The sequence below is a fragment of the Helicobacter mehlei genome, assembly GCF_007280785.1.
GTDB lineage: Bacteria > Campylobacterota > Campylobacteria > Campylobacterales > Helicobacteraceae > Helicobacter > Helicobacter mehlei.
Genome location: NZ_VKGC01000007.1, coordinates 1 through 56233 on the forward strand (window position 1 = coordinate 1; position 56233 = coordinate 56233).

60 protein-coding genes, 1 tRNA gene and 1 pseudogene (1 of these 62 cut by a window edge) are annotated in these 56233 nt (G+C 45.8%); 41 read left to right on the forward strand and 21 right to left on the reverse strand.

From position 1 onward, the window contains the following. The first annotated feature begins 20 nt into the window (after positions 1-20). Together FNE76_RS03855 and FNE76_RS03860 are read left to right on the forward strand one after the other, a co-directional pair. Positions 21-677 carry a hypothetical protein gene (locus FNE76_RS03855; RefSeq protein WP_120947307.1) on the forward strand — a complete coding sequence of 219 codons (657 nt, stop codon included), beginning with the start codon at positions 21-23 and terminating at the stop codon, positions 675-677. Positions 678-709: 32 nt separating this feature from the next. Next, positions 710-922 (forward strand): hypothetical protein, encoded by a 213-nt coding sequence (locus FNE76_RS03860; protein WP_185962988.1) that lies wholly within the window; start codon positions 710-712, stop codon positions 920-922. 143 nt (positions 923-1065) lie between these two features. Here the strand turns inward: FNE76_RS03860 and FNE76_RS08420 are convergent, their stop codons facing one another. From FNE76_RS08420 to FNE76_RS03875, 3 genes are all read right to left on the reverse strand, one after another. Continuing rightward, positions 1066-1305, reverse strand: a complete 240-nt coding sequence (locus FNE76_RS08420) for a hypothetical protein (RefSeq protein ID WP_143928380.1) — start codon at positions 1303-1305, stop codon at positions 1066-1068. Positions 1306-1370: 65 nt separating this feature from the next. After that, the gene (locus FNE76_RS03870; RefSeq protein ID WP_120947309.1) at positions 1371-1961 is read right to left on the reverse strand and encodes a hypothetical protein; all 591 of its coding nucleotides are present in this window, start codon (positions 1959-1961) and stop codon (positions 1371-1373) included. Between the two features lie 2 nt (positions 1962-1963). After that, the gene (locus FNE76_RS03875; protein WP_120947310.1) at positions 1964-2521 is read right to left on the reverse strand and encodes a hypothetical protein; all 558 of its coding nucleotides are present in this window, start codon (positions 2519-2521) and stop codon (positions 1964-1966) included. Positions 2522-2659: 138 nt separating this feature from the next. On the opposite strand from FNE76_RS03875, the gene FNE76_RS03880 reads away from it, so the two are divergent. The 3 genes from FNE76_RS03880 to FNE76_RS03890 all read left to right on the forward strand — a co-directional run bounded on the left by FNE76_RS03880 (position 2660) and on the right by FNE76_RS03890 (position 4555). After that, positions 2660-3820 carry an MFS transporter gene (locus tag FNE76_RS03880; RefSeq protein WP_120947311.1) on the forward strand — a complete coding sequence of 387 codons (1161 nt, stop codon included), beginning with the start codon at positions 2660-2662 and terminating at the stop codon, positions 3818-3820. A gap of 152 nt (positions 3821-3972) precedes the next feature. After that, positions 3973-4266: a hypothetical protein gene (locus tag FNE76_RS03885; RefSeq protein WP_143928381.1), complete on the forward strand. Its 294-nt coding sequence runs from the start codon at positions 3973-3975 to the stop codon at positions 4264-4266. A gap of 79 nt (positions 4267-4345) precedes the next feature. Continuing rightward, positions 4346-4555 (forward strand): hypothetical protein, encoded by a 210-nt coding sequence (locus FNE76_RS03890; protein ID WP_185962989.1) that lies wholly within the window; start codon positions 4346-4348, stop codon positions 4553-4555. Between the two features lie 260 nt (positions 4556-4815). Here the strand turns inward: FNE76_RS03890 and FNE76_RS03895 are convergent. The 4 genes from FNE76_RS03895 to FNE76_RS03910 all read right to left on the reverse strand — a co-directional run bounded on the left by FNE76_RS03895 (position 4816) and on the right by FNE76_RS03910 (position 8080). Next, positions 4816-4892 (reverse strand) — tRNA-Ala (locus FNE76_RS03895). Between the two features lie 34 nt (positions 4893-4926). Next, a complete protein-coding gene (locus tag FNE76_RS03900) occupies positions 4927-5622 on the reverse strand; it encodes a 1-acylglycerol-3-phosphate O-acyltransferase (RefSeq protein WP_120947312.1) in 696 nt (231 codons plus the stop codon). Beyond that, complete coding sequence (locus FNE76_RS03905; protein WP_120955752.1) at positions 5612-6697, reverse strand: hypothetical protein; 1086 nt, start codon at positions 6695-6697, stop codon at positions 5612-5614. Before FNE76_RS03905 ends, FNE76_RS03900 begins: the two co-directional genes overlap by 11 nt. Positions 6698-6703: 6 nt before the next feature. After that, on the reverse strand, positions 6704-8080 hold the full coding sequence (locus FNE76_RS03910) for a S41 family peptidase (protein ID WP_120947314.1): 1377 nt from the start codon (positions 8078-8080) through the stop codon (positions 6704-6706). Between the two features lie 95 nt (positions 8081-8175). Here FNE76_RS03910 and FNE76_RS03915 point away from each other — a divergent pair, with 95 nt between their 5' ends. After that, positions 8176-9477, forward strand: coding sequence for an anaerobic C4-dicarboxylate transporter (locus tag FNE76_RS03915; protein WP_120947524.1), 1302 nt, complete (start codon positions 8176-8178; stop codon positions 9475-9477). On the opposite strand, the gene nusA is transcribed toward FNE76_RS03915, so the two are convergent. Beyond that, positions 9454-10596 (reverse strand): transcription termination factor NusA, encoded by a 1143-nt coding sequence (gene nusA, locus FNE76_RS03920; RefSeq protein WP_120947315.1) that lies wholly within the window; start codon positions 10594-10596, stop codon positions 9454-9456. The two genes, FNE76_RS03915 and nusA, sit on opposite strands and share 24 nt — an antisense overlap. Before the next feature lie 143 nt (positions 10597-10739). On the opposite strand from nusA, the gene FNE76_RS03925 reads away from it, so the two are divergent. Next, positions 10740-11369 carry a tetratricopeptide repeat protein gene (locus tag FNE76_RS03925; protein WP_120947316.1) on the forward strand — a complete coding sequence of 210 codons (630 nt, stop codon included), beginning with the start codon at positions 10740-10742 and terminating at the stop codon, positions 11367-11369. Between the two features lie 13 nt (positions 11370-11382). Here the strand turns inward: FNE76_RS03925 and carA are convergent, their stop codons facing one another. Beyond that, on the reverse strand, positions 11383-12507 hold the full coding sequence (gene carA, locus FNE76_RS03930; protein ID WP_120947317.1) for a glutamine-hydrolyzing carbamoyl-phosphate synthase small subunit: 1125 nt from the start codon (positions 12505-12507) through the stop codon (positions 11383-11385). Beyond that, positions 12507-13058, reverse strand: coding sequence for a DUF507 family protein (locus tag FNE76_RS03935; RefSeq protein WP_162983020.1), 552 nt, complete (start codon positions 13056-13058; stop codon positions 12507-12509). The genes carA and FNE76_RS03935 overlap by 1 nt, the downstream gene beginning before the upstream one ends. Positions 13059-13249: 191 nt before the next feature. On the opposite strand from FNE76_RS03935, the gene traF reads away from it, so the two are divergent. The 5 genes from traF to hypD all read left to right on the forward strand — a co-directional run bounded on the left by traF (position 13250) and on the right by hypD (position 17713). After that, complete coding sequence (traF, locus tag FNE76_RS03940) at positions 13250-14707, forward strand: conjugal transfer protein TraF (protein WP_235852156.1); 1458 nt, start codon at positions 13250-13252, stop codon at positions 14705-14707. Positions 14708-14714: 7 nt separating this feature from the next. Next, the gene (locus tag FNE76_RS03945) at positions 14715-15566 is read left to right on the forward strand and encodes an ATP-binding cassette domain-containing protein (protein ID WP_120947525.1); all 852 of its coding nucleotides are present in this window, start codon (positions 14715-14717) and stop codon (positions 15564-15566) included. Positions 15567-15633: 67 nt separating this feature from the next. Further along, on the forward strand, positions 15634-16362 hold the full coding sequence (gene hypB / locus FNE76_RS03950; protein WP_120947320.1) for a hydrogenase nickel incorporation protein HypB: 729 nt from the start codon (positions 15634-15636) through the stop codon (positions 16360-16362). A 9-nt stretch (positions 16363-16371) separates the two neighbouring features. Further along, a complete protein-coding gene (locus FNE76_RS03955) occupies positions 16372-16605 on the forward strand; it encodes a HypC/HybG/HupF family hydrogenase formation chaperone (RefSeq protein ID WP_120947321.1) in 234 nt (77 codons plus the stop codon). Then, complete coding sequence (hypD, locus tag FNE76_RS03960) at positions 16592-17713, forward strand: hydrogenase formation protein HypD (protein ID WP_143928382.1); 1122 nt, start codon at positions 16592-16594, stop codon at positions 17711-17713. Before FNE76_RS03955 ends, hypD begins: the two co-directional genes overlap by 14 nt. On the opposite strand, the gene FNE76_RS03965 is transcribed toward hypD, so the two are convergent. The 8 genes from FNE76_RS03965 to FNE76_RS04000 form a co-directional block, all read right to left on the reverse strand. After that, the gene (locus tag FNE76_RS03965) at positions 17697-18545 is read right to left on the reverse strand and encodes a sulfite exporter TauE/SafE family protein (protein WP_120947526.1); all 849 of its coding nucleotides are present in this window, start codon (positions 18543-18545) and stop codon (positions 17697-17699) included. The two genes, hypD and FNE76_RS03965, sit on opposite strands and share 17 nt — an antisense overlap. Before the next feature lie 2 nt (positions 18546-18547). Continuing rightward, a complete protein-coding gene (locus FNE76_RS03970) occupies positions 18548-19804 on the reverse strand; it encodes a hypothetical protein (RefSeq protein ID WP_143928383.1) in 1257 nt (418 codons plus the stop codon). Further along, positions 19755-20438, reverse strand: coding sequence for a hypothetical protein (locus FNE76_RS03975; protein WP_120947324.1), 684 nt, complete (start codon positions 20436-20438; stop codon positions 19755-19757). The genes FNE76_RS03970 and FNE76_RS03975 overlap by 50 nt, the downstream gene beginning before the upstream one ends. Further along, entirely contained in the window at positions 20425-21171 is a 747-nt protein-coding gene (locus FNE76_RS03980; RefSeq protein ID WP_162983023.1) for a hypothetical protein, read from the reverse strand. The genes FNE76_RS03975 and FNE76_RS03980 overlap by 14 nt, the downstream gene beginning before the upstream one ends. After that, a complete protein-coding gene (locus FNE76_RS03985) occupies positions 21122-21856 on the reverse strand; it encodes a hypothetical protein (RefSeq protein WP_120947326.1) in 735 nt (244 codons plus the stop codon). The genes FNE76_RS03980 and FNE76_RS03985 overlap by 50 nt, the downstream gene beginning before the upstream one ends. A 64-nt stretch (positions 21857-21920) precedes the next feature. After that, the gene (locus FNE76_RS03990; protein ID WP_120947327.1) at positions 21921-22472 is read right to left on the reverse strand and encodes a hypothetical protein; all 552 of its coding nucleotides are present in this window, start codon (positions 22470-22472) and stop codon (positions 21921-21923) included. A 185-nt stretch (positions 22473-22657) separates the two neighbouring features. Next, entirely contained in the window at positions 22658-23497 is an 840-nt protein-coding gene (locus FNE76_RS03995) for a hypothetical protein (protein WP_120947328.1), read from the reverse strand. A 61-nt stretch (positions 23498-23558) separates the two neighbouring features. Continuing rightward, on the reverse strand, positions 23559-24341 hold the full coding sequence (locus FNE76_RS04000; protein WP_235852157.1) for a hypothetical protein: 783 nt from the start codon (positions 24339-24341) through the stop codon (positions 23559-23561). 277 nt (positions 24342-24618) lie between these two features. Here FNE76_RS04000 and FNE76_RS04005 point away from each other — a divergent pair, with 277 nt between their 5' ends. From FNE76_RS04005 to FNE76_RS04110, 23 genes and pseudogenes are all read left to right on the forward strand, one after another. After that, the gene (locus tag FNE76_RS04005) at positions 24619-25011 is read left to right on the forward strand and encodes an NAD(P)H-quinone oxidoreductase subunit 3 (RefSeq protein WP_120947329.1); all 393 of its coding nucleotides are present in this window, start codon (positions 24619-24621) and stop codon (positions 25009-25011) included. Continuing rightward, positions 24993-25502 carry a NuoB/complex I 20 kDa subunit family protein gene (locus FNE76_RS04010; RefSeq protein ID WP_006015822.1) on the forward strand — a complete coding sequence of 170 codons (510 nt, stop codon included), beginning with the start codon at positions 24993-24995 and terminating at the stop codon, positions 25500-25502. Before FNE76_RS04005 ends, FNE76_RS04010 begins: the two co-directional genes overlap by 19 nt. Positions 25503-25510: 8 nt before the next feature. Further along, positions 25511-26308 carry an NADH-quinone oxidoreductase subunit C gene (locus FNE76_RS04015; RefSeq protein ID WP_120947330.1) on the forward strand — a complete coding sequence of 266 codons (798 nt, stop codon included), beginning with the start codon at positions 25511-25513 and terminating at the stop codon, positions 26306-26308. After that, positions 26308-27537 carry an NADH dehydrogenase (quinone) subunit D gene (gene nuoD / locus FNE76_RS04020; RefSeq protein ID WP_120947331.1) on the forward strand — a complete coding sequence of 410 codons (1230 nt, stop codon included), beginning with the start codon at positions 26308-26310 and terminating at the stop codon, positions 27535-27537. Before FNE76_RS04015 ends, nuoD begins: the two co-directional genes overlap by 1 nt. Continuing rightward, positions 27534-27788, forward strand: a complete 255-nt coding sequence (locus FNE76_RS04025; protein WP_120947332.1) for an NADH-ubiquinone oxidoreductase subunit E family protein — start codon at positions 27534-27536, stop codon at positions 27786-27788. Before nuoD ends, FNE76_RS04025 begins: the two co-directional genes overlap by 4 nt. After that, the gene (locus FNE76_RS04030) at positions 27776-30103 is read left to right on the forward strand and encodes an NADH-quinone oxidoreductase subunit G (protein WP_143928384.1); all 2328 of its coding nucleotides are present in this window, start codon (positions 27776-27778) and stop codon (positions 30101-30103) included. The genes FNE76_RS04025 and FNE76_RS04030 overlap by 13 nt, the downstream gene beginning before the upstream one ends. Next, entirely contained in the window at positions 30100-31089 is a 990-nt protein-coding gene (gene nuoH / locus FNE76_RS04035) for an NADH-quinone oxidoreductase subunit NuoH (RefSeq protein ID WP_143928385.1), read from the forward strand. Before FNE76_RS04030 ends, nuoH begins: the two co-directional genes overlap by 4 nt. A gap of 9 nt (positions 31090-31098) precedes the next feature. Beyond that, positions 31099-31728 carry an NADH-quinone oxidoreductase subunit NuoI gene (gene nuoI, locus FNE76_RS04040; protein WP_120947335.1) on the forward strand — a complete coding sequence of 210 codons (630 nt, stop codon included), beginning with the start codon at positions 31099-31101 and terminating at the stop codon, positions 31726-31728. Further along, positions 31721-32281 (forward strand): NADH-quinone oxidoreductase subunit J, encoded by a 561-nt coding sequence (locus FNE76_RS04045; protein WP_143928386.1) that lies wholly within the window; start codon positions 31721-31723, stop codon positions 32279-32281. Before nuoI ends, FNE76_RS04045 begins: the two co-directional genes overlap by 8 nt. Continuing rightward, on the forward strand, positions 32278-32580 hold the full coding sequence (gene nuoK / locus FNE76_RS04050) for an NADH-quinone oxidoreductase subunit NuoK (RefSeq protein WP_120947336.1): 303 nt from the start codon (positions 32278-32280) through the stop codon (positions 32578-32580). The genes FNE76_RS04045 and nuoK overlap by 4 nt, the downstream gene beginning before the upstream one ends. A 2-nt stretch (positions 32581-32582) precedes the next feature. Beyond that, on the forward strand, positions 32583-34433 hold the full coding sequence (gene nuoL / locus FNE76_RS04055) for an NADH-quinone oxidoreductase subunit L (protein ID WP_162983256.1): 1851 nt from the start codon (positions 32583-32585) through the stop codon (positions 34431-34433). Between the two features lies 1 nt (position 34434). After that, the gene (locus FNE76_RS04060) at positions 34435-35973 is read left to right on the forward strand and encodes a complex I subunit 4 family protein (protein ID WP_120955742.1); all 1539 of its coding nucleotides are present in this window, start codon (positions 34435-34437) and stop codon (positions 35971-35973) included. After that, the gene (locus FNE76_RS04065; protein WP_120947338.1) at positions 35970-37493 is read left to right on the forward strand and encodes an NADH-quinone oxidoreductase subunit N; all 1524 of its coding nucleotides are present in this window, start codon (positions 35970-35972) and stop codon (positions 37491-37493) included. Before FNE76_RS04060 ends, FNE76_RS04065 begins: the two co-directional genes overlap by 4 nt. Before the next feature lie 46 nt (positions 37494-37539). Beyond that, positions 37540-39855 (forward strand): DUF7494 domain-containing protein, encoded by a 2316-nt coding sequence (locus FNE76_RS04070; protein ID WP_235852363.1) that lies wholly within the window; start codon positions 37540-37542, stop codon positions 39853-39855. A 156-nt stretch (positions 39856-40011) separates the two neighbouring features. Continuing rightward, entirely contained in the window at positions 40012-40353 is a 342-nt protein-coding gene (locus FNE76_RS04075) for a 4Fe-4S binding protein (protein ID WP_013891231.1), read from the forward strand. Continuing rightward, positions 40350-41480, forward strand: coding sequence for a 2-oxoglutarate synthase subunit alpha (locus tag FNE76_RS04080; protein WP_120955741.1), 1131 nt, complete (start codon positions 40350-40352; stop codon positions 41478-41480). The genes FNE76_RS04075 and FNE76_RS04080 overlap by 4 nt, the downstream gene beginning before the upstream one ends. Then, entirely contained in the window at positions 41480-42304 is an 825-nt protein-coding gene (locus FNE76_RS04085; RefSeq protein WP_120947341.1) for a 2-oxoglutarate ferredoxin oxidoreductase subunit beta, read from the forward strand. Before FNE76_RS04080 ends, FNE76_RS04085 begins: the two co-directional genes overlap by 1 nt. A gap of 1 nt (position 42305) precedes the next feature. After that, positions 42306-42872 carry a 2-oxoacid:acceptor oxidoreductase family protein gene (locus FNE76_RS04090; RefSeq protein ID WP_120947342.1) on the forward strand — a complete coding sequence of 189 codons (567 nt, stop codon included), beginning with the start codon at positions 42306-42308 and terminating at the stop codon, positions 42870-42872. 6 nt (positions 42873-42878) lie between these two features. Next, positions 42879-44816, forward strand: a complete 1938-nt coding sequence (gene lysA, locus FNE76_RS04095) for a diaminopimelate decarboxylase (RefSeq protein ID WP_120947343.1) — start codon at positions 42879-42881, stop codon at positions 44814-44816. A gap of 2 nt (positions 44817-44818) precedes the next feature. After that, entirely contained in the window at positions 44819-45703 is an 885-nt protein-coding gene (locus FNE76_RS04100; protein WP_185962990.1) for a DUF2156 domain-containing protein, read from the forward strand. A 29-nt stretch (positions 45704-45732) separates the two neighbouring features. Further along, positions 45733-47331 (forward strand): class I SAM-dependent methyltransferase, encoded by a 1599-nt coding sequence (locus FNE76_RS08525; protein ID WP_407925313.1) that lies wholly within the window; start codon positions 45733-45735, stop codon positions 47329-47331. Next, positions 47313-47495, forward strand: a pseudogene (locus tag FNE76_RS08780) (hypothetical protein); the annotation flags it as partial. The gene FNE76_RS08525 and the pseudogene FNE76_RS08780, both read left to right, overlap by 19 nt. Positions 47496-47771: 276 nt before the next feature. After that, a complete protein-coding gene (locus tag FNE76_RS04110) occupies positions 47772-48617 on the forward strand; it encodes a nucleoside 5-triphosphatase RdgB (dHAPTP, dITP,XTP-specific) (protein ID WP_120955738.1) in 846 nt (281 codons plus the stop codon). On the opposite strand, the gene FNE76_RS04115 is transcribed toward FNE76_RS04110, so the two are convergent. The 3 genes from FNE76_RS04115 to FNE76_RS04125 are packed head-to-tail and all read right to left on the reverse strand — an operon-like array spanning position 48614 to position 52530. Then, positions 48614-50290: a methyl-accepting chemotaxis protein gene (locus FNE76_RS04115; RefSeq protein WP_120947346.1), complete on the reverse strand. Its 1677-nt coding sequence runs from the start codon at positions 50288-50290 to the stop codon at positions 48614-48616. The two genes, FNE76_RS04110 and FNE76_RS04115, sit on opposite strands and share 4 nt — an antisense overlap. A gap of 58 nt (positions 50291-50348) precedes the next feature. Further along, on the reverse strand, positions 50349-51917 hold the full coding sequence (gene rny / locus FNE76_RS04120; protein ID WP_120947347.1) for a ribonuclease Y: 1569 nt from the start codon (positions 51915-51917) through the stop codon (positions 50349-50351). Then, the gene (locus FNE76_RS04125; protein ID WP_120947348.1) at positions 51865-52530 is read right to left on the reverse strand and encodes a 5-formyltetrahydrofolate cyclo-ligase; all 666 of its coding nucleotides are present in this window, start codon (positions 52528-52530) and stop codon (positions 51865-51867) included. The genes rny and FNE76_RS04125 overlap by 53 nt, the downstream gene beginning before the upstream one ends. A gap of 91 nt (positions 52531-52621) precedes the next feature. Here FNE76_RS04125 and greA point away from each other — a divergent pair, with 91 nt between their 5' ends. The 6 genes in view from greA to FNE76_RS04155 are tightly spaced (at most 8 nt apart) and all read left to right on the forward strand, a layout consistent with a single transcriptional unit that may run on beyond the window. Next, positions 52622-53116, forward strand: coding sequence for a transcription elongation factor GreA (greA, locus tag FNE76_RS04130; protein ID WP_120947349.1), 495 nt, complete (start codon positions 52622-52624; stop codon positions 53114-53116). Then, positions 53103-53537: a dUTP diphosphatase gene (gene dut / locus FNE76_RS04135; RefSeq protein WP_120947350.1), complete on the forward strand. Its 435-nt coding sequence runs from the start codon at positions 53103-53105 to the stop codon at positions 53535-53537. The genes greA and dut overlap by 14 nt, the downstream gene beginning before the upstream one ends. A gap of 8 nt (positions 53538-53545) precedes the next feature. Next, positions 53546-54166: a hypothetical protein gene (locus FNE76_RS04140; protein WP_120947351.1), complete on the forward strand. Its 621-nt coding sequence runs from the start codon at positions 53546-53548 to the stop codon at positions 54164-54166. Next, on the forward strand, positions 54163-55353 hold the full coding sequence (locus tag FNE76_RS04145; protein WP_120947352.1) for a hypothetical protein: 1191 nt from the start codon (positions 54163-54165) through the stop codon (positions 55351-55353). The genes FNE76_RS04140 and FNE76_RS04145 overlap by 4 nt, the downstream gene beginning before the upstream one ends. Beyond that, complete coding sequence (locus FNE76_RS04150; protein ID WP_120947353.1) at positions 55350-55991, forward strand: type III pantothenate kinase; 642 nt, start codon at positions 55350-55352, stop codon at positions 55989-55991. Before FNE76_RS04145 ends, FNE76_RS04150 begins: the two co-directional genes overlap by 4 nt. Next, positions 55991-56233 carry the 5' portion of a sulfite exporter TauE/SafE family protein gene (locus FNE76_RS04155; protein ID WP_120947354.1) on the forward strand. It continues 462 nt past the right edge of the window, so 243 of the gene's 705 nt are visible here — the first part of the coding sequence; its start codon is at positions 55991-55993; its stop codon lies off the right edge, out of view. Before FNE76_RS04150 ends, FNE76_RS04155 begins: the two co-directional genes overlap by 1 nt.

Here is a 56233-nt window from a genome sequence, read left to right on the forward strand (position 1 = left end):
TATTTTTTTAAGGAGAAGTGATGAGTGAGAAAAAAGATTTGGGTAATTACTTAAACAATACAGAGCGTGGGGCTGTGTTCTATTGTAGAATGGACATGCCGGATTTGGCTGGAGTAGCCACAAAAGTAGGAAATGCCATTACAAAATTTTTCACTGATGACAAATATGAAATGAAAACATATTTTGAGCATTCAGGAATTTATATCGGCGAGGTCAATGGACAACATTTGATCGCAGAATTGGTTAATGATATTAATGATGATGGCAAGGCTAAGATTAGATACACCGACTCCCATCATTTCATGGCAAGATTAGACGAAAGACCTAAAAAAGAGGGGGTCATTTATGTCGCTTGTGGCAAAGCAGATGGAAATCGCGCTTTGCGCAATGATAAAGTCTATAAGCGTGCAACAAAAGGCGTGCTTGGAGAGTATGACTTAAAGCCTAATAAACTCTATGATCTTAGGAAAATCGCATCTAAACGCACTCAATATGACCCTCTATGCGATCTTTGTGTTATAGCTAAACCAAATGAACGCACCAACTGCCATAAGTTCGTGCAATGGTGCTTGGTGGGCAAATTCAAAGATAAATACGGTGGTTTTAAAATGTTGATGGATAATATAAGCAGCGAGTTGGGTGCTTTTGATTGGGTCCCCATGACTATCAAATCTTAGCAGTGTGGAATTAACACAAACAAGGAGTTTCAATGGCCTACTACGAAAACCCAGAGGACATGTTTAGACAACGGGCAGAAAACAACAAAAAGCAAGGGGATCGCTACTACGCCCAAAGCAAGGAAGCAGAGGTGAGGGGGGATAAAGAAGCCGCCAAAAACTACATGGCACAAGCACAATACCAGTATAAATCCCAAAAGCAAAACGAAGCCAAAGCACAGGAGCATAAGGGTAAGGAGTGGTAGTCTAGAAGTAGGAGGGGTATATTCTTTTAGAGTGCGAAAAAGGTGGGGGATATGAGAGACTGCTATGGCAATGTAATAAGGACCAAAACCAGCATCTTTTGAAACACACTCGGCATTACTTCCACTGAAAACTCTAAATCAAGCTAGTCTTTGGTGCTATTTTTTTCAAAAACAGTGGCAACCCGCTGTTCTCCTCCTATTTCTGTGGTGTAGTAGGCTTCACACACAATATGGTAGAGAGAGTCTAAATCAGCAACTTTACAGATAAGCAATTTGTTATCTTTAAGTATTTGAGGCCGATATTTTTGAGCGTATTTTAAGTAGGCATTCCGTTTTGTTGGATCGCCATTCTTTTTAAAAATCTCCAAATTCTCATTTTGCAATAAAAAATCGATTCTAGCCAGCTTTGTTTTTGGTAGAGTAGGTTGGATTTTGTCTAAGTCTAAATCTAGGTGCAAATATTGGTAATCAGAGTTCTTAATAGCTCTAAGTCCTTGTCTAAGATCTTGAACTTTTTTTCAAAAAAGTGTGGCAATATGCGCTCCAAATCCTTAATATCTTTAAAATAAAGCTTCTCGTCTTTCCGACTCCAATAAGCATCTATTTGTTCGCGAATCAAAATGACTGCTCCATTTTCAATGCATGGTTGGTTGCCTAAAAGAACAAAACCTTTCTTGATGACAGCACCCCGTCTAATTGCCTGGAAGTACAATTTAACATCATCCCCTTCTTCTGTGCGCACAAACAGCACTTTAGACTGGTTTTTTCGATTGCTATCATTCTCTTCCAATACATTTAGGTCAATCGTATTGAGACTAGAAGTGTCGCCACCTATCACAAGCTCAAGATGATAGTCTTCAAGCATTTTCAAGGGAGCTTGGATATAAAATGTCTCCTTTTTTTCTAAACTTCTCCCATGCTCTTTGCGATAGTCTTTCTTTTGGCAATTCTCATATGTTTTAAGATCCCATGTGTCTTCTAAAGATATATTGCCAACACGATAGTTTGTCCCTCCTATGTGGCAATAGAGTATGGACATTGTTATTTCACTCCCTTATCAAGAAAAACAAATTCATCAAGACCAATGAGCTTTGGATACTGCTTTTCTATTTTGAGCTTTCTTTTTGAGATCAAAAACACTTTGTATTTTGCATACTTTGAGGAGTTGCCGGTGATTTGACTAGGGTCAATAGAAATCTCGTAAAAATGATATTTAAAAAACAAAAGATAGGGGTTAAAATAGGAAAATTTCCCCTTGAGGATTAAAAGATAAATAAGCACAAACACCACAATAAATAGGGTGCAATTTTCAAGGCTAACCGCAATGACAAAATAGGCAATGTAGATAGGGATGTATTTAGGTTCAGCCACCTCCACCATCTCCACAGCGCGCATTGCATCCTCGGGAGGCATGTACCTTGCAACAAGGTATATGTAAAGCCAAGATAATAGGGCAAAAACTCCACATACAACCACAACACCCAAAAGATTAAGAAAGGTGTAATGAGCGTGGTGCTTGTGCAAATAAAAAATCGCCCCTGCAGGCGTGAGCGCAAGCCCCACATAGACAAAATAGAAAAAATCCAAAAAGGTCTTCACACCCAAACTCCCTTAAGGCGCACCAAACTGAATTTTTTAAATTCTAAGACATAAAAGCAAATACTAAGATTGTTTTTTGTGCGCATCTTAAGAAAAACAAGGACATACAATCCTCCAAGCGATAGAGGGCAAGGGTGCATGGTCCCCATAAATCCAAAACAATGCGCTAAAATCCCTCTCATGTTCAACAAAAACATTTTTCTCTTGCTCTTAGGGCAGGCTCTGAGCGGGTCGGTGGTTTCTCTGCTCACCTTTAGCAGCGCGCTAGCGGGTCAATGGCTTTTAGGGCACACCACTCTAGCCACTCTGCCCGTTACCACGACCCTTATAGGGGCGTTTGTGGCGGTGTGCTTTTCAGCTTCTATCTTTCAAAAATATGGCAGAAAAAGGGCATTTTTAGGCGCGTCTTTGTTAGGGGTGGTGGGGGCTAGCTTAGGCATTGTAGCCTTGTTGGATCAAAGCTTTATGCTCTTCTGTCTAGCAACCTTTTTGCTAGGCTTTTTTATCGCGCTTAACCAGTTTTATCGCTTTTTAGCCATAGAAGCCATTGATACAACTTGGCAAAACAATGGAGCCACCGCCCTTGTGGTGAGTGGGGGGATTTTGGGAGGCATTTTAGGACCACATTTAGGCAATGTAGGCGTTTCTCTCTTTAGTGTGCCCTTTGTGGGTTCTTTTGGGTTTGTGGGTTTGCTTTGTATGCTCCATATGGCATTGAGCTTTTTGCTAAGGTTAAGACCCTTTAGCGTCAAAGAAAGCCCCAAAGTACCCCTAAAAACTCTCTTAAAAGAACCCCATTTTCTCTTAGCCACCTGTGCGTGTGGCTTAGGCTTTGGGTTGATGACCTTAGTGATGCACGCCACGCCTCTAGCAATGCACGCGCATGGTTTGAGCTATGTACAGAGTAAAAGCGTGTTGGCTGCTTTGAGCAAGAGTTTAAGCCCTATACGCTTAGTTGTGTTAGGGCTGTGTTGCTACGTATGGGCAAGTGTTATCGCGCTTTGCAGTGTTAGTCTTTTAGCCTTTTGGCTTTGTTTGGTGCTTGTGGGGGTGGGTTGGGCGCTCAGCTTTAATGGGGGCACTTTTATGCTCAATGCCATGCAATCCGAGCACAAATTGCGCCTGCAGGGATTCAATAGCTTGTGTGTCTTTGGGGGCAATGTCTTAGCTAGCGCGTCTGTGGGTTTGATTCTTGCCTATGGGAGTTGGGCGGTGTTGCATGGAATTTGTTTAGGGGTGGTTGTGTTGTTTTGGGGGTTATCCATGCACTTAAAACACGCTAAAAATTCAGCACTCTAACACCGATGAATCTGCCTTTGCAAGGGTGGGAAAGTAGGGTGATGCGGGGGAAGTTTTCCTTAACTTGTTTTTTATGTTTAATTTCTCTTTTTTAATTGTATTTTAATTCTTTGTGCGCCACCATTCTCTATTCAATTTACGGGAGGAAAAAGATGAAAGTTAGCAATGAAGCGGAGTTGGCAGAAGCGATTCAAAGTGGGGTATCTACCATTGAGATAGAGGGTGGTTTGAAAAATAAGGTCATTAAAATCAAAGCTACTGGTGCCGCAGCGTGGGCCGTTGCCATTACTGCTATTGTGGTAGCTGTTACAGCTACTATTGCAAGTGGCGGACTTGTAGCACCTGCTAGTCTTTTTACAGTGGCTGGAGCTGTAGGGATTTTAGGGACTGCTCCCACCATTTCTGCAGTTACCATCGCCGTTGTAGCTGGGGTGTCGGTGTGTTAAACAAATTGCGAGGTTATGATCTAAAAAAGACTTCTGACAACCGTGTCATTCTCAGCTGAGGTATAAAGAGGAGAAATCCATGGCTCATTACAAAAACCAAGAGGGCATGTTTAAGCAACGCGCAGAAAACAACAAAAAACAAGGGGATCGCTACCACGCCCAAAGCAAGGAAGCAGAGGTGAGGGGCGATAAGGAAGCCGCTAAAAGCCACATGGCACAAGCACAATACCAGTATAAATCCCAAAAGCAAAACGAGGCCAAAGCACAGGAGCATAAGGGTAAGGGGTAGGGTAGATACACCTCTCTTGTGCAAGAGTGGGGAAGTAAGCTAGCACGCCATTGAAAATCTGCCGTGCAGACACACCAAATGCAGGTTGTGGGGGCATTTTCACTAACTTTGCCATTAAGAATAGACCCGATATGGCATGGTGATAATAGCATTTTGCTTGTGGATAATGACATATCCCGTTAAATACAACAATACAAGTACTATCTGTGCTTATTTAGAATTTTAAGCAAAGAGTTTGGGTTTTTGTCTCAAAAGAAAGATGGTGGAGTGTAGGGGGCTCGAACCCCTGACCTCAACGCTGCCAGCGTTGCGCTCTCCCAAACTGAGCTAACACCCCAAAAGCGCAATTATAGCATGTTCGCCCATAAAACTCAAGAACCCAACTCTTGGTAATGTTGCAGATACGCCTTCTGCATACGCTCTTCTAGTTCCACATACCAATCTGTATTAAAATCAGGCTCATAAGCGTCTAATAGTACCATTCTTAAGCGTGTGTGCGTGGATTCTAAAGGTTTGCTATTAAAAATCTTGCGCGTATTGAGGAGCAAAATGGGTTGGATTTTGAGCTTGAAACGCTCGGCTAATAATTTTGCCCCGGGCTTAAAGGGCAAAAACTTCTCCCCACCCTGCCCCCTCGTGCCCTCTGGAAAGATCACTAAGGGGCGATTTTGTTCCAATTTTTCCTTAGCCATTTTGAGCAAAGAGGCTAGCCCCCTTTTATCCTGCCGATCAATTAAAATCATCTGCGGGGTTTTGAGCGCATAGCCATAATAGGGGAGATCGCCTAATTCCTTCTTAGCCACCCAACAGATATTGCGCGGATGGTAGGCCTCTAGGCAAATAATATCAATAATGCTTTGGTGGTTGAGCACAATTAAATTGGCACTCAAATCAAATTCGCCGACCTTCTCTAAGGGCGCACCCATCAAAAAGAAAAAGGAGCGGCACCACTTGCGCGTGCTGCGGCAATTATTGTGCTTGCGGGTTAAAAAATTCATCAAAATAATAAAACCCAGCCCTAACCCAACAACCAAGAGGGCATAAACCCCACGAATCCTACTCCACATTTGTTTTTTTCACCCAGCCAATTCTCTCATCTTGAGTCAAGATTTTATCATATTGCGCATGCGATTCGATAATTTTAACCGGTATGGAATGTGTGGTGATGGTCAGAATTGTCGAGTTGTCCGTGGGTAAGATCTTGATCTCGGTATTGGGCAAGAGCACCGCACTTTTATAACCCGAAAAGATATTCCACAACAACACCCCCACCAAGAGTAATGCCACTACCAAACTTGTATTTTTGTAGCGCGTAACAAAATACAGCACCGCCACAAATAGCAACAAAAACCCCAATACAAAATTGGAAAACAAGAAAAGATTATTTTTAGGCTTGAGGTTGCTCTGTGTGCTAATGGTTTCTACAATAGGGATCAAGGAAAATTGCACAGGTTTAAATTGCTCTTGAGTGAGCGAAAAATAACTAAAGGAGAGTTGGCGCATACTCTTGGGTAAAATACAATAATAAATCCCATGCGATTCGCCCGTGCCAAAATGCGAACTCTCAAAGCCTTGTTTAGTCTCTACCGGGATTTTCAAATCCTCTAAATTGGCCTCTTGTGCCTTGATCTCAAAAACTAAAATGTTATTTTGGCTATCATATTCTTTTACCTTGTGGCTCACAACTTGGAAATCACGCGCGACTACGCCGATATAATTGGGATTTTGGGAGAGATCGACCACTTGTAGGGGGATGCTAGAGACGCTGGAAGTATCCACATAGCCCTGTTCTTGTGAAAAAGCACTCACCTTTAAAGCAGGCACTACAGCTTTTAAACCCATGACCTTGTATTGGTAGATCGCACTAAAATTATCATTCCCCAGAGACTTCCACTGAGGGGTGAAGTTCAGGCGTTTGAGTTGTTTGGGATTAGGGATTTTAAGCAACTCCGCACCTAGGAATTTGGCTTGTGAGAACAACAATAAATTATAGGTAACAGAGATGGTCTGCCCCACATACACTGGCTTACTGCTCAGGTCTTGGGCATTTAAGGCTTTTAGGTAGATGACCTTAGCCTTCTCAGTGCCCGGATCAGCCCAACAAGGGAGGAGCACTAAAAGTACAAAGAAAAAAAACTTCAACACGGCCTACTTTTTAGCAACTTCTTTAGAGGCCATGAAAATATCCCAAACTTTCAGCATGTCAATCCCAATTTTAAGCTGGATGTCCCCACTGATGTCTTTTGCGCTCATCACGCTCTCTTTGCCTTCTGACTTGCCCTGTTTATTGTTTTTTTGATCCTTGGCATTGAGTTCTTGGAGCTCTTGTTGCAAGTGGTGTTTGAGATCGGCCTCTTTAAGACTAAAGGTGTTTTTATCTTGGGGTACAGGACCAGCAGGGATCACAATGTCAGGTTTGATGCCAACGGCTTGGATTGTGCGCCCACTAGGCAAATAATAGCGCGCAATGGTGATTTTAATTGCCTCCTCTTTGCCCACCGGGAAAGTGGTTTGCACGCTCCCCTTACCAAAGGTGTCTTCCCCAATGATGATCGCGCGCTTGTGATCTTGCAGTGCTCCCGAGACAATCTCGCTGGCACTGGCTGTCCCGCTATTAACTAAAACCGTGATGGGTAAGTTCGCATAAGGGGCGTGGCCATTGGCGCGGTATTCGATGTCCTCAGACTGCACCCGCCCTTTTTGGGAGACAATAACGCCATGCTTGATAAAGAGATTGGATAGATCGATGGCTTGGTTGAGTAGCCCGCCCGGATTGGAGCGCAAATCCAACACTACACCCTCTAAGCGGTGGGCTTGCTTGGCTTTTTTAAGCTCGGCCATGGCACTTTTAACCACATTGCGATCAAAGGAATTGACACGCAAGTATAAAAACTTCGTGCCCTCAATCCACTTGGCATGCACGGATTTAATTTTGATAATATCGCGCAATACTTTAACTACGATGGGCTTAGGCTCAGACTTACGCACAAGGGTTAGCTCAATGGGTGTTTTGGGTTTACCCCGCATCAAATTCACCGCATCGTCAATACTCATATTGAGCGTGCTTTCAGCATTGATTTTTAAAATCACATCGCCCGCCTTGATCCCGGCTCTAAAAGCGGGGGTATCATCTAAGGGCGCAATGACGGTTAGCGCGCCATCGCGAATCCCCACGGTGATTCCCAGCCCGCCAAACTCGCCATCAGTTTGGGCCCTAAAATCACGGAACTTCTTAGCGGTCAAATAGGAAGAATGCGCATCCAAGTTGCTGAGTAAACCATCGATGGCCTTATCCACGATATCATTAATGCTCACCTCATCGACATAATAATGCTCGATCTGCTCCACCACATTGGAAAACTTTTTGAGTGCATTGAGCCGCTCTTGAGTGGTGGGCTTGCTATTTTTTTTGAGGTGCTTGCTGTGCTGTTGGGTTTGGGCCTCATCTTTGGCTTGCAAAGCATTGGTAACCAAAAATACGCTCAAACACGACACGAAAAAACCCGTCATAAAAAACTTATTCATCATTTCCCCTAACACATTGGTATTAATATTTTATCTAAAACTCCTTTAGGTTATAATTTAAGTTTGCCATATTCTAGGTGGGAGCATGTGCGGTGTTGTTTGGATTGGAATTGTTAGTGGTCTTGGGGGCAATCTTTCTAGGTGTGCGCTTGGGTGGGATGGGGGTTGGCTATGCGGGGGGCTTGGGCGTGGTGGTTTTGAGTTTGGGCTTTGGGCTCAAACCTGGAGTGATTCCTTGGGATGTGATTTTGATTATCATGTCGGTCATCGGGGCGATTGCGACGATGCAACTAGCTGGAGGGTTGGATTACTTGGTGAGTCTAGCTGAAAAAGTCTTGCGCAAAAATCCTAAATATATCAATTACCTAGCCCCCTTAGTAACTTATACGCTCACAATACTAGCGGGTACGGGGCACACTTCTTTTTCGGTGTTGCCCGTGATTGTGGAAGTGGCTAAGGGGCAAAATATCAAGCCCTGCCACCCGCTCTCCTTGGCCGTGGTTTCTAGCCAAATTGCGATCACCGCTAGCCCGGTTTCAGCAGCCGTGATCGCCATGAGTGGCTTTTTAGAGCCCTTGGGGGTTTCCTACCCGATCTTGCTAGCCATTTGCATCCCCACCACCCTAGTTAGTTGCTTGCTCACCTCTTTAATTATCAGCACCCTTCTACCCAACCGCTTAAGCGAATCGTTTGACAAACACACCCAAAACATGCCTAGCCACAAAGATAGCCCTAAGAGTGCGCAACTCTCGGTGCTTATTTTTGTCTTGGGCATTGTAGCGGTGGTGCTCTACGCGACTGCGATTTCTAAAAATGTGGGTTGGATCAAACCCGTAGTTTTGCATAGAGATGCCGCTATTATCAGTTTTATGTTAAGCATTGCAACCTTGATCGCACTGTTTTGCAAGATCAAATGTGGTGACTTGGTGCAAACAAGCACTTTTAAGGCGGGTTTGAGCGCGTGTGTGTGTGTCTTGGGCGTGGCGTGGCTGGGGGATACCTTTGTGAAAGCCTACATCGATCCCATTAAAGCCCTTGCCTCCACCATGCTGAGCCACTACCCCTTTTTGCTAGCCGTGGGGTTGTTTTTGACCAGCATGCTCCTCTACTCCCAAGCAGCCACCACAAAGGCGTTGATCCCCAGCGTGATTGTAGCGATGGGGCTAACCCCCGAGCACCCACACGGGGTTTATATTTTGGTGGCTTCCTTTGTGGCAACTTCGGCTCTTTTTGTGCTCCCCACCTACCCCACGCTTTTAGGTGCGGTGCAAATGGATGACACGGGGAGCACACGCATTGGCAAATACATTTTCAATCACCCTTTCTTTTTGCCCGGGGTCTTGATGATCGCCTTGTCTGTGGGTTTGGGTTTTTTACTCGCCCCCTTGTTGATCTGAGGGTGTGGCCGGGGTTTTGCTAAAGAGCGACTCGAGCATGCTCAAGCCCACTTTTTCGGGCACTTTGGGCGCGCTCTCTTTGGGTTCTAACACATCAAAATCAATATCATAGCCGGTCAGCATGCACGCTAGGCGCACATTCACACCATTACGCCCGATCGCCTTGCTCTTTTGATCGCCATAAAGGGTTACCAGCGCGCTTTTTTTGCCCTCCTGTGCAAGCTTAATCTTGATCACATGGGCAGGTGAAAGGGCGTTAGCGATGTAAATTTCGGGCACTTCATTATAATGCACGCAATCGATGTTTTCGCTACAAAGTTCCTTGCTAATGGCATTGATTCGCACGCCCCGCACGCCCACGGTCGCCCCGATGGGGTCAATTTGGTTATTCAGCGAACGCAGGGCTAACTTGGCGCGATCTCCGGGGATACGCGCAATGCCCATCACCTCAATTTCTTTATCAGCAATTTCAGGGACCTCTAGGTGCAAAAGGGCTTCTAAGAATTTAGGCGTGGTACGGGAAAGTTCCAAGATTAAGCCTTGCTTGCTGAAACGCACATTCTTTAAAATCGCGCGCACGCTATCGCCCACCTTGAAAGTCTCCCCCTTGATGCGGTTTTTAAGGGCTAAGACCGCTTGCATGTTTTCAATCTCGACATAGGTATTTTGTGCTTCATCCACGCTCAACACCACACCCTTAACAATCGTATTCAGCATGGCCTTATACTTTTGGAAGTATTGGTCTTCCAGGCTTTTTTGGATATTAAATTCCAAATCCTTAAAAAGGGCATTGACTGCACTGCGCTTCATGTCCTTCAAACTAATTTCATAGTGCAAAATATCACTGGGTTTTAAGGACGGATCGTCTCTGTGGGCTTGGCTGAGTGCGATGGTGTTAGTGGGGTCTTGATTTAACCTAGGATCGTCATCGGCGCACACTTCCACCGCATGCAAGAGGGCTAAATCCTTGTTCGAATCATCAACCACAAAATTAGCGCGGGTGTCAATGCACTCCCTAGCCACTTTTAAAATGCTATTTTTCACCACGTCTTTGATCACCTCTGGGCTCAAGCCTTTTTCATAGGCGATCAACTCTACAATGTCTAGTATTTTTTCCACTCTGTTCCTTAATAATGTTGTCAGATTGTTTAGAATTGAAAGAAAGTAGCGGGCTATTATAGCAAAAACTCCTCTAAAATTGAAGGCTTGTGTTAGAATAGGGTGGTTGGTTGTGGCTGACGATTAATTTTTAAGGAGCAGGCATGGTATTGGGTTTAAAACATTTGGCATGTGCGGTACTCTGCGGGGCGTTGTTAGCCAGCACGCCCGTGTGCGCTCAAGATAATTTGGTCAATCAGGGCAAACAAGCAGAGAAACAACACGAATATCATAAGGCCTTTGAGCTTTACAAAAAGGCCAGCGATCAGGGCGACCCGCTAGGCACGGCCTATTTGGGGCACTTGTATAAAAAGGGTAAAGGCGTGGCTAAGGACTACAATAAAGCTAAGCAGTATTTTGAAAAGGCGATTGAGATGAGTAAGGCTAAAGGCGAAGAGGGGAGTGCACCAGCCATTATCTTCGCCAAGCTCCATTTGGCCAAGATGTATCAAGAGGGCAAGGGGGTACCCCAAGATTACAAACATGCCTTCCAAATTTACCAGAATTTAGCTCTAGATTTAGCACGCCAACAGGGCACGCTAGATTTGCAAGCCCTCAAAACCAAGCACTACAACGCTTATGGACGCAAAATGTTAGGGATTGTGCTTTACCACTTGGGCGAGGCTTATAAAAAGGGGTATGGTGTCCATGAGGATTCTCAAAAAGCCCTAGCTTTACTCAACAAAGCCGTAACTTTTGGGAGTCACCATGCAGAAAAAGAGCTCCACCAATAGACTTACCCCTTGATTATTGGGTGCTTGCATGGCTTACTAACCTTGCAAATTCTTTGAAGATATACAGCCCATCTCTAGGACCCGGACTGGCCTCGGGGTGGTGTTGCACCGAAAAAATGGGGGAATCCAAGTAACGCACGCCTTCAATGGTGCCATCAAAGAGATTTTGATGCGTGATGGTGGCTACTTGGCTAATGCGATCGCCCACGCAATAATTGTGATTTTGCGCGCTGATCTCGATGCGCCGTGTGGCTAAATTGAGCACCGGGTGGTTGCTCCCATGGTGCCCAAAGCGTAGTTTGTAGGTGGGGAATCCATGCGCAATGCTCAAGAGCTGGTGTCCTAGACAAATACCAAACATGGGGATTTTGGCCTCAATAAGGGTGGCGATCTCGTGAGTAGCGCGTGTGAGTTTGAGTGGATCGCCCGGACCATTGGAGATCAAAATCCCGCTAATCTCTTTTTTTTGGTAGGCTTCTAAAAGCGCGCTAGCCTTGCTATCGGGGGCAAAACAAAGAGGCTTCAAACCCACTTGCACCAAATTGTTTAAAATATTTTGTTTGACTCCAAAATCCAACACGCCCACACAAAAGGGCGGGTTTAGGGTGGGATAACCCAGTGCCCCAAAATCAAACACCCCCTGCGTGTCGGGTTTGGGGTGGGTTAGTGAGGGGATGAGGTGCAAATTAGCTATTTTGGTGGCGTGATCCAGCAAAGTCTGCAACTCCTGCCTTTCTAAATCTTGGGTGGAGATGATCGCCTGCATCGCCCCTTCATCTCTAAGCATCCCCACTAAGGCGCGCGTATCCACTCCACTCACCCCCAAAATCCCATGTTGGTTTAAAAACGCCCCCAAACTCTGCTTGGCTCTAAAATTAGAATAACGCGTAGGGTAATGGCGCACAACCACCCCAGCACAAAAGTTGTGTTGTGATTCGCAATCTTGCCCATTGATTCCCACCACCCCAATCTCAGGCGCGCTAAAGACCACAAACTGCCCTCTGTAACTCGGATCGCTTATAACTTCTTCATAGCCACTCATCGCCGTGTTAAACACCGCTTCGCCCACCACCACCCCGGGCGCGCCGAAGCTCTGTGCCTCTAACAAAATGCCATTTTCAAATAAGACACGCGCCATTATAAAAAGCCTTTGCGCCTCAACTCTTCCTCATACATGCGCTCAAAAACCAATTCGTATTCATCACTACCCACGGGGAGCTTACGTTTATAATGCTTGATCTTTTCGCTCACCTCTAATTCCACGCTCTCATAGAGTTTGGCATAGGTGTCGATGGATTTAAAAATGAGATTGCGGATCATATTTTCAGAGACCGAGAACATAAACAGGTCCTCATCTAGGATTTTTTCTAAAATCTGATGGGAAAGGACATTACAGCGATCTTCCCAGCCGAGCACAAAATCCCTTTGGGCGGCTACACGCCTTTTAGCCTCCCAAAACAACTGCCGCTCATCCATGCGCATGAACTCGATTTCATCAAGTTTTTCTTCTAGCAGGTCGCGGACTTTGTGATCGATGGCACTCTCTTGATCCACATTGTCTTGCACCACTTGGTAAGTTAGCGTGGTGAGATTCTCTAGCGTGCCTTTGAGTTCTAGTAAGGGCGATTGGATTAAATCTTGAGCGATCTTATTCGCGATATAACGGACATGGTTGGCTTTCAATCTCATTTTTTGCCCCATTTTTAGAAAAATAGGTTTCATTTTAACCTATCTTAGGTTAAAGCCAATTAAAGAGAAGGCGGGCTATTTTGGCGATCTTTAAATTAGAATATGCTACAATCTAGGCATAACTAGTTTAACACTGAGTAAATACTGAGTCCAAAGCTGGTTTAATATCAAAGTAAAGGAGTGTGGTTGTTGTGTCTGCAAAAAGAGTGTTATTTTATTGTGCTCTAGCTTGTGGAGGACTGGAAGGACTTGAATTTGGTGAGATGGGGGATACCAGTTTTGGAATGGGGGGAGCTGGGGTCGCTTTAGAAAACTCCAGTTGGGGACTCTATTATAACCCTGCACTCTTGGATATAGACTCCCGAACGAAGTTTGGGTACAGCTTTGGGGCCTCTATAGGGCAGGAAAATTTTTTAGAGTTGGGTGCCCAAGCACTCAGTGGGTCTGCCTTAGGTAAAGATGCTGAATCTTTAAATCAGTTGCTCCAATCCCATGCTGAGGGCATGGGAAGATTTATTATGGGTCAGAGTTCTAGTGTTACGATCAATGCCAATGAAGGGAAGGCGGCCAAGGCTCTAGTGAATGGGGCCAATGCTTTCCAAAATTTATTAAAAAGCAATGGGATACATCTATCTTCTCAAAATGGTATCGTGGTGCAAATCCACCCCAAAGTGAAGCGCAAGGGAGGGATTGGAACTTTTGGAATCGGGATTTTTGCCAGTGCCTTTGCAGGGGGTAGTGTGCTAGCAAACCCCAAATATAACCAAATCATTGTCCCCACCTCCACCCTTGGTTTGCCCCCCTTGCCCCCGGGTGCGCATGTGCCTCCCTTTATCCAGATTGGGGCTAATAAAAATAGCCTCACTCTGAGCCAAAGCAACCAAAACGCATTTCTCAATAGCTCCATCCTCTCACCCAATGCCAAAAATACTGCAGCCATTAGGGGCTTGGCTATTGGGAGTGTACCCTTTGGTTATGCTTATGGGTTTGATTTCCACAAAGGGGGCAAACTCTCTGTGGGCGTAGCCTTGAGGTATCTTTACACCCTAAGCTACGGGGTGGGCTTAACAGGGAATATACAAAGTTTAATCGGCCAATTTAACTCTTTGGTTTCTAATTTTAACTTTAATTTTAGCGATGTGGTGCAACAAAGCCACTTTGGGCTAGATTTAGGCACAGCTTACCGCATTAAGGGCTTTACAATCGGGCTTGTGGGCAAATACTTAAACGCCCCCAAAATCCGCTATAACTCCGGCATCTCAGATATGCGAATCGATCCACAGGTGCGCTTGGGGCTGGGTTATCGCTGGAAGTGGCTGAATTTAGCCGTGGATTTTGATTTAACCAACAATAAAACGCTGATGATTGGTAGGCGTAGCCAAATGATTGGCGGGGGCATTATGGCAAATTGGAAATGGTTTGGCATCAAATTTGGGGCGATGGGGAATGTCTCTAAAGAGGGGCTCAATCAGGGCGTGATTTTGACCGGGGGCTTGCGCCTCTTTAGGGTGTTGGATATTTCCGTGCAATCTAGCCTCAAGATGATCGGATTTAACAATTCACAAGATTCGGGTCCTGTAGGCTTTTTGGGTAACTTGAAAATCCCCACCTACTTAGCCTTCCGTATTGGTGGGGGTTGGGAGTGGTAGCCCTCCTATGCTCCACATTGAGTTTAGCAAACAGCTAGAGGGGGCTAGGGGTCCCTTTGAGCTGGAGGCTAACCTAGATTTAAAAACCCAACAAATTAGCGTGCTGTGTGGCCCTTCAGGGGCAGGCAAAAGCTCCTTTTTGCGTGTCTTAGCTGGGTTGGAGTTAGTCAAAAAAGGGCGCATTTGCTTTAAAGAGTCTGTGTGGCTGGATACCACTCAAAAAATTTGCCTCCCGCCCCAAAAACGCCCCTTGGGCTTTGTCTTCCAAGATGGCGCACTCTTCCCACATTTAAATGTCTATGACAATATCATTTTTGGCAACCCACGCCACCAAGCGCACATTGAGGAAGTGATTAGCTTAATGGGTTTAGAGGGGCTTTTAAAACACCCCACCCCCATGCTCTCTGGCGGGCAAGTCCAACGAGTTGCCCTAGCGCGCGCATTGGTGCGTATCTTAGGTCAGCCCAATGCCCTTTTATGCCTAGATGAACCCTTGAGTGCTTTGGATGCAGATGCGCGGGCGCATTTGCAAGAACAACTCAAATATATCAGCGCGCATTTCAAACTCACAACTTTAATCATCACCCACGATCTGCTAGAAGCCTACAAACTCGCCCACAATTTGATCTGGATTGAAGAAAAGCCCCAAAAACACACATGCCTTATGCGTGATTTTAAAACCCAAGAGGGTTTATGCGCACGGGTGCTAGAGATTAAGGGGCAGAGTGTGGAATTGGTTTTAGAAAGACAAATTGTCTCTTTACCCCTCAATTCTTTACAAACACCCCAAACCTTAAAAGAGGGGGATTTATGGGTGTTGATCCCCCAGCGTGCAGAGCGGGTGGATTGGCATCTGTAAATCAGAGCGTGGGTATTAGATTTAATCTTTTGTGCTAGTATGCACCAAAAATTTTTAGGAGTAACACATGCTAGACACTAGAACCCAATCGCTCAATAACAACCCCAATTTGAGCAAAAAAGATGTCAAGGTGGTCGAAAAAATCTTAAGTAAAAATGACTTAAAAGCGTTGGAGATGAAAAAACGCTACGCTCAAGATAGCTTGTATGTGCTTAATTTTATGAGCTCCCCGGGTAGTGGTAAAACCACACTTTTAGAAAATCTCGCTAGCTTTGAGGATTTTAAATTTTGCGTGATTGAGGGGGATTTACAAACTAATCGCGATGCCGATCGACTGGTTAAGAAAGGTGTAGTTGCCCAACAAATCACCACGGGTGAGGCGTGCCACCTAGAGGCTGCCATGATTGAGGGGGCTTATGATATTCTCAAGCAAAAGGGGGCGATCGCACAAAGTGATTATTTGGTGATTGAAAATGTGGGGAATTTAGTTTGCCCATCTAGCTATAACTTGGGTGCAGCGATGAATATTGTTTTGCTCTCCACACCCGAGGGCGATGACAAGGTGCTCAAATACCCCACGATGTTTTTATGCGCCGATGCGGTGGTGGTGAGCAAGGCTGACTTGATGGATGTTTTTGGCTTTAGGGTGGCGCAGGTGCAAGAAGACATGGACAAGCTCAAACCCCAAACACCCATTTTTACCTTGAGTGCCAAAGACCCCCACTCTTTGCAAGCCTTTAAGGACTTTTTGGTCCAAAGACGCGATCAGAATTACCAATCCGAGCATTCTTTTTAGGGAATCTTCGTGTGTCTAGCCATCCCCTCTAAGGTGATCGCCATTGAGGGTAGCACCGCCCTTGTAGAGACACTGGGCGTGCAACGCGAGGCAAGCTTGGATTTGATGGGCGAGCCGGTAGATGTGGGGGATTTTGTGCTCTTGCATGTGGGCTTTGTGATGGGCAAGATAGACCAACAAGATGCCCAAGAGTCCCTAGCTCTTTACGAGCAAATGATCGCAAACATGGATGATGACTCCTAATCTCATTGATGCCTTTAGAAATCAAGATGTGATTCTGGCTTTCATAGCCAAGATTCAAAACTTAGCCCAGCAACTCCCCCCACCCTTACGCCCCCTAAGCATTATGGAAGTGTGTGGGGGGCACACGCACACTCTAATGCGCTATGGATTAAGCGCGATCCTAGAACCTGCATTAAACTTTGTGCATGGTCCGGGTTGCCCTGTGTGTGTGATGCCTAAGTTACGCATCGATCAAGCCATTGCTTTAGCGTGCATGCCCAATAGTATTGTTGTAACTCTAGCCGATCTCATCAGAGTCCCCGGAAGCCAAGCCAGCTTGCAACAAGTCAGAGCGCAAGGTAAAGATGTGCGTTTTGTCTATAGCCCTCTGCAGGTTTTGCAGATTGCACAAGATAACCCCAGTAAAAAAGTGATTTTTATTGCCATCGGTTTTGAGACCACAACCCCTATGAGTGCAAGTTTAATCCAGCAAACTAGAAAGCGCAAGCTCAATAATCTCTTTTTCCATCTAAACCATGTGCTTGTACCCCCTAGCGTACGCACTATTTTAAATTCTAAACACCAAATCCATGCGCTCATTGCCCCCTCCCATGTGAGCGTGATCAGCGGGGCTAAGATTTATGCTCCCTTTGTGCAAGAACACCAACTCCCCGTTGTGGTGGCTGGGTTTGAACCGGTAGATATGCTGGAGGGGATTTATATGCTGTTAAAACAGGTGCTAGAAGGGCGCGTTCAACTAGAGATTCAATACAGCCGTGTAGTGAGCATGCAGGGCAACTTGAGGGCACAAAACTTAGTTGAAGAGGTGATGCAGGCACGCGCATTTGCATGGCGTGGATTAGGGGAAATCCCTTTTTCTGGCATGGGTTTGCGTCCCAGTTATGCCGATTTGGATGCTGAGATTGTGTTTAAAGAATACCTGCCCCAAAATGCCCGCCTTGATCACAAATCTTGTTTGTGTGGGGATATTTTAAAGGGCGTGGTTAAACCCCTTGATTGCTCCCTTTTTGGCACAGTCTGTACCCCCACCCACCCTATTGGCGCATGCATGGTGAGTTCTGAGGGGGCATGTGCAGCCTATTATCGCTATTCTAAACCCACGCCTTAATCAGCTGGAATAAAGTTGCCATAATGCTTAGGGCGTAAATGCAAAGTAGCAATATTTTATGAATCCTCTCACTAGCTAGCATGATGAGTTTAATCCCTATGCCCACCCCTAAGAGCGCGCCTAACCCCGTGATCGATCCAGCCTGCAGGGCGCGATCATCTAACACGCCGGAGTGGTATAAAGAGATGACCCCTGAGAGAGAGGAAAAGATCACAAAAAAGAGCCCCAAAGGCACGATCTTTTGGGTGCTGTAGTTTAAAAAATAGCCCAAAAAAGGCACCATTAAAATCCCCCCGCCCATGCCAAGAGGGATAGAAAAAATCCCAGTTATCAAACCAGCTAAGGCTAGCAGGGCATGTTTTTTATCCACGCCCCACCCCCAGCGCGTGGAGCTAGCAACTGGGGTCATGGGTTGGGCGTGGAGTTGGAAGTGCGCGTCTGTGTAGTGCTTGGAATGTGCGCTGGGGCGTGAAAAGGCGTATTTGATGAATGTATAGCACACCACCACCACAAAGACTCCCATTAAAATGCGATCATCAATGAACTTGAGTAAAAAGCTCCCCAAAATTGCCCCCACCAATCCCCCAATAGCAGCAAAACTCCCCTCTTTTAAGTCCAACAAGCCCTTTTTATAATTGATGATCGAGCCAATTAAAGAGGAACAGAGCATTTGGGATAGAGAAATCCCCACCGCATGGCTGTAGGTAAAACCGGCAAAAATAGCCGCAGGCACAACAATCTCGCCCCCGCCAATGCCAAAAAAGCCCGCCGTAACGCCCGTAACAAAACCCACCAAAGCTAAGATCAAGGCTTGGATCCAATCAAGTGCCATGCTCATGGTTCAAGTAAAGGGGTTTGGCATAAGCCATGTAGCACGCATGTCTGTCTGAGTTCCTCTAAAAGTGGGGTGCTAAGAGCCTGCATGGGGATTTGCCGCTTGTCTCTCTCTTGGTTGTAATACAATTTTTCTCCTATTTTGTGCGGGATTTTAAGGACATCTTGGGCTAAAAACACTTCATAGTATTGGCGCAAATAAAACTGACCTTGAATAGCTTGAAAAACAAGGTATCGTTGGATGGCTGACTTTGTATCTATTTGGATTTTCAACAAAGATTCCTCACATGAAAGCTTAATGTCAGGCTCTTTTGTGAAAACTTGCAAACAAAACCCCTTGCGCGCTTCTTGCCCATGGAAAATCCCCAAGCAAAAAATGCTTTTATTTTTGTCTTGGAGGCTGTCTATGCCTAGCAAATACTTTTGTTGGTTAGCAATGAAGGCTTGAGAGACTAGCCACACTTTCTTAGAATTTGTTGGCATGCCTACTTGTTGGGCTATCTCTTTAAGCCATGGGGCAATGTGGGCGCGCATTTGCTCAAGGCTTAAGGGCTCTTCTTGGCGCGCCTTTAAACAGGGTTGGCTTTGTGCGCATTCTGTTTGCAAACGCGTTAAGAGTGTATCGCTGATACTATCTATTGGGATTGGAGCAGGGCTATACTTGGAGCTGTAATACAGAGTGGTGCTCTTGATCCCCACTCTAAGTTTGTCATAGAGTGGGGAGATGGGGGTTTGGGTAGGGTAGTTTTGGCGGTAAAAGCGTTGCAAGAAAAAGGCTTGATCTTTTCTGGCAAAAATCAGATGGTTATATTCCAAATGCCCGTTTTGCTCCCTGCTAAACTCAATGTGCAATAACCCTTTATCTAGCCAAAAGGGACTAATATACCAACCCTTAGAGCGCGTGCTGACTAGACAAAAATTTGTATGAAAATCTAATCGAGTGCCCAAACCCACACAAAACCCGTTTTTGCTGTAATCTTGGTTGTGTGCAGCATAGCCAAAGAGAACAAAGGGATCGGGGGTTTTAAACTGAAGAGTGCCCTTGACAACATAAGAGAGGTAATCTTTTGGGTTTAGCTTAGGGTTTGGGGCTAATGCCTTAGATAGTTGCGTGCCCAGAGCGTCTAGCGCGCTAGAATAGTCTGTCAGGCAGGCGCAAGGTTGCGCACCACCCCAAGCAAGACTGAGTGCTAAAATCCATGCCCACTTACTCAATTCCACGCTTGTCTTCCCATGTTTGGCAATCACCTTTCTCATAGCAGTGATCTTGCAAGTCCTGCAACACGCTGTGATTGATTGTATCCATATAAATTCTCTTGCCATCGCGTTTTTGGGCATAAAAGGGATCGATGTCTTTATCGCTGTCGTTGATACGGCTATAGCTTTGCAAGACATAGCGATTTTTAAAAGGCTTGAAGGTTAGAATCTCTAGGCTTCTGTGCTCCCAGTCGCATTCAATCGCATATTCATTGATGCGCAAAATAAAAGTGTCTTGTTTAAAATCCATACTAATTTGTGAAAAGGTGGCGTTAGAGTTGAGCTCTAAGCAAAAGCCTTTTTGCCATTTAGAGCCCTTGAAAAAACCAAAACACATGGTGCTCCAGTTGATTTTACCTAGTTTCTCATTGATATCATCCACACTTGGCCACAAGGTGCGCAACATAAAGCCCCGATAGAGGGTCTTGCCCACATGGGTTTTACTCTCCTCAAAGACCTCTATGGGATGACCGCTTTGTTCCCTTGGATCGTTAAGTGAAAACTCACTACTTTGATCCCTAAGCATCTTAACGACACGCGGAGGTTCAAAATCCTCAGACTCTGCCAAACCCAAGAAAAAATGGGCTACTAGCAACAAAAGCCCAACAAGCCTGCCTAGTCTATTCAATCCCATGTTTCTCCTCCCATGTTTGGCAGTCATGTTTTTTATAACAATGATCCTCTAGTGTGTCTAGCACGCCATTATCAATTGCGTCCATATAAATTTTCTTGCCATCGCGTTTTTGGCGATAAAAGGGATCGGGATCGTCATTATCAATAGTGCCCGTGTAGCTTTGCAGAACATAGCGATCGCCCTCTTGCTTGAAGAGTAGAGTCTGTGATTTGAATGTGGTGCTATCACATTCTATGAAAGACTCCTCAATTTCTAACACAAACGCATCTTTTTTAAATTCCATGCCAATTTGCGAGCTCTTAGATGCGGGGTATAAAGACAAACAAAAACCCTCAAATGTTTGGGATCTCTGCAGGGTGTTTTTGGTAATATTAAAGCACATCAGGCGCATATTAATCGCATGTTCCTCATAAGCATCGTGTGCATATGGATTAGCATTTGCGACCAACAAACGCATCACAACACCACAATACAGAGTCTTCCCTACATAGGTTCGATTCAGCTCTAGGATATGGGCTGTCTTAGAAGGATTGGCAATAGCAGAGGGGACAAAATTAGAATCAAGCTTTTGGGCAAAACGCTCTATTTTGTCATCTAAATCATAGGAATTAGAATCATAAGCACACCCTACCCCCCACGCCACATTAGCTAGAAAGCACAAAAGCCCCAATAGCGCGCTTAATCTAGTCAATCCCATTTTTATCCGACCATGTTTGGCAATAACCTTTCTCATAACAACGATCCTCCAAATCATCTAATACATTATTATCAATTTTATCCATAAAAATTCGCTTGCCATCTCTTTTTTGATCATAAAAAGGATCGAGTCCAACACCATCGTCCCAACGGCTGTATGTTTGCAACACATAACGCTTATGCCCCTTAAGGGGCTTAAAGATTAACTTTTTATTCTCAAAGTGTTCGTGATCGCATTCGACATAACGATCATCAAAGCGTAAGATAATGGCATCCTTTTTAAACTCCACATGGATTTGTAATTGGGTGGATCTAGGAAATAGATACAAACAAAAACCCTTAAATACAGAAGAACCCTTTTTAGAAGTCTTAGTTAGCTTAAAGCACATGGCGTGCATCACAGCGTATTTGTAGTATCGCGACCCTTCATCGCTTTCTAAGTCTTCCAAGCTGTCCGCACCAAAAAGGCGCGCCACAAAGCCACAATACAGCGCGCCATGCGCATAAGCCTTATGCACATCTAAGATATAGGCGACTTGCTTTGGTTGGTTAGGATCGATGAGATAGTTTTGATCTAGGCGGATTTCTGGGTTGATAGGCATTTTTATAAACGCCTGTGCTTGTGCTTTTAGGGCAGTGGCTTGATCAGGATTACACTCCAAACCCCACGCCACATTAGCTAAGAAACACAAAAGCCAAAAGGTGCGCATTATTCTAAACATAACCACTCCTCATAAGTAACCCAAGAGTCCTAATATTTTAGTATCCGCAAGGCAATGATCATATTTACTTATCTGTTTCATCTTTCCAGCCCTCGCCTGCTTCAAAGTCGGAGTCCTTTTGCCACTCTGTTTCCTTGCAATGCTTGGATTTATAGCACTGCTCTTTTAGCTTATGGAGCAACGCATCGTTTATGCTAGATAAGAAAATGTTTTGCTTGTCCCTAGCTTGGCTGTAATAGATATTTTTGCCCGGTTGGATTCTAAACACTTCTCCTGTATCCGGATCTTCCCCCTCAATGCCACCATACTCTTCATAAACATACGCGTCTAACAAAAACCCTTTAGAACTTGGCTTAAACACAAAAGATTCTATGGATGGTGTCAGGATAGCCATCTGCAACCGCAAGACTCTGCCACACTTCCAAGCTAAAGCGATGCTTTTTAAAACCACACTGGCTGTTAAACTCAGAAATTGCGCATCATTGAACGCATCACGGTGCAAGTAAAAGCTCTTTTGTTGCGTGGATTTATCTAATTCTTTCCAACTCTTTAAAATCCCCGCACAAATGAATGTGGGAACATTTTTACCTGAAACTCGAAGATCCTTAGTTGTCATGTTTTGTGTTACAAGATCCCCATAAAATACAGCTACGCACAAAGGTCTGTTATCTACTTGCCCAGCAAAGATCGTTTTAAGAGAACGGCTATACCTAAAGCCATAAGCACTAACAAACCCCCCACAAACAATTTAATCTGTTCCATCGATCACTCCACCCTTCTAAACTCTATATTACCCCTTATTCATCGCACACGCTTTAAACCATCAAGCCACCACGGCTGTTTAGGCGAGAAGTCAAAAGCCCTATATATCTCTACCTCTAAAGGCTTACAACGCTTGGATTTGTAGCAACGCGTTTGGAACTTCTCCAACAAGGTAGGCGTGATTTGCTTCATCAAGATCGCGCCCCCATCTCTTTGGCGGCTGTAATAGAGATTAGAACCTGCTTTGCGGATTGCAACAGGCTTGATTTTGGCCATGTCCTTAAGAAAGCGGGCATCCACGCATTCAGAAATCCCATCAGAATTTATCGTCTCATACATTTCATCGTAGCGGTATTGCTCTAAAAAGAAACGCCCCTTTTGCATCGAGAACACAAAACGCTTATAGGTTACATTGGGGAAAAGCCCCTGTTCCATGTCTTTTGCCTTGCAATCTTGCTGGCGCAGGGTAAAAATAAGGCGTTGATTTTTAAAAGACACTTGGGCACTGGAGAACACAAAAGAATAGGGCAACTCATCTTCAAGTTGCAAACAAGAACCTTGGTGCCATACTGAGTCTTTGAGCACGCCAAAGCACACGGTTTTAATCCCATTGCTAGCACCAGTGGCAATGGCTAATCCCCACATCACAAACACACGCATGCGCGGCTTTTTTATCTCAAATATTTGGGTATTGTAATTATGCCACCACTCACGAACATCCCCCACAGAGTCCGCTTCAAAGCGGTAGGCATCACACCAGCACCAGGTTGGATCAAACTCATACCCCTTTCTACACCCGCAATCTTTGCGCCTCCTGCTATCCAAGACATGTATGAACTCCTGTGTCTGTTGCAAGAGCGCACGCTGGAACAGCGCCATATTTGAGCCATCACAAAGACCCACCCACACGCACAGAAATACAAGAAACTTTGCCATTCAATCACCTATCTCGACAATACCCTTTCTTAATGCAACGATCTAGCAAATCATCTATGATATCGCGATCCATTTTATCCATAAAAATTTGTTTGCCATCTCTTTTTTGGCGATAAATGGGGTCCATAGGGTAGTCTTCTTCTTCGTCGTCCAGTTGCCCATTGATGGCTTTTAAGAGGTAGCGATCCCCATGTGGCTTAAAACTCAAAGTGCTTCTATAGGTGGATATACTGCGCCCACACTCATAGGAGTCCTCTCTGATGTGCAAGAGAAACGCACCCTTTTTAAACTCCATGCGAATTTCAGAGAAAGGAGCTTCTGCATTTAACATCAAACAAGAACCCTTGTACCATTTAGTGCCTTTAGCAAATCCAAAACACATAAAACTCAATTCAAGTCCAGCCGTAGTACCGCGATCGCCACTATTGTAGATAATATTCCCGGGCCGATAACCACGCACCACAGCCCCGCAATAAGTGATCCCCCCCACCACGGCTTTATGATTCTCAAGCACGAATTGCGGACCATATGTACTCTGATCGCCATCACCATTAAGACCATGATTTTTGTCCGCAAAATCCCTTGCTTGGTTAAGCACATAGTCCCAATGGTAGTGTGGATTGGGATCACAACCCACCCCCCACGCCACATTAGCTAGAAAGCACAAAAGCCCCAATAGCGCGCTTAATCTAGTCAATCCCATTTTTTCCGACCATGTTTGGCAATAACCTTTCTCATAACAACGATCCTCCAAATCATCTAATACATTATTATCAATTTTATCCATAAAAATTCGTTTGCCATCTTTTTTGGGGTGGCAGGCAACCCAAACATGGGGATTTGTAGCATATTTGTACTTGTATTTTGATTACAAGGTGCATGCAGAACTCTAAAGATACCATGGTCAAAAAGGGCAAAGCCTTATAGCAACAAAGACTAGAGAGGCATGGGGAGATGATTTGAAAAACTTAAGAGTGTTTTATGGATTAGGGGTATTTTCAAAGTTTTAATTAATTAAATTATGCTTTAATACTTATTTAGATTGGTTTAGTTGGAGTTAGTGTTTGCAAGCAGAGGGCATTGTAGAACACCCCTACTTTGGGGTTTTTATCTTATTGGTCTTTAGTTTTTTAGTCTTTAATTGGACTTTAAAAATCCAACGCTATATCAGCCGTGCCTTAGCCAAACGCAAGAATGAAAAGCTCAAACTTGCACCCTATGAGTGCGGGCCCATTGCTTTAAAACAACAAAACCGCATCTCCCACCAGTTCTATGTGATGGCGATGCTTTTTATCCTCTTTGATGTGGAGATTGTCTTCATGTTCCCTTGGGCTTTGGATTTTAAAGAATTGGGCTTTTTTGGTTTTTTTGAGATGTTGAGCTTTCTTTTCTTATTAACCGTTGGCTTTATCTATGCTTTAAAGAGAGGAGCACTCGAATGGCACAGCATGAAATAAGTTATTTGAAAAATAGCGGGTTGCCCATTGCTCTTAGCACTTTGGACAAGCTTTTGAACTGGGGGCGTAGCAACTCGCTTTGGCCCCTCACTTATGGGCTAGCGTGTTGTGCCATTGAGATGATGGCAACGGGGGGCTCGCGTTTTGATTTCGATCGCTTTGGGACGATCTTTAGAGCCTCGCCTAGACAATCTGATGTGATGATCATTGCCGGCACTCTGACTAAAAAGCATGCCGAATTTACTCGTAGGCTCTATGACCAAATGCCCGAACCCAAATGGGTGATCTCTATGGGATCATGTGCGAATACGGGGGGGATGTTCAACACTTATGCCACCGTGCAGGGGGTGGATCGCATTATTCCAGTGGATATCTACCTACCCGGTTGCGCGCCCCGCCCGGAAACTTTGCAATATGCCTTGATGGTGTTGCAAGATAAAATCCGCCGGGCTAAAGCCCTCCCCACCCCTAATCCCAAACGCTTGATCTAAGGCTGATAATGATTAGAAAACAACGCCCCAATGCCAATGTGCAAAAACAAGTGCATTATTCTGATAGATTCCATGTAGTCCCTAACACACCTAAGAAATCTTTGATCGGCACGCCTTATGAGGTGATCTACAACCATTTGAGCTATTCTTACCCGATTTTGCAACACTTTCTAGAATTAGATTGTGCGGTCTTTTGGGTGCAAAAAAGCGACTTGGCAGGCGTGGCGGGCTATCTCAAACGCTTAGGCTATGAAACTTTGAGCGAGATGAGTGCGATTGACTTTTTGGAAAAAAGAGGGGAGTTTGAACTCTTTTACCAGTTTGTCTCTTTTGCGCCCCATTTTGCAGGCAAACGACGGGTGCGCTTGAAATGCACGCTAGCAGAAAATGAGCCAATGGACAGCTTAAGCCATCTTTTTAGGTCGGCCCTGTGGAGTGAACGGGAGGCCTATGATATGTTTGGGATCATCTTTAAAGATCACCCACATTTGTGCCGTATTTTAATGCCAGAGGATTGGGTGGGACACCCCTTGCGCAAGTCCTACCCGCTTAAGGGAGATGAACATGCCGCATGGTATGAGGTGGATAAGATTTTTGGCAAGGAATATAGAAAGGTGATAGGACCCGAGCAGAGGGATAGCGCACGGGTGGATGAAAAGGATACTTTTAACTTCTCTAAAATTGGGCATGAACAGTCCAAGGGCTTGCCTTTGGAGGACAACCCTAGCAAATACGCCTTCCAAAAGTCCTTGTTTGTTAAAGACTTGCACACCAAAGAGCCCACAGAGCTCAAAAAGCGTCCCTAATGGCACAGATTTTTACCAAGCTCAAACCCCAGTTTGAAAATGTGATTTTTGAACGCGATGATGACCAAATGGTGATCAACTTTGGTCCCCAACACCCCTCTTCACATGGGCAGTTGCGCCTGATCTTAGAGCTAGATGGGGAAAAGATCATTAAAGCTACGCCTGATATTGGCTACTTGCATAGAGGCTGTGAAAAGCTGGGCGAGAACATGATCTACAATGAATACATGCCCACCACCGACCGCCTAGACTACACCTCATCGACCAGCAATAACTATGCCTTTGCCTATGCGGTGGAAAAACTCTTGGGGTTAGAAATCCCTAGACGCGCGCAGGTGATTCGTACGATTTTATTAGAATTAAACCGCGTCATCTCCCATGTTTTTTTCTTGAGCGTGCATGCCCTTGATGTGGGCGCGATGTCGGTGTTTCTGTATTGTTTTAAAACCCGTGAATACGGGTTGGATTTGATGGAGGATTATTGCGGGGCGCGACTCACACACAATGCCATCCGCATTGGGGGTGTGCCTCTAGACTTACCGCCTAGTTGGCTAGAGGGGCTTAGAAGCTTTATTGCCGAAGTTAGGGGGATGCACAAACTCATCAGTGGCTTGTTAGATAGTAACCGCATTTGGCGCGCACGCCTAGAGAATGTGGGCACTCTCACCCAAGAGATGGCAAAATCATGGGGAGCGAGTGGGATCATGTTGCGCGCCACCGGGATTGCCTATGATGTGCGCAAAGAAGAACCCTATGAGCTCTACCCCGAATTGGATTTTGATATCCCAGTGGGTTCTAATGGGGATTCTTACGATCGCTACTTGCTCTACATGTATGAAATCGAGCAGTCTTTGCGGATATTAGAACAGCTGATCCCCTTGTATGCGCCCACCAACACCACGATCATGGCACACGCCCCCCACTACATCAGCGCACCCAAAGAGGATATTATGACCCAAAACTACGCCTTGATGCAACATTTTGTCTTGGTTACTCAGGGCATGCGCCCACCCAAGGGCGAGGTCTATGCGCCCACCGAATCACCCAAGGGCGAATTGGGCTTTTTTATCCATTCAGAGGGCGAACCCTACCCTTACCGCTTGAAAATCCGCGCCCCGAGTTTCTTCCATATTGGATCGTTACAAGATGTGCTTGTGGGGCAGTATTTGGCGGACGCAGTTACGATTATTGGATCGAGCAACGCCGTTTTTGGAGAGGTGGATCGATGAGGCGTTTTGATTTACGCCCCTTAAGAGATGAGCCCAATGAAGCGGTCTTGAATCGTCTAGGGGCGATCATGGATAGTAGCGTGGCTACAGATGAGGTGGTGATTTTTATGTTAGAAGTGGTGGATTTTGATATTGTGGAGCAAAGTGCCGCATTTATCCAAAAAAGGGGCGATCTCTTGCTCAATTCTTTACGATTTAACCGCGTAGATTGGACTTTAGTGGTCAAAAAGGTGGGTGCATGCCAAGCGTAGAAATAGATGGGCAAAGCATCGAGTTTAAAGATGGGCAAACCATTTTAGAGGCTGCTAGGAGTGCGGGGGTGTATATCCCTGCCATTTGCTATTTGAGCGGGTGTAGCCCCACCGTGGCGTGCAAGATGTGCATGGTAGAGGTGGATGGCAAGCGGGTTTATGGCTGTAACACCAAAGCCAAACCCAATAGCAAAATCTGCACCAACACCCCCGCTATCAAAGCCGAGCGCAAGATGATCATGCAAACCTATGATGTCAATCACCCTTTAGAGTGTGGGGTGTGCGATAAGAGTGGGGAGTGCGAGTTGCAGGATATGACCATGCGCATGCAGGTAGAAACCCAGCCCTTTGCCGTGCGCGATAATCTAAAACCCTTTGCCTTTTGGGCACAGGCTTCTTATGACCCTAACTTGTGTATCATGTGTGAGCGTTGCGTAACCACTTGTAGCGATAATATCGGGGATAGCAATTTAAAGGCACTGAAGGCGGATCTGCACGCCCCAGATAAATTCAAAGCCAGCATGCCCAAAGATCCCTTTAGCGTGTGGAATCGCAAACAAAAGGGGATGATTGGCTTTGTGGGCGATACACCTTGTTTTGATTGCGGGGAGTGTATTGCGGTGTGCCCGGTGGGCGCGATTGTCTATAAAGATTTTAGCTATAAAGCCAATGCTTGGGAACTCAAACATATTGACTCAACTTGCATGCATTGTGCGGCGGGGTGTTTGATTGACTATGAAGTGCGCCATTTTGACACTTTAGGTGAGGATCAAAAAATCTTCCGTGTGGGCAATGACTTTTACCATAACCCCATCTGTGGCGCGGGGCGTTTTGCCTTTGATTGTTCCTCCAGCAAGGAGGGTAGCCCTGACTTATTGGAGGCGGTGCAACGATTCAAGGAGGCTAAGTCTGTGCTCATCGGGGGCGATCTACTCAATGAAGAAGCCTACTTGATAGAATATATGCGCGCCAAATTAGGCTTTAAGCTTTATAATGAGCCCGTGCGTCTGTTTCAGGAGTTTTTAAACACATTTAGTGTGCCTTGTGAGTCCACAGAGAACATTAGGAATGCCAACGCGATTTTCACGCTGGGCACGCAAGTTAAGAACGAAAACCCGCTCATCAAATACGCTATCTCTAATGCGCTCAAAGTCAATAAAGCTAGTTTGATCTATGCCCACCCGATTTTAGATCAAGACATCACCAAGATTTGCCGTAGCGTGTTGCCCATTTGTTTGCATGGCGTAGAAGAAGTGATTTTGGGGGCTTTGATGTTGGCTTTAAACGTCTCTAGTCCATGTCTAGAGTCCATCTTGGCGGGTGCCTATGAAATCCCCCAAGCATCTAGCGATCCTGAAAAACCCGCTAAGCCCAAGACTTTTTACAAACTCTTAGAAGAGAGCGGACTTAGTTTAGAAATCTATGACAAAATGCAGGGTTTTTTGGCTAAGGCTAATCAAATTGCCCTTGTGGTGGGCAAGGAAATCTACACCCACGCTAGGGCCCAAAATATGGCATTGATGCTCCAAGAGATTGCCAAACACCCTAAAATAAAGATCATCTTGATCCCCCCCACACCCAATGCGCTAGGCATCGCCTCAATCTGCCAGCTAGACAAACAAGAGAGCTTGGAGAGTCCTAGCGTGGGTGTGCGCACACGGGCGGATTATACTTTGGATAGTGATTTTAACCAAGCCTACCGCGTGGATTTTATTCTGCCTAGTTTTAACCAGCTAGAGGGGAGCACCACCAATTTTGAAGGGCATCTATTGCCCTTAAGACCCGCACTCAAATTTGAAGGCTACGATCTAAGCGACATTGCCCAACATTTTGGGCTTTTGGGCGAGAGTTTGGTAGATTATACCCATCTGTTACCCCAAGAGAAGGGTTACCAGCCTATCGCTTATGATGATCTGCTCAATGCCTATGGCAATGATAAAAGCAATTTAAGGGGTTATGCCCTTAAAATCACCCAACAAGAAAACCCAGCCCAAGCCCAGCCTATTAGCCCAAGCACACCCCTTGTTTTTAACGCCTATTGCCAATACCCCCAAAGCCAATTTGGCTTGGGCACTCTTTTTAGCCAAAATCTCCAACTCAAAGAGGGGATCTACACTTCTAAAGCACACTTGGAGAGCTTAGGGCTTGCTGAGGGGGCGCGCATTTGCCTCAGTTATAGGGATTTAAAATTAGAGGGCCCACTTTTTGTCGATCACGCCTTGGAGCAAGCGGTATTTGTGGTTAGCCCAAGTTTGGATGTGGCGGGCATTTTCAAAGATAGCTGGTTTGCTAATTTGCAAGTGGAGAGTGTATGAGTGCTTACATCATAGAGACTTTGCTAAAAATCTTAGTGGTTATCTTGGTCTTTGCTGGTTTGGGGGCTTTTGGGACTTATTTGGAGCGCAAGGTGCTAGCCATTTTCCAACGCCGACTAGGTCCGACTTATGTCGGTCCCTTTGGGCTCTTACAAGTGATCGCCGATGCGATCAAGCTTTTCACCAAAGAAGATGTTATCCCCCAACATGCTAACCACTTGATCTTTTCTTTAGCCCCCGTGATTGCGATGGTGAGTGCCTTCGTGTGCATGGCCCCCATTCCCTTTTTTGGGGATTTCACTTTATTTGGCTACACCATCAAGCCCATTATCTCAGATATTAATGTTGGTCTGCTCTTTTTCCTAGCAGTTGGCTCTGCAGGTATTTATGCACCCCTGCTAGCCGGGCTAGCCTCTAATAGCAAATACGCTTTAATTGGATCAGCGCGCGCAGCCATCCAGCTTTTAAGCTTTGAGGTGGTGAGCACCTTGACTATTTTAGCCCCCCTCATGGTGGTCGGTTCGCTCTCGTTAGTGGAGATCAACAACTACCAAGCCGGCGGGTTATTTCATTGGCTGGTCTTCAAGCAACCCCTAGCTTTCTTTTTATTTTTAATTGCCAGCTATGCCGAGCTCAATCGTACTCCCTTTGACCTCTTAGAGCATGAAGCCGAAATTGTGGCTGGGTTTTGCACCGAGTATAGTGGCTTGCGTTGGGGCATGTTTTTCTTAGCTGAATACGCCCATCTTTTTGCCTTTTGTTTTGTGATCTCGCTGATTTTCTTTGGCGGGTATAATCCGTTGTGGATCATTCCGGGTGGGGTGATGATCTTGCTGAAGGTCTGTTTCTTTGTGTTTTTGGCGATGTGGGCGCGCGCGACTTTCCCCCATGTGCGCCCCGATCAACTCATGCGCTTGTGTTGGAAGATCATGTTGCCCTTGTCCTTGGTCAATATCTTGATCACCGGACTTGTCATCTTAATCTAAGGAGAAAGCATGGCGCAACAACGCTACAAATGGATCGCCCAAGAACCCAAGCCGGCGACCACCCCCCAAAAGTTCTTAGGCACGCTCAAATCCACCTTTGGGCTGGATCTCTTCAAGGGCTTGGGGCTCACCATTAAAGAATTTTTTAGCAAAGAGGTTACGATCCACTACCCCATGGAGGTTTTGCCCTTAAGCCCACGTTACCGGGCCGTGCACCACTTGCAACGACTCTTGGATTCGGGTTCTGAGCGTTGCATTGGTTGCGGGTTGTGTGAAAAGATTTGCACCAGTAATTGCATTAGAATTATCACCCACAAGGGCGCAGACGAGCGCAAACACATCGATAGTTATACGATCAACTTAGGGCGTTGCATTTACTGCGGATTGTGCGCGGAGGTCTGCCCCGAGTTAGCCATTGTGATGGGACAACGCTTTGAAAATAGTAGCGTGCAACGCTCCCAATTTGGGGGCAAGGCGGAATTTTTAACCGATGTGCAAAGCGCAAAAGATCATAGCCATGTGGAGTTTGCTGGCTTTGGAGCACCCAGTGTAGATGCTAGCCAAAGGGTGCAACAAACACCCCTAGATTATGCCAGCAAAGAGGAGCAAGCTCCTAAAGAGGAAAACAAAGATGCTTGATACAATCGCCTTTTACTTCTTTGCCATCCTCACTTTGAGCATGGCCTTAGTGGTGATCACCACAAAAAATATTTTATACGCCATGAGTGCCCTAGCTGTGGCCATGGTTTTTGTTGCTGCTTTTTTCTTTCTGCTCAATGCGGAGTTTCTGGGCGTGGTGCAGATTTTAGTCTATGTGGGGGCGGTGATTGTGATGTATGCTTTTGGCATGATGTTCTTTAATGCCTCAGAAGAGGTCTTTGAGCGTGCGCATGCACCTAAGTTAGTGTGGTTTTTAGTTGCAGGTGTTGGTTTAGTGCTGGTGTTAGCTTTGGGTGCACCGGCAGTCAATAGCCATGTGAGCGCGCAAGCTTCCATGTGGGCCACCCAATACCATGCCCAGCAAGACTTGCTCACCAACCCCAAAGATGTCCCCCAACTCAAACTACTAGGCTATGCTCTCTTTGGGAAGTATTTGATCGTTTTTGAGGCCGGGGGACTGATGCTCTTGGTGGCTTTGGTGGGTGGCATAGCCAGTGCTTTGCGGAAAAGCCATTTAAAGGATGAGGCGTGATCACATTGGGGCATTACTTGGTTTTTGCAGGGCTGTTGTTTTGTATCGGGCTAGCGGGCATGTTGAGGCGTAAGAATATCTTAATGTTGTTTTTTTCTACTGAGATCATGTTAAATGCCATTAATGTCGCATTAGTCGCCACCGCGCATTATATCCACAACATACAAGGGCAAATCTTTGCTCTTTTTATGATCGCCCTAGCTGCTAGTGAGGTGGCGGTAGGTTTGGGCTTGGTGATTTTGTGGTTTAAAAAGCACAAAAGCCTAGACATAGATACACTCAATAGCATGAAAGGCTAGAGATGGACGCATATTGGCTCTTATTGGCGGTGTTGTTTTTGCCCTTAGGCGGGGCGATCTATGCGGGGCTTTGGGGAGGGTGTTGCCGGCATTTGCATGTGGGGGTGATTAACTCCTTGCTCTTGTTTGTGTCCTTTTTGAGTGCTTTGGTGCTGTTGATTCAGGCACTGCAAGGATATTCTTACGAGGCGTTTTTGCTTGATTGGATCACTATGGGGGATTTCCATATCGGCTTTTCTTTCATGCTCGATCCCATTAACGCCGTGATGATTGTGGTCGTAACATTGGTTTCTTTCTTGGTGCATGTCTATTCCATTGGCTACATGCAACATGACAAGGGCTATAACCGCTATTTTAGCTATCTCTCCGGCTTTGTGTTTTCCATGCTTTTTTTGGTGCTCAGTGATAACTTTTTAGGGCTCTTTGTAGGCTGGGAGGGTGTGGGGCTATGCTCCTATCTCTTAATCGGCTTTTGGTATCACAAGAGCAGTGCTAATAGTGCCTCCATTGAAGCCTTTGTGATGAATCGCATGGCAGATTTGGGCATGCTCATGGGTATTTTGTTATTGTATTGGAGTGTGGGATCGCTCCAATATTCTATTGTCTTTGCCAATATCGCCTCAATAGACCCCTATGTGCTCTTTTGGATCGGAGTCTTGCTCTTTGTGGGGGCGATGGGCAAGAGCGCGCAATTCCCCCTACACACTTGGCTAGCCAATGCGATGGAGGGACCTACACCCGTATCAGCCTTGATCCATGCCGCTACGATGGTTACAGCAGGGGTGTATTTATTGGTGCGCGCCCACCCACTTTATAGCGCAATCCCCCAAGTGGGTTATGCCATTGCATGTTTGGGGGCATTTGTTGCTCTCTTTGGAGCCAGCATGGCATTAGTCAATAAAGATTTAAAGCGCATCATCGCCTATTCCACGCTCTCCCAACTAGGTTATATGTTTGTAGCAGCAGGTCTAGGGGCTTACTGGGTTGCACTCTTCCACCTCTTCACGCATGCCTTTTTTAAAGCCCTCTTATTCTTGGGGGCGGGCAATGTCATGCATGCCATGCACGATGAGCTAGACATTAGCAAAATGGGTGGGCTTTACAAACCCTTAAAAATAACCGCGGTTTTCATGATCATCGCCTCTGTAGCCTTGTGTGGGATTTACCCTTTTGCGGGCTTTTTCTCCAAAGACAAAATCTTAGAAGTGGCTTTTGGATCGGGACATCATGGGCTTTTTTTGGCTCTGCTCATTGGAGCAGTTTGCACCGCCTTTTATAGCTTTAGACTCTTGATGTTGGTCTTCTTTGCGCCCAAAGTGCATACCATTGAACACCCTCATGAAGCCCCCAATTTCATGCTCACTGCCATGTTGCCCCTTGTGATCTTAGCCATCATGGCAGGCTTTTTTGAACATTCCTTTTTTAATTTTGTCTCCCAAGCGATCAGTGTACCCTCCTTTTTGGATCACTACCCCTCTAAGGGGCTGTTGGTGGGCTTGAGCCTTGTTTTGGTCTCTGTAGCAATCATTTATGCCTTTAAAAAATACCAAAAAGGCATTATTTGCAAAAACAAGGGGCATGGCTTTTTTTACAACTTGCTTTACAACCAATACTATATCCCCCAGCTTTATGCGTGTTTGGCACGGAGTTTTTTGCGCTTTTGTCTGTTTTTGTGGCGCAAGGTGGAGGTGCGCTTGCTCGATCAGTTTATTGATGCGTTGGTGAAAATCCCCGCCTTTGTGGGCACTCTAGTAAGACCCATGCAAAGTGGGAATTTGAGCGCGGCTTTAAGATGGATGACTCTTGGGGTGTTGGTGCTCTTGGGGTGTGCCTTGTTGAGATTTTGGAGTTAGTATGAGCTCAGGTAGTTATTTGTTAAATCTGCTGGTTTTCTTCCCACTCTTGGCTGCATTGCCCATGTTCAAGATTGGCGAACAACACGCGCGCGCCTATGCAGTCGTGGTGGCGGGCATTGAGCTTTTGTTGGTGCTGTGCCTATGGTTTCTCTTTGATTCAAACACGGGGAATTTGCAATTCCAAAGCAATACCGACTTGCTTGGCAATGGGCTGTTTCTCTTTATATTAGCTGTTGATGGCATTTCGCTCTTTTTGGTGATTCTCAATGCCCTAGTGATTTTCCTAGCCACCCTAGCGGTGTATGAAAACAAAAAACACATGCTCTTGTCCCTCTTGCTCTTAGAGGGTATTTTGATGGGCGTTTTTTTAGCCCAAACCTTATTGGTGTTTTATGTGTTTTGGGAGGTTTCGCTCTTGCCCGTGCTCTACATGATCGGGCGTTTTGGGGTCAAGGATCGAGTCTATTCGGGGCTTAAATTTTTCATCTACACCTTTTTAGCCTCTTTAATCATGTTGGTGGGCTTCCTCTACTGGGCTTATGCGAGTTATTTGGTTGTGCGCTCTGGAGCCACCCCTTTTTCAGATGCAGTCTGGGGTTCAATCTGGGGTTCCAATGCAATCTGGGGGATGACCTTTAGCGATTTTGCTAAAATGAGTGCCTACATACCCTTGCAAACACAATTTTGGGTATTCTTAGCTCTTTTTGCAGGTATAGCGGTCAAAATCCCCATTTTCCCTTTCCATAGCTGGATGCCCCATGCTTATGGAAATGCCCCCATTGTGGGTTCCGTTGTGCTCTCTGCCCTGCTTTTAAAAATGGGGACTTATGCTCTTGTGCGTTTGCTCTTGCCTCTCTTGCCCCATTTGCTCCCCCAATTTTTATTGCCCTTGAGCTTGTTAGCTTTGTGCATGGTGATCTATGCGGGCATCTTAGCTTGCGTGCAGACTGAGATGAAACGCCTCATTGCCTATAGCTCCATGTCACACATGGGCGTGGCTCTTTTGGGGCTCTATGCGCTCAATGTGGAGGGTGTGGGGGGGGCGATTTTTACGATGTTCTCCCATGGTCTGGTCAGTGCAGGCTTGTTTATGCTGGTGGGCATGCTCTACCAAAGGAGCCAATCGAGCAAGATTGTCGCCTATCAAGGGGTGGCACATTCCATGCCCGCCTTTGCCACCTGTTTTATGTTCGTGTTGCTAGCCAATGTGGGCATGCCCTTAACCAGTGGCTTTGTGGGCGAGTTTTTAAGCTTGCTGGGCTTTTTTAATGTCTCCCCCCTCATCACCCTACTAGCAGGGAGCACCATCATTTTATCCGCCATCTACATGCTCAATCTGTATAGAAAAGTCTTTTTAGGGGTGCCTAACCGCCGTTCCCAAGCCCTCAAGGATTTATGCGGGCGTGAAAAATTCATCTTAGCCACTCTCATTGTTGCGATTTTGTTTTTTGGGATTTACCCCAAGCCCATTTTAACACCCATTGAAAAGAGCGTGCAGGTTTTGTTAAACACAGCGCAACCCCTTAAGGATCAATGATGGACTCTTTACTCTCTTTTCCAGACACACAAACCATGCAAGAGTTTAACATGCTCACTTTCCTGCCCCTTCTCATCAGTGCGGGCGGGGGGATTTGCTTGCTTTTGTTGAATGCGTTTAAGCGCAGTTTTTCAAGAGACCTCAATGTCTCTTTGGTGATCGTGTTCTTAGCCTTGAATTTATTGGCCGTGTGGGTGCATTGGTCTGGGTTTAATTTCAGATATTTTGGTGCATGGGAGCAATGGTTGGTTGGCCACGCTTTGGACAATGATGCCATCACCTTTATTGCCCAAACCTTAATCGTGCTGGCTAGTTTGTTACTCATTATCTTAGTTTTCTCCAAAGAGAGATTTGCTGAGTTCCAAACTCCCGAATTTTACCCCCTCTATTTGTTCATGGTGGCTGGCTTTGAGCTGATGGTTTCTACCCAACATCTCTTACTGATCCTCATTGGCTTAGAAAGCGCGTCTTTGGCAATGTGCGTGCTGATGGCATTGAATAATAAAAAAGTGGGCATTGAGGCTGGCTTAAAATATTTCACGATGAGCATGCTGGCTAGCGTATTCTTTGTCTTGGGGGCGGCTTTATTTTATCTCAAGACGGGGCAATTTAGGCTTTGGCATTTTGGGGATTATAGCTCCAACCCCTATTCGCTGTTGCTCACCACGCTTTCTTTAGCGTTTATTATTGGTGCACTGGGCTTTAAGGTCTCTTTAGTCCCCTTCCACACTTGGATGCCCGATATTTATGAGGGGAATAACCCCGTCTTTGCTGCCTTTATATCCATTGTGCCTAAAATTGCAGGTTTAACGGTCCTCATGCGCATTGTGCACTACGCTCTAGTGGCCCCACTCGAGTCCTCGATTTTAACTCTTGCTACGATCTTAATTGCCCTCACTATCACCATCCCCAATGTTCTAGCTCTCTTGCAAAAAGATGCCAAGCGCATGATGGCTTATAGTTCGATATCCCATGCGGGCTTTGCACTCTTAGGGGTGATCACCAATGGCTCCATCGTCTTCACCTACTGGATTTACTTTCTCTTCACCAATATTGGGGCGTTTGCGTTTTTTTGGTTGCTCGCCAACAAGCAAGACTCCCTAGCTTCCAACTATGCTTACCCCTATGAGCGTTTCAATGGGCTGATCAAAACCCATCCCGCATTTGCCTTGCTGGGGGCTATTTTTATTTTTTCGCTAGCCGGAATCCCCCCCTTTTCGCTTTTTTGGGGCAAGCTCATTGTTTTGCAAACCCTGATGAGTCAAGGCATGTTTTTGCCGATGGTGATTGTGATCAACAGCGCGATCAGCGTGGCCTACTACTTCAAGCTCCTAGTTGCCATGTTCTTCAAGCCCGCCCCGCAAAGTCCTGCCCCCTTGAGCAATGCAAGCCCCGCCATTAGCGCACTGGGTATTTTAATGGCGATCTTATCTTTGTGCCCATTGACTGGTTTGGGCTTTTACTGGGGGCTGGGGGTAACCCCCTCGTGGGTGTGGCCTTTCCGTCTTTTGATGCCATGAATCGATGTTAAAAGCCATAGCTCTTTTGATTCTGTGGGGGTCACTTTTGAACGCCCTGAACATGAGTATCACTAAGGGGCGGGAAAAAGAACAAGATTTTGCTACCCTCACCCTCACGCACAGCACGCCCTTTAAATGCGAACAAACCAAGATACCCCTTCAAGAAATTACTTGTGTTATTGATGCCATCCCCAAGGCTGGTTTCACGCCTGTGGATACAGAGTTTTTCAGCATCTCCTACACCATGCAAGAGCGGGTTTTTCATTTGCACATCAAGCCCAAATACCAAGAAAAACTCTTTGCCCTCCCCTATGACTACAAGCAACATATCCCCATCCAAGAGCTTAAGCCCAACATGTCCAAAACATGGCAAATTGTGGGCTACCACCTCAAAATCCCCTTTTTGACTCCACAAGACCCCTTAGGGGCTTCCAACAAAGGAATCAATTTCCCCATTCTCATTGAAAATGCCCAAACCCCCTTGATTCAAGAATTAGACGTGGATAATAAACCCCTCACCTACTCTAGAGGGCAGGATTTAGAAGAGTATTTGGGTGTGAAACAAGCCATCCAGCAAAAAGAATATCTGCAAGCCCTCAAAGCCATTAGCCGTATCTTTAAGGTTTATCCTAACACCCTCTTTAAAAAAGACCTCTATCTCTATGAGATGATTGCCTTGAATAGCCTTAAAAAGAAACAAGACCTGATCATCCAAATTGGGGATCAATGGCTCAGATTCTACCCCTCTGATTCCCAAGTCCCCTATGTGCTCTACATGATGGGCAAGGCTTATAGCCAAATTAATTATGACTTGCAAGCCACAGCGAGTTTTAAGCGCGTGATTGCAGAATACCCCAAAAGCCGTTATGCCGCCCTCTCCCAAATGCACCTAGCCCAGCAAGCGAGCAATCGAGGGGATAAAAGTGCGGCGTTGGCTGGGTTGCAAAAGGCTTATAGCCAAGCAAGAGACATTGAGAGTGCGAGCGACATTGCCTTCAACTGGGCACGTTTTGATCTCCAAGACAATGGGGGCAAGAATACCCAACTGATCTTAGATAAAATTTTAGATGCCAACCCTCTTTTTTTCGCCCAAAACCCGGTCAAATCCTATGAAACCCTCCTAGATTTAAACGCCAGAGCTATTTTTACACCTGCCATTAAAATTGCCCAAATCTTAGCCAAACAAGAGGACAATCCCGTTATTAAAGAAAAGGCTGCTTTTGAATTGGGTGCACTCTATGCCAGAAATAACCAACCCGATGAAGCCCACCGCGCTAATCTAGCCTACTTAGACAATTACAACAACGCCATCCATGTGAGTCTAGTCAAAAATAGAGACGAAGAAGTTTTATTCTCCATGCATGGGAATTTTGATGACAAAATGGCGCGTTATGACCAAATTTTACAAGAGTTTCCCCCCCCATCCAAAGAGCACCAGAAGGCTCTTGATCACAAAGCCAAGTTATTATTATCCCACAAATACTATACGCAGGTTTTAGCCCTAGCCCCTGATTTAAAGAACGATTCGCCCTACATGCAAGAGGCCTTGTTGCATTTGAGTCGATCGGCTTTACAAAATGGGGATTGCCCCAGATTTAACACCTATGCGGTACAAATCCACCCTCTAGAAACTAAAAATTTTGATCCCCCTGAACAATTAAGTGCCTTTGATTGTCTCTATGATGCCGCCCTCTACCAACAGGCTGCTATCTTCTCTAATGGGGCATTGCAACACAACACGCCCGATAAACTTGCTTGGCTCTATCGTCAAGGGCGTAACCTCTATGCCCTCAATAATTACCAAGACTCCGTGCTGGCCACTAAAGATGCATTCACACTAGCCACCATCAACAAGCAAAAAAAATATTATGACATCGCCTTCACCTTGTTTTTTGATTACATGCAAACCAATAACGCCCCGGAGGCATTTAAGATTTATAACAAATTGCAAGAACACTTTAAAAACGATGAGCGCATGATCGAGGTTTATGCCCTCTTACTCGAATATGAAGGCAAGAGCAAGAACAACCCCACCACTTTAGAAATTTACGCTAAAAATCTCATCTCTTTGCAAAAACAATATAGAAACAACAGCTACACGCCCTATGCCCAAGAACAGCTGATCGGCGCGTTGATTAGAGGGGGTAAGCTCCAAGAAGCCTTGCAAGAAAGCAATGCCCTTTTAGATAGGAAGCTCAACCCCAAAGATCGCCAAAGGGTTTTGTATAGCAAAGCCACCATCTTAAGACAAGAAAATGATTTACAAGGGGCTCAAGAGAGTTTTAAGGCGTGCCTAGATATTCCTCTTGATTCACCTTGGAAGGATTTATGCTCCCAAGCCCTCAATCTATCCAAACCCTAAAGGTGGTACTGGGTTTAGATGATCCCACAATCTACAAATTTGCCATAGAGCGTGTCAAGTCCCACATAATGCCCTTCTTGTTAGTTCTAATTCAGTATTTAAATGCTAGCATGCTGACTCCAAATTTTAAACGATCTAAGGGCATAAGGAGTTAAAATGTCTAAAATGCTAGCCCCTGAGGGCGTGCCGGTTTGGGTGAATGAGCAGAGGTGTAAGGGCTGTGATCTATGCGTCTCGGTGTGCCCAGCGGGGGTGCTTGGCATGGGTGTGCGCTTGGACCATGTCTTGGGCAAGGTGGCTAAGGTCGCCTACCCGGAGAGTTGCATTGGGTGTTGCAAGTGCGAGCTGGGTTGTCCTGATTTTGCCATTTATGTTGCTGAGAAAAAAGACTTTAAATTTGCTAAAGTTTCTAAAGAGGCTGAGCAGAGAGGCATTAAGGTACGCGCCAACCATTATATGTTGTTAGAAGAGAGTGTAGCGCAAGGGAGGGGACAATGAGGGAATTAATTTCAGATGGGAATGAATTGGTCGCTCAGGCTGCCATTGATGCGGGTTGCCGCTTTTTTGGGGGCTATCCCATTACGCCCAGTTCGGATATTATGCATGCGATGAGTTTGCTTTTGCCCGCCCATGGGGGGCATTTTATGCAAATGGAAGATGAGATTGGGGGGATTTGCGTTTCTTTGGGAGCAAGCATGAGCGGGGTTAAATCCATGACGGCTAGCTCGGGTCCGGGGATCTCTTTAAAAGTGGAGCAAATTGGCTATTCTTACATGACCGAAACACCCTTAGTGATCGTAGATGTGATGCGATCAGGGCCTTCAACGGGCATGCCCACACGGGTCGCTCAAGGGGATATTAGCTTTTTAAAACACCCCATCCATGGTGATTTCCAATCTGTAACCTTGGCTCCGGGCAACTTGCAAGAAGCTTACACAGAAACCATCCGCGCCTTTAATTTGGCTGAAAAACTCATGACTCCGGTTTTCTTGGTGCTGGATGAAACTATCGGGCACATGTATGGGCGGGTGGAGTTACCCGACTTGGAACAAGTGCAAGAAAGCATCATTAACCGGCGTGTATTTAAAGGTGATCCTAAGGATTATAAACCCTATGGGGTGCCCTTAGATGAGTCTGCCATCCTCAATCCCTTTTTTACCGGCTACCGCTACCATGTAACTGGGTTACACCACGATGCCATTGGCTTCCCTACAGAGGATGCCAAAGTGGGGGGTGCACTAATGGATCGCCTCTTTAATAAGATCAATTCCCAAGCCGAATCGGTGAATTTGAATGAAGAGATCGACATAGAGGGGGCGGACTTGTTGGTGATTGGGTATGGTTCTAGTGCCTTGTGCATCAAAGAAGCCCTAAGAGATTTAAAAACACAGAATTATCCTAAGAAAGTGGCCTTTTTTAGGCCCTTGACCTTGTGGCCCAGCCCGGATAAAAGATTGCAAGAACTGGGCAAGCAATTTGAAAAAATCTTGGTGGTCGAGCTCAATAAAGGGCAGTATATCCATCAGATCGAACATGTGATGCACAGAAAAGTAGAGGGCTTGTTGCAAGCTAATGGCAGACCCTTTAGCCCCAAACAAATCATGGCTAAAATCAAGGAGTTGTAATGGCGTTTAACTACGATGAATATTTGCGGGTGGAGCGCACGCCCACGCTTTGGTGTTGGGGTTGTGGAGATGGGGTGATCTTAAAATGCATCATCCGTGCCATTGACGCACTAGGCTGGAATATGGATGATGTGTGCTTGGTGAGCGGGATTGGATGCAGTGGCCGGATGAGTTCGTATGTGAATTGCAACACCGTGCACACTACACACGGGCGTGCATTAGCCTATGCCACCGGGATTAAAATGGCTAATCCTAGTAAGCATGTGATCGTGGTCTCTGGCGATGGGGACAGTTTTGCCATTGGGGGGAATCACACCATCCATGCTTGCAGGCGTAACATTGATTTAAACTTGGTCTTGGTGAATAATTTTATCTATGGCTTGACCAATTCCCAAACTTCCCCCACCACGCCCAATGGCATGTGGACGGTAACCGCCCAAAGTGGGAATATTGACAACCACTTTGATCCATGCCAAATCACGATGGCGGCCGGGGCGACCTTTGTAGCCCGTGAGAGTGTCTTAGACCCCAAGAAGTTGGAACGGGTGTTGATCGAGGGCTTTAAGCATAAGGGCTTTAGCTTTGTGGATGTGCACAGTAATTGCCATATCAATTTGGGGCGCAAAAATAAAATGGCCCAAGCGGCCCAAACTTTGGAATGGATCGCCTCTAGGCTGGTGAGCCAACGCGCTTATGAGCAACTAAGCCCTGAAGAAAGGGAGGATAAATACCCCACCGGCATTTTAAAACAAGACCTCTCTAAAGTGGAATATTGCGAGGCGTATGCTGGGGTGATCAAAAAGGCTAAAAAAGAGAGGAGCTAACATGGAATTGCAATTGCGTTTTACCGGTGTGGGGGGGCAGGGGGTGCTTTTAGCGGGTGAGATTTTAGCCGAAGCCAAGATCGCCTCGGGAGGGTTTGGGACCAAGACTTCCACCTACACCAGCCAAGTTAGGGGCGGGCCTACCAAAGTGGATATTATTTTGAATTCTGAAGAGATCATTTACCCCTATGCCAAAAGCGGGGAAATTGATTTTATGCTCTCTGTGGCACAAAGTAGCTACATGCTGTTTAAGGACGATGTCAAAGATGGGGGGGTTGTGGTGGTCGATCCTAACTTAGTTAAACCCAGTGCACAAGATGAAGCAAGATTGCAACTCTATAAAATCCCCATTATTAGCATTGCTAAAGATGAGGTCGGCAATATCATCACGCAATCGGTGGTGGCGTTGGCGATCACAACTATTTTAGTGGAATGCGTGGATCGGGAGCAGGTGATCCAAACGATGATCTCTAAAGTCCCCGCAAAAGTGGCCGAGCTCAACAAAAAAGCCTTTGAGATTGGAGAAGCCCACGCCCTCAAAGCCCTACAAGCCCAAAAGATTTCTTAAACCCCCATGCTGGAACTAGCCCAAATCCAAGAGATCGCCACCCAGCACGCCACGCCCTTTTATCTCTACGATTTGGATCGCATAGAAAGCAGATTTGCAGATTTTAAAGAAGCCTTTAGGGGTAAAAAATCTTTAATTTGCTATGCGCTCAAGGCTAATTCTAATTTAGCCCTCTTGCAACACTTGGCAAAATTGGGCTGTGGGGCCGATTGTGTTTCCATCTATGAAGTGCGTAAAGCCCTTTTAGCTGGGATCAAGCCCTACCACATCATTTTTAGCGGGGTGGCCAAATTAGAACATGAAATCAGCCTTGCCCTCACTAGCAAGATTTTATTTTTGAATGTGGAATCCTTTGAGGAATTGCGCCTAATTGAGAGCATCGCTAAAGAGCTTAAGATGTGTGCGCGAGTCTCGGTGCGCATTAACCCCAACATTGATGCGCTCACCCACCCCTATATCTCTACCGGACTTTGGGAAAATAAATTCGGGGTGGAGGAAAAAGAAGCGGTACAGATGTTCATGTTTGCCAAGCAGTCCGCCTTTTTAGAGCCCGTTGCGATGCAGTTTCATATCGGTTCCCAGCTCACAGATTTAGCCCCCATCGCAGAGGCTTGCACCAAGATGGGAGCATTGGCGCGTTTTTTGGTGGCTAGTGGGGTGGAGCTCAAATTTTTTGATGTGGGCGGGGGGCTAGGGATTGATTATAGCCAAGAGCAAAATCAGAACTTGATCGATCTGAATGCCTATGCTAGTGCTATTTTCCAAGCCCTCAAGGAATTAGATTTGACTATCATTTGTGAGCCCGGGCGCAAAATTGTCGGGGATAGCGGGGTGCTGGTTAGCCAAGTCCAATACACCAAGCACAATGAACGCAAGCATTTTGCGATCATCGATGCGGGTATGAATGATTTTTTGCGCCCTGCCCTCTACCAAGCCACCCACCCCATCTATACCACCAGCGATCCGCACAACCCCAAACAAACTTACGATCTAGTGGGGCCCATTTGTGAGAGTGCGGATTGCTTTGCCAAGGGAGTCGAACTACCCACACTCAAACGGGGAGATTTGGTGATCTTGGATAAAGTGGGGGCTTATGGGGCAAGCATGGCTAGCCATTATAATAGCCGCCCTAAAATCCTAGAGCTAGGCTTGAGTAAGGGCACGCTTAAAGTGCTCAAACCCAAAGAAAAATTAGCCCACATGATCAGCGATGAGTTGAGTTGTTTAGGCGTGGAGAGTCTAGAGCAAAGCCGCACCCAAATTGATCATCTGGATCAACAAATTAGCGCGTTGTTGCAACAACGCTTGCAGATCGCGCGCCAAATCGCCCAGCACAAACAGAGTTTAGGACTCAAGAGTTACTACCCCGTGCGGGAAGCCCAAATTTTTAAGGGAGTGGGTAAGGGCTTAGAGAGCATTTTTACAGAAATCTTGGGGGTTTCTAGGAGTTTAATTCGCCCGGAGAAAATCGGGTTTTATGGCTTAGAAGGGGATATACGCCGTGCCTTTGGGCAAAGTGCGTTCTTGCAGGAATTAGACCCCCTAGCTTTGATTCAAGCCCTGCAAGAGGGGGGAATAGACTTTGGGGCACTCTTAGTGCAAGAGTGCTTAAAAGATGTGTTGCCCGCCCTACTTCTTGCCAAAATCAAGGCGATCCACTCTTTGGAATTTGGTAAGAAGCGTTGGTATTTGGTGGTGGCTAGGGCAGATTTTGCTTTACGCACAGAAGGCATCTTAGAGAAAAAAAGCGCATTGTATTGCTTGGGCGCGGCCTTAGAATTTTTAACCCAAAGCCTCAAGCCCGCCAAACTCTGCCATGCCCACCCTTTGGGCGAACATCTATTATTGGAAGTGGCGCACACTATACCTCTCCAAAATATCCTAGATGCCCTCACTTTTTGCCAACCTACCAGTTTGGGCACTTATGCCAGCGTGGAGTCCTAAATTTGGATTTTAAACCCATTAAACTTGCCAATAAACCCCTAATTGATGGCTTTTTAGCCCGCGATGCCTTTGAGGTGGCTGATGTGCATTTTAATAATTTATATCTGTGGCGCAAAGCCAGAGAAATTAGCTACGCCATAATCCATGACTGCTTGATCATTGCTACCAAATACCCCGACAGCACGCCCTTTTATTTTTACCCCATTGGGCTTGGGGATAAAAAAGCCGCCCTGCAAGCTTTGATCGAGCGTGCCCCCCATCCCCTAGAGTTGCGCGCCCTACAAAGCCAACATGTGGCCCAGTTAGAGGCATTTTTTCCTAACGCCTTTGAGATTACCCCCATGCGGGATCGTTTTGACTACATCTACAGCGTGCCCGAGCTCATCGCCCTAAGTGGCAAGAAATTCCACAAAAAGAAAAACCACCTCAATGCGTTTTTAAAAACTTACCCGCATTTTAGCTTTGAGTCCATTAGCCCCCACAATATAGACCCGCTCATGGAAGTTTTACAAGAATGGCATGCCCTAGATGATCCCCAAGATGTGGGGCTAGCCCAAGAACATAAAGGCATCTTAGAAGCCTTGCAAGTCTATGACCAGCTGGGCATGCAAGGGGGGGTGATCAAAATTGGGGATAAAATCGTGGCGATGAGTTTTGGAGAAATTATCCAAAAAGACATGGCTTTAATCCACATTGAAAAAGCCAGCCCCCATGTGCGTGGGGCTTACCAGATGATCAACCAACAACTTCTAACCCATGCCTTTTCTACTTGTGCATGGGTCAATCGGGAGGAAGATTTGGGCATTGAGGGCTTGCGCCAAGCTAAAATGGGCTATCACCCCGCTTACTTGCTAGAAAAACACCACGCCATTTTGAAAAATCCATAACCATTGCCTAATATTGGCTACAATGGGGCATGCAAAATTATATTTTCCAAACCCTCTCTGAAGAGCCCCTAAAAGCGGCACTTTACCAACGCTATTTTAAGAGTTTTGCCTACAGCGCACACAAGATCGACTTTGTGATCAGCAAGAAACACCCGCAAGGCTTGATCCCCCTGATTTGGGCGGAGGGCAAGAAGGGCAAAAGCGATCTGCAAAAGTCTTTCACGCAATTACTCTTAACCATTGGCAAACACCGGTTTTTCACGCATGAAACCCCGCTTTACTTGGGGGTTTTTGATGCTTATTGCTTTGCCTTTGTGCGTTATAACGCGGATATGAGCGCCCTTTTTTACCAAGACATCAATTTTAACACCACGCCCAGCAACCACAACAGCCCCGAGTTTTTGCAATGCCACCAACTTTTTCAAGATTTCTTCAAGCCCCTTTACTTCCAATTTGCCACCCAAGAAAAAGAACTGGCAGAATTTATCAAACACCTAGCCCATACCCCTTTGGAGCAAATCCCCATTGACACGAATAACTTTGTGCATGTCTATCACAAGTGGTTAGAGAGTGTCAAACCCAGTATCAGCATTGATTGGAAAAAGGCGGGGGATATTTTAGATACAGATTTTTATCTAGCCGATTTGTTGAGCGCAGAAAATAACACCTTGCCAGACAATCTCAACACGCTTTTAAAAAACGATCATTATGCTTTCAATAAAATCCAAAATCTAGCCGGGTTTTTTAACTTCGACAGCACGGGCTTTAAGGACAACCAACAAGCCCACAAGGAGTTTTGGAGCGTTTATAAACGCCCACCCGCACAGGAGTTTTGGGATCATATCTTAGAAAGACGCGATCTTTTAGTGCCCCTAGATGTTAGAGAGCGCAAGGGGGCGTTTTTCACCCCCAAAATTTGGGTGGAAAAATCGCAAGAATATTTGCGGGCGTGCTTGGGGGCGCATTTTCAAGAGGAATATTACATTTGGGATTTAGCCACTGGCACGGGTAATTTGCTCTTGGGCTTGAGTCGGCCCGAGCGCATTTATGCGAGCACTCTAGATCAAAACGATGTGGGGATTTTAAAACAAAGGGCAACAAACAAGCAACTCCCCATCTTAGAAGATCACATTTTCAAATTTGACTTTTTAGACGACTCGTTTGACAAGCTCCCAGACCCACTACAAGCCATCTTAAAAGACCCCAATAAATGCGCCAAACTCATCATTTACATCAACCCCCCCTATGCCGAAGCGGGGAGCAAGACCCAAATCACCCAAACGGGCAGGAATAAAGGGGGCGTGGCTAATTCGCCCATGGCTAAGACTTATGCTAGAGAATTAGGCAGGGCAAAAAACGAATTATTCGCCCAATTTTTCATGCGGATTATTAAAGAGATCGCCCTTGTCAAATCCCAACCAAAAGAAGCCCCCCTTGCGGGGGAGAGCTCTTATGAAGGACTATACCACACAAATTTAAGCCCTAAAAAAGAGAGCTTAATGTATAATACGCGTTCAGAGCCCTTACCATGTTTAGCCATGGCTGGCTCCTTAAAGTGGGATGTTGCCCCCTTACAGGGGCACACTGATTCTACTAAATCCCCCCTTAAATCCATGGTCCCATCTTAGCCAGTTTCTCCACACTCAAATACCTCAATTCCTCTAATTTCAAAACTTTTCGGCAACATTTTAAGGCGCGTTTTTTGGGGGGCTTTATGGTCCCAGCCTCTAGTTTTGATAATGTCAAGGGGAGTTTTCCTATTGGGTTTTTGGTGTGGGATTTGGGGGGCTAATTTAAAACCCCCTAAGAAAAAGATCGCTACAATCTCATTAAGGACATGGCGGCTTTCTTTTAGACCACATTTGGAGCACTTGTAAGCGTCTTGCTTATTTGGGGTTGGGGGTGCAGAGGGTGGCACTCCAGAAAGGAAGCCACCATGCAAAGATTGGTAATAGTGCTAGTGATCTTGGCAGTGTTGGTCTCACAGCTTAACTAGATCACTTGGGGCGGGTTTGCCCGCCCTAAACACTGGCACTATTATTCCGTATCCTCACTTTAAGAGACTTGAATGCAACCCATTTTCTTAGACATTTACGATTTGGCGGGGAATTTTTTGGGGGTGAAGGGGTTTGGAGCGCATTTGGATCGCACCAAAAGCATTATAGAGTGGTTGCGGGGCTTTTATGACAAAAAGGGCGACACCTTAGCCTATATGAAAATGGCAGGCTCAGACATACAACACAATAATACGGTAAATCTTGACAACACCCTAAGCCCCAATGACATTAAAAAACACCTTTTTACTTGTGTGAGCGCTCAAAACCTCCTCCCCATGTCTGTCTATTTTGCCGTGCGGCTTTGCATTAAACCCACTTGGATCAACGATCGCGATCAATTCTACGCCCCCTATAATGATACATGGCAACATGATTTGGAATTTTTACATGATTGCCTGGCTTTCATGCTTTTGCACACCCAAAACCGCATCTCTTGTGTGCATGGGGATAACCATTTCATCCCCTTTAGCGAAACCTCCATTAATGCCAAAGCTGCCTATAAAAGCCATGCGCTCCTAGACTTTCTAAAAGGCAAGAAGAGCCACCTTTTTAGCACCCCCACACCTCTCATCTTTAGCCCATTAGCCCAAGAGGTCTTGCAAGCCGGGCAGGCTCTGTATGCCTATTACCACCACCAAGCCGGGCACACCCAAAATTATAACCCCAATGCCGGACTCTATGACATCAAGGAATTTTTCAGCGGGCGCAATGCTAGGGGCGTGCTTAACCCCCCTAGCAAATCCAAAGATGAGCACTATAAAACCCTCTATGCCACCCTCAAAGACACGCTCAACGCCCTAGCTAAGCAAATCCAGCCCAAAGTTTGGGCTTATGGCTTTTTAAGAGAAGACCTTTAAGTTTTAAACTGGTTGATGTCGGCATCTAAGTCTGTGGTGGAGGTGTGTAAGGAATTTGCCAAATTGGCAATTTGCGTGGCATCGTTGAGGGTTTTATGCGTGGTGTTCTCCACTTGGGTGAGCTTGCCTGCCATATCCTTAATGCTCTGCCCGGTTTGTGTGTAGTTAGCGATAAAATCATGGGTGTTTTGCACCACCACGCCCACATCTGCGCTCATATTCTTAAATTTCTCCTGCACTTCCAAGCTCCCGACACTCAATTCCTCGATCTTTTTAGAATTTAAGTTCATCTGGGTGCTCACATCATTGATCTCTTGCACGATAAGCCCGATGGTGGAATTGATCTCTGCTAGACTCTTTTGGGTTCTACCTGCCAAATTGCGCACCTCATCAGCCACCACGGCAAAGCCTCTGCCATGCTCGCCCGCACGGGCGGCTTCGATGGCGGCATTCAAGGCTAATAAATTGGTCTGATCGGCAATGTCGTTAATGATATGCAAAATATTTTTCACGCTATCGGCATTTTTGCTCAAATGTTCCACTTTGGTGGCTAACTCCTCCTCTGTCTTGGCCGCCTCTAGAATATGCGCTAGCATGGCGGCTAGGGATTCATTGGATTGCTGGATAGCTTGTTGGGTTTGCAACAATTTATCCCCCACCCCCTTAGCCTCTTGCACAGACTGGAGCACGCCAGAAGATAGCTCATTGGATTGCAAATGCAAGGCATTGATCATGCTGGCATTTTCCTTCATGCTGACATGGCTACTGGTGATCACATTATTGAGCTGATCGGCTAGGGCTTTGTTATTCACGCTATTATTTTTCATGCTTTTCACAAAAGCTTGGATATTTTCTACAAAGGTGTTGATTCCAAGCCCGGCTTGCCCGATCTCATCCTTGCGGTTATTAACCTCAATGCGCTTGGTCAAATCCTTATCCCCCTGCCCAAAATTGTGTATTTTAGTAACTAGATTGTTCAATTGCCTCACAACCGTTACACGCATAAGGATCGTGGAGACGAGAATCAAAAAAGCCACCACGCCCCCAATCCACTGCATCAAAACCCGTGAGTTAGCCAAAACTTCTTTTCGTGATTGCTTCTCTAGCACATCAAATTCTTTCAAAATATCGCTGTAATAAGAAGTGGTGACAAGAATCATGCCACTGGTGGAATCATAATGGCTATAAGCTACCTTGGGCTCGGGCACGCCCCCGGCCACTTTAGGCATTTTATAGTGGATGAACCCACCTCCCTTATTGGCTTCCTCCACAAAACTTTTGACATACCGCACACCATCTACGCTCGTCAAATCCAACCCAATCTTACCCACTGTGCTTGGATTGACCGGATCAAAGAGCACTCTCCCTTCCCTATCCACCGCCACGATATAGACAATGCTCCGATCATCATTGATGTCTTTTAAATAGCTTAGAGTGGATTTTAACGCCTCCTCTTTGGGTTGGATGCGGTAATAGTGTTTAATCCCCTCTTCAATAAGTTCGTACATGTAGCGCAAAGAAGCTTCTTTTTTTGCGATTCCATCTTCTTGCATAACCTTCACAAGATTTTTAACCAAGTTGTGTTGCTTGTAGTCTGCCACCACGACTATAACCACGCCCATAATGACTAGGAACAACAAAATGTTCCCTAAAATCTTAGTTCCCAAATTCACCCTGCCCCTTTCAAACAAAATTAAGGCCCATAGCCTCGCATTTCTAGCAAGACTAAGTTTAACGTGCCACTGCTTTGGCATGCCTTTCTCGAATCACATGCACCACCACCTCACCGGGATATTGCAAATTGTTTTGGATTTCTTTAGCAATATCCCGGGCTAAAAGGGGGATTTTGGCATCGTTGATGGTTTCTGGGCACACAATGACGCGCACTTCACGCCCCGCATCCATGGCAAAGACCTTTTCCACACCGCTTTTTTGGCTGGCAATGCGCTCCAAATCCTGCATGCGGTTTAAGAAGTTCTCTGATTCTTTGCGTCTAGCTCCCGGGCGGCTAGCAGAGAGCGCATCGGCCGCACACACGGCTGCACATTCAATGCTCTTGATCTCCTCGCGATCGTGGTGGGCAAAAATGGCATTGAGCACAACGGGGTGTTCGTTATGCCGTCTACACACCTCAGCACCCAATTCCACATGATCGCCCCCATGTTCGGGTGTCAAGGCTTTACCAATGTCATGCAAAATCCCCGCGCGTCTGGCTAATTTGCAATCCCCCCCCAGTTGCTCGGTGATAGTCCCAGCCAAAATAGCAACCTCTATAGAGTGGATCAAGGCATTTTGCCCATAACTGGTGCGGTAACGCATACGCCCCAGCAGGTGTTTTAATTCTTCGGGCATCGAATCAAGCTTGAGATCTAGGATCACTTCCTCAGCTTCTTGCAAAATTGCCTCCTCCATGCCTGCTTCCACACGTTTATAGACCATCTCAATGCGGGCAGGCTGGATACGCCCATCTTGAATCAACTGCTCTAAAGTCCTTGTAGCGATCTCACGCCGATACAGATTAAAGCAGCTCAAAGTGATGGTTTTAGAATCTTCATCAATGATCACTTCCACGCCACTAATGCGTTTGAAGGTGTCGATGTTTTTGCCTTCTTTGCCAATGATGCGCCCAATAAAGTCACTATCGGGCAAAGCAACCACGCTGGTTAAATTCTCCATCGCAAAACTGCTAGCAAAGCGTGCGGTGGCTTGGGCGATGATAAAATGCGCGCGCTCTTTGGCTTCTTTTTTGGCTTGTTTTTCATACCGGCGGATTAAGGCACTTTTTTGCAAGATCAAATCCTCTTCCAGACGGCGCAACACGATCTCTTGAGCCTCCTCTTTGGTATAACCTGCACATTCCATGAGGGCGTTTAAGGCTTCTTGTTTGAGTTTGGCGCATTCTTGAGAAATTTGTTCTTGGGTGTATTTTTCTCTTTGGAGTTCTTGTTGGAAGGCTTGGAGCTCTTGTTTAGTTTGGTTAAGCTGTTGGTTTTGGAGATTCCATTGCTTTTTTTGCTGGTTTTCATAGGATTTGAGCGCGTCCAATTTGTTTTGGTAATCTTGGGCATTTTCTTGCACTTGGCGGGCATATTCTTGTTGGAGTTGCTGGATCAAGGTTTGGGACTCGACCTCTTTAGTTTGGTAGAGCACTTGGGCTTGATAAAGCAACATATCGGCCTTAGCTTTTGCCTGCTTGAGGATACTTTGGCGTTGGGTGCCCAAAAAACGCCGAGTCAGCCAAAAGACACTAGCACCCGTGAGGACGCATAAGGACAGCGTGTTTAAAAATATATTTGTCATGGGATTTCCTTTTGATTTTGTTTTTAGGTTGGTATAGATGGTTTTGATCCACACATAAAGAGGCAGAAATGTCATGGGCTTGCCCTAAGAGTTGGGGTGTGTAGAGGAGTTTTCTGCTGATAAAAATCGTGTAGGGGCGTGTTTTGAGAGTGGCAAAAAAGCGATCGTAAAAGCCTTTGCCAAAACCAATACGCCGATAAGCCCCCTCTAAGCCCAAAATAGGTACAAGCACCACATCTAAAGTCCGGGTCGCTAAACTTGAGAGGCATGGCTCTAAAATTTGGTAAGCATTTTTTTGCAAGGGCAGGCGGTAGGGTGCAATTTTCAAACCCTGTGCTTGGGTGATGGGCACTAACAATTTTGCTTTAGGGCGCAACCATTTGATCAAGGCCCTAATATCAGCTTCTCTTGGCATGGGAGAGTAGATTAAGATATGGCGGGCTTTAATTGCGGTTAAAATCGCTTTTAAACGCGCCACGATCTTGTGATCCCTAATGTCCCATGCGTTCTGAGCACGCCATACCCTCTTGCATGCTGCCCGAAAACTTTCTTTAGAAAAGTGGGGGTCTTTTAGAGTTTGGATGTTACGCCTTTCAAGTTTGCTAAAACGCATATTAACACAACCCCCCTAGCTTTTGCTTTAGGCGTATTTAATAGCCCTTTAACCATGCTTTTTATATAATCCCAGTTTGCGTTAAGGAGAGTTGATGAAAGAACCCATGAGCGTTTATGGCTATGAAAAGATTCGTGCCGAATTAAAGAGGCTCAAGGAAGTTGAGCGCCCCTATATTGTCAAGGAGATCGATCGGGCCAGAGAGCATGGCGATTTAAAAGAAAATGCCGAATACCACGCGGCTAAAGAGAAGCAAGCTTTTATTGAAGCGCGCATCAATGATTTGAGTCGTCTTTTGGCCAATGCCCAAGTGATCGACCCTTCCACTTTGAGTCACCAAAAGGTGAGTTTTGGGAGCACGGTTAAAATCCTCAACTTAGATACAGATAAAGAATATTCTTACACCATCGTGGGGAGTGTGGAGAGCGACCCAGCTAGGGGGTTGATCTCTTGTGGCTCGCCCATTGCTAAAAGTTTGATGGGCAAGCAAAAGGGCGATGAGGTGAGTGTAGTTTTGCCCTCAGGAGAAAATGAGTTTGAGATTTTAGACATCTATTATCAAGACATCAACTATGCCCAAGATTAAAATCCAAAAACTCCATCCGGATGCTAAAATTCCGCGTTACCAAAGTCCCGGGGCTAGCGGATTTGATCTGTGTGCTTTGCAATCCTTAGAGATCGCCCCGCAAAGTATCGCTTTGGTGCGGACCGGGTTAGCTATGGAGCTAGAGGTGGGTTTAGAGGTGCAGGTGCGTTCGCGTAGTGGTCTGGCTTTAAAGCACCAAATCATGGTTTTAAACTCTCCGGGCACCGTTGATAGCGACTATCGGGGGGAATTGCAAGTGATTTTGATGAATTTAGGCAATGCGCCCTTTAGCATCAAAGCAGGCGATCGCATCGCCCAAGCGGTGTTATCTTCTGTGTGCAGGGCAGAATTTGAAGAGGTGGGGGCGTTGGGAGCGAGCTTGAGAGGAGCTAGGGGCTTTGGGAGTTCTGGGATACAATAGGGAGATAAATGGGTATTAAAGAAAATCTCAAACAAGTTCAAGAGGAGTTTAGAGGTGATGAGAAACTTCTAGAGAGTGCTTTTCGCCTAGAGAAACTCTACCACAAATATAAGTATGTTTTGTTGGTGGTTGTGGTGGGGGTGGTGCTTTGGGTGGTCTATACGAAGTTTTTAGAATACAAGCAGGAGAAAAAAAACCAAGAGATCACGGCTGTTTATAACGAGGTGTTGCAAAACCCCAACAATGTGGCTGTTTTAGATCGGCTTAAAACAACCTCACAAGAACTCTACGATCTCTACACCTATGCTCAAGCCCTCAAAAGTCAAGATGCCCAAGCCCTCCTAAGGCTTAAAAATTCTCCAAACTCTTTAGTGCGATCCCTAGCCACCTATTACTACGCCTCTTACCAAAAAGATTTAAAAACCTTGCAAACGCTGAATTTACCCAAAATGCAAGATTTGATCGCCTTGCAAAAAGCCTATTTGCTCTACCAAGAACACAAACAACCCCAAGAGGTCCAAAAGGTCTTGAACGTAATCGATCCCACATCTAGTCTTTACCAAATTGTGAGCATCCTCAAGCACTACCCCGCTCATGGCGTACAAGGGGCGAGTAAGGTTAATCCATGAGGGGGGTTTTTTGGATTATTCTGCTCTCTTTGATCTTTTTTGGGTGCAATGGGCGTAAAAATTTTACCCCCCCCGCCTCTAAAATCAAGGGTGTTCTCTCCTTTGATCGCCCCCTAAATGATAGTCTTGTTTTTGTCAATCGCTATGGTGCAATCTTAAAAAATGGGGGTGTGATTGACTTGGAGGGCATCACGCCCTTAAAATTAGGCAAAGATTTGGATAAAGAAACCTCTTTTTTGAATAAAAGCCAAGATTACTACATCTTAGCACGGGATTGTTGGCGCACACCTCAAGAAAGCAAAACCAAAGCTCCCAAGAAAAAAATGAAAGTTCTCACCGATAAACAAGCCCAGGCAGAGATCGTGGAGAATATCCAAGCCATCGATCAAAATGTGATCTTGCACGATCGTTGCCACCACTTGGAGCTTGTGGCGATCTCAAGTGCCAAGCCCTCAATCCTCATCCCTTTAGATGCCTATCCATTGAGTGCTAACCTTAAAAAGGATCGCCTAGCCATTGTTACAGCGGATAATTCTGCCAACATTTATGACACCAAGACTAAAAAGCTCATTTTTAGCGAAAAAGGCTCTTCAAGTGCGGCGATCAACTCTTTGGTGGCTGCACCAGTGTTTTTGGACACGGTGGTGGTGTTCCCCATGTTAGATGGGCGTTTGTTAGTGGTGGATGTGAGCGCAAAAGAACCGCGCGTAGTGCGTAATATCGTGCTCAATAGTGAGAAGTTTTTTAACAATGTGATCTATCTAAAAGTCCAAGATGAAAACATGTTTGCGGCTACGGGCAAGCGTTTGGTTTCAGTCATCTCCGGGCAGGAATTTAACTTTGATGCAGACATTGTAGATGTGCTCTACCACAACCATCATATTTATGTGCTAACCTTAGATGGGCGGATTTTACAGATGGATCAAACCCTCAATGACAAGAGCATGGAAGAGGTCAAGTTGCCCTTTGCCATCCTTAACTCCCTTGTGGTAACCGATAAAAAGCTCTTCACCCTAGAGAGACAGGGCTATTTGGTCGAAGTCAATTTGGAACAATTCAATGATTACCGCGTCTATCGCCTCAAAGGGGTTTCCAAAAGCTTTTTGGGCAAGTTGGACAAAATGAGCTTTTATAGCAAAGATAAGATTTATTACGATCGCGCCTATTTGGATTTGAGCCACCCATGATTTTGTGCGACATTGGCAACACCCATTTACACTTTTACAATGGTTCTAGGGTGTGGAAGAATAGCCCCAATGCTCTAGATACCAACAAACTAGAGGGCGATCTCTACTATATCAGTGTGAGTCCCAAAAATGAGGAACTCTTGATCAAGGCTTACCACCCTTGCTATAACATCGCCTCTTTATTGCATTTAGAGACCACCTATGAGGGTTTGGGCGTGGATCGCAAGGCGGCATGTTTGGGCTTGGGGCTTAAAAGTGGGGTGGTGATCGATGCAGGGAGTGCCATTAGTATAGATGTGATGGATCATGGCGTGCATGTGGGCGGGGTGTTGTTGCCTGGGTTTGGGGCTTACCAACAAGCCTACAAAAGCATCTCTAAAGTGCTTAATCACCCCATCAATGTGCGCATACCCCTAGACATTCTCCCCCAAAACACCGCCCAAGCCTTGAGTTTTGGGGCTTTAAAATCGGTGTTATTAGTGCTCACAGAGATCATCGGGGATAAAAAAGCTTATTTCACGGGGGGTGATGGGAAGTTCTTGGCCACCTTTTTCCCCCAAGCCATTTATAATGAATTATTGGTTTTTGAGGGTATGCAACACGCCATCGCCCAAAAATTAGAGAGCCTCAAGGCTTAATGGAGCTTCTAGCCTATTTTATCAATGGCTCTTTAATGTCTTTGGGGCATTGTGTGGGGATGTGTGGGGGGATTGTGCTGGCTTATTGCCAAAGCAAATTCAACCCCACCACCTCTTTAAAACAACAAATGCTAGGGCATACCCTCTATTCTTTGGGGCGCATTAGCATGTATGTCTTGGTGGGAATCTTAGCCTTCTTGGGTTTTAGAGGGCTTTTAGAATGGGTTAGCCATGTGTGGGAT

Excerpts from the sequence above, each read along its gene's own strand:
- FNE76_RS03855 (WP_120947307.1), top strand. The coding sequence starts at position 21 with ATGAGTGAGAAAAAAGATTTGGGTAATTACTTAAACAATACAGAGCGT.
- FNE76_RS03860 (WP_185962988.1), top strand. The coding sequence starts at position 710 with ATGGCCTACTACGAAAACCCAGAGGACATGTTTAGACAACGGGCAGAA.
- FNE76_RS03870 (WP_120947309.1), bottom strand. The coding sequence starts at position 1,961 with ATGTCCATACTCTATTGCCACATAGGAGGGACAAACTATCGTGTTGGC.
- FNE76_RS03880 (WP_120947311.1), top strand. The coding sequence starts at position 2,660 with ATGGTCCCCATAAATCCAAAACAATGCGCTAAAATCCCTCTCATGTTC.
- FNE76_RS03885 (WP_143928381.1), top strand. The coding sequence starts at position 3,973 with ATGAAAGTTAGCAATGAAGCGGAGTTGGCAGAAGCGATTCAAAGTGGG.
- FNE76_RS03890 (WP_185962989.1), top strand. The coding sequence starts at position 4,346 with ATGGCTCATTACAAAAACCAAGAGGGCATGTTTAAGCAACGCGCAGAA.
- FNE76_RS03900 (WP_120947312.1), bottom strand. The coding sequence starts at position 5,622 with ATGTGGAGTAGGATTCGTGGGGTTTATGCCCTCTTGGTTGTTGGGTTA.
- FNE76_RS03910 (WP_120947314.1), bottom strand. The coding sequence starts at position 8,080 with ATGAATAAGTTTTTTATGACGGGTTTTTTCGTGTCGTGTTTGAGCGTA.
- FNE76_RS03925 (WP_120947316.1), top strand. The coding sequence starts at position 10,740 with ATGGTATTGGGTTTAAAACATTTGGCATGTGCGGTACTCTGCGGGGCG.
- carA (WP_120947317.1), bottom strand. The coding sequence starts at position 12,507 with ATGGCGCGTGTCTTATTTGAAAATGGCATTTTGTTAGAGGCACAGAGC.
- FNE76_RS03935 (WP_162983020.1), bottom strand. The coding sequence starts at position 13,058 with ATGAGATTGAAAGCCAACCATGTCCGTTATATCGCGAATAAGATCGCT.
- FNE76_RS03945 (WP_120947525.1), top strand. The coding sequence starts at position 14,715 with ATGCTCCACATTGAGTTTAGCAAACAGCTAGAGGGGGCTAGGGGTCCC.
- hypB (WP_120947320.1), top strand. The coding sequence starts at position 15,634 with ATGCTAGACACTAGAACCCAATCGCTCAATAACAACCCCAATTTGAGC.
- hypD (WP_143928382.1), top strand. The coding sequence starts at position 16,592 with ATGATGACTCCTAATCTCATTGATGCCTTTAGAAATCAAGATGTGATT.
- FNE76_RS03965 (WP_120947526.1), bottom strand. The coding sequence starts at position 18,545 with ATGGCACTTGATTGGATCCAAGCCTTGATCTTAGCTTTGGTGGGTTTT.
- FNE76_RS03970 (WP_143928383.1), bottom strand. The coding sequence starts at position 19,804 with ATGAGAAAGGTGATTGCCAAACATGGGAAGACAAGCGTGGAATTGAGT.
- FNE76_RS03975 (WP_120947324.1), bottom strand. The coding sequence starts at position 20,438 with ATGGGATTGAATAGACTAGGCAGGCTTGTTGGGCTTTTGTTGCTAGTA.
- FNE76_RS03980 (WP_162983023.1), bottom strand. The coding sequence starts at position 21,171 with ATGAGAAAGGTTATTGCCAAACATGGTCGGATAAAAATGGGATTGACT.
- FNE76_RS03985 (WP_120947326.1), bottom strand. The coding sequence starts at position 21,856 with ATGTTTAGAATAATGCGCACCTTTTGGCTTTTGTGTTTCTTAGCTAAT.
- FNE76_RS03990 (WP_120947327.1), bottom strand. The coding sequence starts at position 22,472 with ATGACAACTAAGGATCTTCGAGTTTCAGGTAAAAATGTTCCCACATTC.
- FNE76_RS03995 (WP_120947328.1), bottom strand. The coding sequence starts at position 23,497 with ATGGCGCTGTTCCAGCGTGCGCTCTTGCAACAGACACAGGAGTTCATA.
- FNE76_RS04000 (WP_235852157.1), bottom strand. The coding sequence starts at position 24,341 with ATGGATAAAATTGATAATAATGTATTAGATGATTTGGAGGATCGTTGT.
- FNE76_RS04010 (WP_006015822.1), top strand. The coding sequence starts at position 24,993 with ATGGCACAGCATGAAATAAGTTATTTGAAAAATAGCGGGTTGCCCATT.
- FNE76_RS04015 (WP_120947330.1), top strand. The coding sequence starts at position 25,511 with ATGATTAGAAAACAACGCCCCAATGCCAATGTGCAAAAACAAGTGCAT.
- nuoD (WP_120947331.1), top strand. The coding sequence starts at position 26,308 with ATGGCACAGATTTTTACCAAGCTCAAACCCCAGTTTGAAAATGTGATT.
- FNE76_RS04025 (WP_120947332.1), top strand. The coding sequence starts at position 27,534 with ATGAGGCGTTTTGATTTACGCCCCTTAAGAGATGAGCCCAATGAAGCG.
- FNE76_RS04030 (WP_143928384.1), top strand. The coding sequence starts at position 27,776 with ATGCCAAGCGTAGAAATAGATGGGCAAAGCATCGAGTTTAAAGATGGG.
- nuoH (WP_143928385.1), top strand. The coding sequence starts at position 30,100 with ATGAGTGCTTACATCATAGAGACTTTGCTAAAAATCTTAGTGGTTATC.
- nuoI (WP_120947335.1), top strand. The coding sequence starts at position 31,099 with ATGGCGCAACAACGCTACAAATGGATCGCCCAAGAACCCAAGCCGGCG.
- FNE76_RS04045 (WP_143928386.1), top strand. The coding sequence starts at position 31,721 with ATGCTTGATACAATCGCCTTTTACTTCTTTGCCATCCTCACTTTGAGC.
- nuoL (WP_162983256.1), top strand. The coding sequence starts at position 32,583 with ATGGACGCATATTGGCTCTTATTGGCGGTGTTGTTTTTGCCCTTAGGC.
- FNE76_RS04060 (WP_120955742.1), top strand. The coding sequence starts at position 34,435 with ATGAGCTCAGGTAGTTATTTGTTAAATCTGCTGGTTTTCTTCCCACTC.
- FNE76_RS04065 (WP_120947338.1), top strand. The coding sequence starts at position 35,970 with ATGATGGACTCTTTACTCTCTTTTCCAGACACACAAACCATGCAAGAG.
- FNE76_RS04075 (WP_013891231.1), top strand. The coding sequence starts at position 40,012 with ATGTCTAAAATGCTAGCCCCTGAGGGCGTGCCGGTTTGGGTGAATGAG.
- FNE76_RS04080 (WP_120955741.1), top strand. The coding sequence starts at position 40,350 with ATGAGGGAATTAATTTCAGATGGGAATGAATTGGTCGCTCAGGCTGCC.
- FNE76_RS04085 (WP_120947341.1), top strand. The coding sequence starts at position 41,480 with ATGGCGTTTAACTACGATGAATATTTGCGGGTGGAGCGCACGCCCACG.
- FNE76_RS04090 (WP_120947342.1), top strand. The coding sequence starts at position 42,306 with ATGGAATTGCAATTGCGTTTTACCGGTGTGGGGGGGCAGGGGGTGCTT.
- lysA (WP_120947343.1), top strand. The coding sequence starts at position 42,879 with ATGCTGGAACTAGCCCAAATCCAAGAGATCGCCACCCAGCACGCCACG.
- FNE76_RS08525 (WP_407925313.1), top strand. The coding sequence starts at position 45,733 with ATGCAAAATTATATTTTCCAAACCCTCTCTGAAGAGCCCCTAAAAGCG.
- FNE76_RS04110 (WP_120955738.1), top strand. The coding sequence starts at position 47,772 with ATGCAACCCATTTTCTTAGACATTTACGATTTGGCGGGGAATTTTTTG.
- rny (WP_120947347.1), bottom strand. The coding sequence starts at position 51,917 with ATGACAAATATATTTTTAAACACGCTGTCCTTATGCGTCCTCACGGGT.
- FNE76_RS04125 (WP_120947348.1), bottom strand. The coding sequence starts at position 52,530 with ATGCGTTTTAGCAAACTTGAAAGGCGTAACATCCAAACTCTAAAAGAC.
- dut (WP_120947350.1), top strand. The coding sequence starts at position 53,103 with ATGCCCAAGATTAAAATCCAAAAACTCCATCCGGATGCTAAAATTCCG.
- FNE76_RS04140 (WP_120947351.1), top strand. The coding sequence starts at position 53,546 with ATGGGTATTAAAGAAAATCTCAAACAAGTTCAAGAGGAGTTTAGAGGT.
- FNE76_RS04145 (WP_120947352.1), top strand. The coding sequence starts at position 54,163 with ATGAGGGGGGTTTTTTGGATTATTCTGCTCTCTTTGATCTTTTTTGGG.
- FNE76_RS04150 (WP_120947353.1), top strand. The coding sequence starts at position 55,350 with ATGATTTTGTGCGACATTGGCAACACCCATTTACACTTTTACAATGGT.